The 56,538-nt window shown below is 62.3% G+C and carries 55 protein-coding genes (1 of these 55 only partly in view); 38 read left to right on the forward strand and 17 right to left on the reverse strand.

The window, feature by feature from the left end; all coding sequences use genetic code 11:
* The first annotated feature begins 138 nt into the window (after positions 1–138).
* The 4 genes from ACTG4J_RS01640 to dnaQ are packed head-to-tail and all read left to right on the forward strand — an operon-like array spanning position 139 to position 2,867.
* A complete protein-coding gene (locus ACTG4J_RS01640; protein WP_439136753.1) occupies positions 139–747 on the forward strand; it encodes a Maf family protein in 609 nt (202 codons plus the stop codon).
* Positions 744–1,580: a shikimate dehydrogenase gene (locus tag ACTG4J_RS01645; protein ID WP_439136754.1), complete on the forward strand. Its 837-nt coding sequence runs from the start codon at positions 744–746 to the stop codon at positions 1,578–1,580. The genes ACTG4J_RS01640 and ACTG4J_RS01645 overlap by 4 nt, the downstream gene beginning before the upstream one ends.
* Positions 1,577–2,176 carry a dephospho-CoA kinase gene (gene coaE, locus ACTG4J_RS01650; protein ID WP_439136755.1) on the forward strand — a complete coding sequence of 200 codons (600 nt, stop codon included), beginning with the start codon at positions 1,577–1,579 and terminating at the stop codon, positions 2,174–2,176. The genes ACTG4J_RS01645 and coaE overlap by 4 nt, the downstream gene beginning before the upstream one ends.
* A complete protein-coding gene (dnaQ, locus tag ACTG4J_RS01655) occupies positions 2,169–2,867 on the forward strand; it encodes a DNA polymerase III subunit epsilon (RefSeq protein ID WP_439136756.1) in 699 nt (232 codons plus the stop codon). Before coaE ends, dnaQ begins: the two co-directional genes overlap by 8 nt.
* Before the next feature lie 4 nt (positions 2,868–2,871).
* Here dnaQ and secB read toward each other — a convergent pair whose 3' ends face one another.
* The gene (secB, locus tag ACTG4J_RS01660) at positions 2,872–3,384 is read right to left on the reverse strand and encodes a protein-export chaperone SecB (protein ID WP_439136757.1); all 513 of its coding nucleotides are present in this window, start codon (positions 3,382–3,384) and stop codon (positions 2,872–2,874) included.
* A 67-nt stretch (positions 3,385–3,451) separates the two neighbouring features.
* On the reverse strand, positions 3,452–3,928 hold the full coding sequence (locus ACTG4J_RS01665; RefSeq protein WP_439136758.1) for an FxsA family protein: 477 nt from the start codon (positions 3,926–3,928) through the stop codon (positions 3,452–3,454).
* Positions 3,929–4,056: 128 nt separating this feature from the next.
* Here ACTG4J_RS01665 and ACTG4J_RS01670 point away from each other — a divergent pair, with 128 nt between their 5' ends.
* The 3 genes from ACTG4J_RS01670 to ACTG4J_RS01680 all read left to right on the forward strand — a co-directional run bounded on the left by ACTG4J_RS01670 (position 4,057) and on the right by ACTG4J_RS01680 (position 6,351).
* Complete coding sequence (locus tag ACTG4J_RS01670; protein ID WP_439136759.1) at positions 4,057–4,716, forward strand: Tim44/TimA family putative adaptor protein; 660 nt, start codon at positions 4,057–4,059, stop codon at positions 4,714–4,716.
* Positions 4,717–4,782: 66 nt separating this feature from the next.
* A complete protein-coding gene (mltA, locus tag ACTG4J_RS01675; RefSeq protein ID WP_439136760.1) occupies positions 4,783–5,751 on the forward strand; it encodes a murein transglycosylase A in 969 nt (322 codons plus the stop codon).
* Between the two features lie 3 nt (positions 5,752–5,754).
* Complete coding sequence (locus ACTG4J_RS01680; protein ID WP_439136761.1) at positions 5,755–6,351, forward strand: Smr/MutS family protein; 597 nt, start codon at positions 5,755–5,757, stop codon at positions 6,349–6,351.
* 10 nt (positions 6,352–6,361) lie between these two features.
* Here ACTG4J_RS01680 and hslU read toward each other — a convergent pair whose 3' ends face one another.
* The 4 genes from hslU to crtD form a co-directional block, all read right to left on the reverse strand.
* Positions 6,362–7,669: an ATP-dependent protease ATPase subunit HslU gene (hslU, locus tag ACTG4J_RS01685; protein WP_439136762.1), complete on the reverse strand. Its 1,308-nt coding sequence runs from the start codon at positions 7,667–7,669 to the stop codon at positions 6,362–6,364.
* Positions 7,666–8,223 (reverse strand): ATP-dependent protease subunit HslV, encoded by a 558-nt coding sequence (hslV, locus tag ACTG4J_RS01690; RefSeq protein WP_439136763.1) that lies wholly within the window; start codon positions 8,221–8,223, stop codon positions 7,666–7,668. Before hslV ends, hslU begins: the two co-directional genes overlap by 4 nt.
* A 64-nt stretch (positions 8,224–8,287) precedes the next feature.
* Positions 8,288–9,160 carry a carotenoid 1,2-hydratase gene (crtC, locus tag ACTG4J_RS01695; protein ID WP_439136838.1) on the reverse strand — a complete coding sequence of 291 codons (873 nt, stop codon included), beginning with the start codon at positions 9,158–9,160 and terminating at the stop codon, positions 8,288–8,290.
* Positions 9,115–10,680, reverse strand: a complete 1,566-nt coding sequence (gene crtD, locus ACTG4J_RS01700) for a 1-hydroxycarotenoid 3,4-desaturase CrtD (protein WP_439136764.1) — start codon at positions 10,678–10,680, stop codon at positions 9,115–9,117. The genes crtC and crtD overlap by 46 nt, the downstream gene beginning before the upstream one ends.
* Before the next feature lie 114 nt (positions 10,681–10,794).
* Between crtD and ACTG4J_RS01705 the strand changes: the two genes are divergently transcribed.
* The 13 genes from ACTG4J_RS01705 to dxs all read left to right on the forward strand — a co-directional run bounded on the left by ACTG4J_RS01705 (position 10,795) and on the right by dxs (position 23,970).
* Positions 10,795–11,664: a polyprenyl synthetase family protein gene (locus ACTG4J_RS01705; protein WP_439136765.1), complete on the forward strand. Its 870-nt coding sequence runs from the start codon at positions 10,795–10,797 to the stop codon at positions 11,662–11,664.
* Positions 11,665–11,685: 21 nt separating this feature from the next.
* Positions 11,686–12,807, forward strand: coding sequence for a methyltransferase (locus ACTG4J_RS01710; RefSeq protein ID WP_439136766.1), 1,122 nt, complete (start codon positions 11,686–11,688; stop codon positions 12,805–12,807).
* Positions 12,808–12,930: 123 nt separating this feature from the next.
* Complete coding sequence (gene bchC, locus ACTG4J_RS01715) at positions 12,931–13,908, forward strand: chlorophyll synthesis pathway protein BchC (RefSeq protein WP_439136839.1); 978 nt, start codon at positions 12,931–12,933, stop codon at positions 13,906–13,908.
* On the forward strand, positions 13,905–14,906 hold the full coding sequence (locus ACTG4J_RS01720; protein WP_439136767.1) for a chlorophyllide a reductase iron protein subunit X: 1,002 nt from the start codon (positions 13,905–13,907) through the stop codon (positions 14,904–14,906). The genes bchC and ACTG4J_RS01720 overlap by 4 nt, the downstream gene beginning before the upstream one ends.
* A 5-nt stretch (positions 14,907–14,911) precedes the next feature.
* Positions 14,912–16,498: a chlorophyllide a reductase subunit Y gene (gene bchY, locus ACTG4J_RS01725; RefSeq protein ID WP_439136768.1), complete on the forward strand. Its 1,587-nt coding sequence runs from the start codon at positions 14,912–14,914 to the stop codon at positions 16,496–16,498.
* Positions 16,498–17,976, forward strand: a complete 1,479-nt coding sequence (gene bchZ, locus ACTG4J_RS01730; protein WP_439136769.1) for a chlorophyllide a reductase subunit Z — start codon at positions 16,498–16,500, stop codon at positions 17,974–17,976. The genes bchY and bchZ overlap by 1 nt, the downstream gene beginning before the upstream one ends.
* Positions 17,973–18,191 (forward strand): cytochrome PufQ, encoded by a 219-nt coding sequence (gene pufQ / locus ACTG4J_RS01735; RefSeq protein ID WP_439136770.1) that lies wholly within the window; start codon positions 17,973–17,975, stop codon positions 18,189–18,191. Before bchZ ends, pufQ begins: the two co-directional genes overlap by 4 nt.
* Positions 18,192–18,405: 214 nt before the next feature.
* Complete coding sequence (gene pufB, locus ACTG4J_RS01740; RefSeq protein ID WP_213684747.1) at positions 18,406–18,555, forward strand: light-harvesting antenna LH1, beta subunit; 150 nt, start codon at positions 18,406–18,408, stop codon at positions 18,553–18,555.
* Between the two features lie 15 nt (positions 18,556–18,570).
* On the forward strand, positions 18,571–18,735 hold the full coding sequence (gene pufA, locus ACTG4J_RS01745; RefSeq protein ID WP_109666569.1) for a light-harvesting antenna LH1, alpha subunit: 165 nt from the start codon (positions 18,571–18,573) through the stop codon (positions 18,733–18,735).
* Between the two features lie 139 nt (positions 18,736–18,874).
* The gene (gene pufL / locus ACTG4J_RS01750; protein ID WP_422240423.1) at positions 18,875–19,777 is read left to right on the forward strand and encodes a photosynthetic reaction center subunit L; all 903 of its coding nucleotides are present in this window, start codon (positions 18,875–18,877) and stop codon (positions 19,775–19,777) included.
* A complete protein-coding gene (pufM, locus tag ACTG4J_RS01755) occupies positions 19,777–20,781 on the forward strand; it encodes a photosynthetic reaction center subunit M (protein ID WP_439136771.1) in 1,005 nt (334 codons plus the stop codon). The genes pufL and pufM overlap by 1 nt, the downstream gene beginning before the upstream one ends.
* Before the next feature lie 3 nt (positions 20,782–20,784).
* Positions 20,785–21,882, forward strand: coding sequence for a photosynthetic reaction center cytochrome PufC (gene pufC, locus ACTG4J_RS01760; RefSeq protein ID WP_439136772.1), 1,098 nt, complete (start codon positions 20,785–20,787; stop codon positions 21,880–21,882).
* Between the two features lie 168 nt (positions 21,883–22,050).
* The gene (dxs, locus tag ACTG4J_RS01765; RefSeq protein WP_439136773.1) at positions 22,051–23,970 is read left to right on the forward strand and encodes a 1-deoxy-D-xylulose-5-phosphate synthase; all 1,920 of its coding nucleotides are present in this window, start codon (positions 22,051–22,053) and stop codon (positions 23,968–23,970) included.
* Positions 23,971–24,016: 46 nt separating this feature from the next.
* Here the strand turns inward: dxs and idi are convergent, their stop codons facing one another.
* The 6 genes from idi to ACTG4J_RS01795 all read right to left on the reverse strand — a co-directional run bounded on the left by idi (position 24,017) and on the right by ACTG4J_RS01795 (position 30,332).
* A complete protein-coding gene (idi, locus tag ACTG4J_RS01770) occupies positions 24,017–24,538 on the reverse strand; it encodes an isopentenyl-diphosphate Delta-isomerase (protein WP_439136774.1) in 522 nt (173 codons plus the stop codon).
* Entirely contained in the window at positions 24,535–25,716 is a 1,182-nt protein-coding gene (locus tag ACTG4J_RS01775; protein ID WP_439136775.1) for a geranylgeranyl diphosphate reductase, read from the reverse strand. The genes idi and ACTG4J_RS01775 overlap by 4 nt, the downstream gene beginning before the upstream one ends.
* Positions 25,717–25,718: 2 nt before the next feature.
* On the reverse strand, positions 25,719–27,011 hold the full coding sequence (locus tag ACTG4J_RS01780; protein ID WP_439136776.1) for a BCD family MFS transporter: 1,293 nt from the start codon (positions 27,009–27,011) through the stop codon (positions 25,719–25,721).
* Positions 27,008–27,931, reverse strand: coding sequence for a chlorophyll synthase ChlG (gene chlG / locus ACTG4J_RS01785; protein WP_439136777.1), 924 nt, complete (start codon positions 27,929–27,931; stop codon positions 27,008–27,010). Before chlG ends, ACTG4J_RS01780 begins: the two co-directional genes overlap by 4 nt.
* 111 nt (positions 27,932–28,042) lie before the next feature.
* A complete protein-coding gene (ppsR, locus tag ACTG4J_RS01790) occupies positions 28,043–29,494 on the reverse strand; it encodes a transcriptional regulator PpsR (protein WP_439136778.1) in 1,452 nt (483 codons plus the stop codon).
* 13 nt (positions 29,495–29,507) lie between these two features.
* Entirely contained in the window at positions 29,508–30,332 is an 825-nt protein-coding gene (locus tag ACTG4J_RS01795) for a cobalamin B12-binding domain-containing protein (RefSeq protein WP_439136779.1), read from the reverse strand.
* A gap of 317 nt (positions 30,333–30,649) precedes the next feature.
* Here ACTG4J_RS01795 and bchF point away from each other — a divergent pair, with 317 nt between their 5' ends.
* From bchF to ACTG4J_RS01870, 15 genes are all read left to right on the forward strand, one after another.
* On the forward strand, positions 30,650–31,135 hold the full coding sequence (gene bchF / locus ACTG4J_RS01800) for a 2-vinyl bacteriochlorophyllide hydratase (RefSeq protein ID WP_439136780.1): 486 nt from the start codon (positions 30,650–30,652) through the stop codon (positions 31,133–31,135).
* The gene (locus ACTG4J_RS01805; RefSeq protein WP_439136781.1) at positions 31,132–32,415 is read left to right on the forward strand and encodes a ferredoxin:protochlorophyllide reductase (ATP-dependent) subunit N; all 1,284 of its coding nucleotides are present in this window, start codon (positions 31,132–31,134) and stop codon (positions 32,413–32,415) included. The genes bchF and ACTG4J_RS01805 overlap by 4 nt, the downstream gene beginning before the upstream one ends.
* Before the next feature lie 64 nt (positions 32,416–32,479).
* Complete coding sequence (gene bchB, locus ACTG4J_RS01810) at positions 32,480–34,057, forward strand: ferredoxin:protochlorophyllide reductase (ATP-dependent) subunit B (protein WP_439136782.1); 1,578 nt, start codon at positions 32,480–32,482, stop codon at positions 34,055–34,057.
* The gene (locus tag ACTG4J_RS01815) at positions 34,047–37,616 is read left to right on the forward strand and encodes a magnesium chelatase subunit H (protein WP_439136783.1); all 3,570 of its coding nucleotides are present in this window, start codon (positions 34,047–34,049) and stop codon (positions 37,614–37,616) included. Before bchB ends, ACTG4J_RS01815 begins: the two co-directional genes overlap by 11 nt.
* Positions 37,617–37,669: 53 nt before the next feature.
* On the forward strand, positions 37,670–38,593 hold the full coding sequence (bchL, locus tag ACTG4J_RS01820) for a ferredoxin:protochlorophyllide reductase (ATP-dependent) iron-sulfur ATP-binding protein (protein ID WP_439136840.1): 924 nt from the start codon (positions 37,670–37,672) through the stop codon (positions 38,591–38,593).
* Positions 38,593–39,285, forward strand: coding sequence for a magnesium protoporphyrin IX methyltransferase (gene bchM, locus ACTG4J_RS01825; protein ID WP_439136841.1), 693 nt, complete (start codon positions 38,593–38,595; stop codon positions 39,283–39,285). Before bchL ends, bchM begins: the two co-directional genes overlap by 1 nt.
* On the forward strand, positions 39,282–40,709 hold the full coding sequence (locus tag ACTG4J_RS01830; protein ID WP_439136784.1) for a PucC family protein: 1,428 nt from the start codon (positions 39,282–39,284) through the stop codon (positions 40,707–40,709). The genes bchM and ACTG4J_RS01830 overlap by 4 nt, the downstream gene beginning before the upstream one ends.
* A 27-nt stretch (positions 40,710–40,736) precedes the next feature.
* Positions 40,737–41,522, forward strand: coding sequence for a photosynthetic reaction center subunit H (gene puhA, locus ACTG4J_RS01835; RefSeq protein WP_439136785.1), 786 nt, complete (start codon positions 40,737–40,739; stop codon positions 41,520–41,522).
* Between the two features lie 64 nt (positions 41,523–41,586).
* On the forward strand, positions 41,587–42,231 hold the full coding sequence (puhB, locus tag ACTG4J_RS01840; protein WP_439136786.1) for a photosynthetic complex putative assembly protein PuhB: 645 nt from the start codon (positions 41,587–41,589) through the stop codon (positions 42,229–42,231).
* Positions 42,232–42,236: 5 nt separating this feature from the next.
* Entirely contained in the window at positions 42,237–42,725 is a 489-nt protein-coding gene (puhC, locus tag ACTG4J_RS01845) for a photosynthetic complex assembly protein PuhC (protein WP_439136787.1), read from the forward strand.
* 3 nt (positions 42,726–42,728) lie between these two features.
* Positions 42,729–43,025, forward strand: a complete 297-nt coding sequence (locus tag ACTG4J_RS01850; protein ID WP_439136788.1) for a hypothetical protein — start codon at positions 42,729–42,731, stop codon at positions 43,023–43,025.
* A complete protein-coding gene (gene acsF, locus ACTG4J_RS01855; protein ID WP_439136789.1) occupies positions 43,022–44,137 on the forward strand; it encodes a magnesium-protoporphyrin IX monomethyl ester (oxidative) cyclase in 1,116 nt (371 codons plus the stop codon). Before ACTG4J_RS01850 ends, acsF begins: the two co-directional genes overlap by 4 nt.
* Positions 44,137–44,949, forward strand: coding sequence for a putative photosynthetic complex assembly protein PuhE (gene puhE, locus ACTG4J_RS01860; protein ID WP_439136790.1), 813 nt, complete (start codon positions 44,137–44,139; stop codon positions 44,947–44,949). Before acsF ends, puhE begins: the two co-directional genes overlap by 1 nt.
* Entirely contained in the window at positions 44,946–46,157 is a 1,212-nt protein-coding gene (gene hemA / locus ACTG4J_RS01865; RefSeq protein WP_439136791.1) for a 5-aminolevulinate synthase, read from the forward strand. Before puhE ends, hemA begins: the two co-directional genes overlap by 4 nt.
* A gap of 79 nt (positions 46,158–46,236) precedes the next feature.
* On the forward strand, positions 46,237–46,680 hold the full coding sequence (locus ACTG4J_RS01870; RefSeq protein WP_439136792.1) for a c-type cytochrome: 444 nt from the start codon (positions 46,237–46,239) through the stop codon (positions 46,678–46,680).
* 63 nt (positions 46,681–46,743) lie between these two features.
* Here the strand turns inward: ACTG4J_RS01870 and bchO are convergent, their stop codons facing one another.
* The 4 genes from bchO to crtA are packed head-to-tail and all read right to left on the reverse strand — an operon-like array spanning position 46,744 to position 51,054.
* Positions 46,744–47,604 carry an alpha/beta fold hydrolase BchO gene (bchO, locus tag ACTG4J_RS01875; RefSeq protein ID WP_439136793.1) on the reverse strand — a complete coding sequence of 287 codons (861 nt, stop codon included), beginning with the start codon at positions 47,602–47,604 and terminating at the stop codon, positions 46,744–46,746.
* The gene (locus tag ACTG4J_RS01880) at positions 47,601–49,304 is read right to left on the reverse strand and encodes a magnesium chelatase subunit D (RefSeq protein ID WP_439136794.1); all 1,704 of its coding nucleotides are present in this window, start codon (positions 49,302–49,304) and stop codon (positions 47,601–47,603) included. Before ACTG4J_RS01880 ends, bchO begins: the two co-directional genes overlap by 4 nt.
* On the reverse strand, positions 49,301–50,305 hold the full coding sequence (bchI, locus tag ACTG4J_RS01885) for a magnesium chelatase ATPase subunit I (protein ID WP_439136842.1): 1,005 nt from the start codon (positions 50,303–50,305) through the stop codon (positions 49,301–49,303). The genes ACTG4J_RS01880 and bchI overlap by 4 nt, the downstream gene beginning before the upstream one ends.
* 11 nt (positions 50,306–50,316) lie before the next feature.
* Positions 50,317–51,054: a spheroidene monooxygenase gene (crtA, locus tag ACTG4J_RS01890; RefSeq protein WP_439136795.1), complete on the reverse strand. Its 738-nt coding sequence runs from the start codon at positions 51,052–51,054 to the stop codon at positions 50,317–50,319.
* A 133-nt stretch (positions 51,055–51,187) separates the two neighbouring features.
* Here crtA and ACTG4J_RS01895 point away from each other — a divergent pair, with 133 nt between their 5' ends.
* Genes ACTG4J_RS01895 through tspO form a run of 3 tightly spaced genes read left to right on the forward strand, consistent with a single transcriptional unit; the run spans position 51,188 to position 54,251 of the window.
* Positions 51,188–52,738 carry a phytoene desaturase gene (locus tag ACTG4J_RS01895; protein WP_439136796.1) on the forward strand — a complete coding sequence of 517 codons (1,551 nt, stop codon included), beginning with the start codon at positions 51,188–51,190 and terminating at the stop codon, positions 52,736–52,738.
* Positions 52,735–53,760, forward strand: a complete 1,026-nt coding sequence (crtB, locus tag ACTG4J_RS01900) for a 15-cis-phytoene synthase (protein ID WP_439136797.1) — start codon at positions 52,735–52,737, stop codon at positions 53,758–53,760. Before ACTG4J_RS01895 ends, crtB begins: the two co-directional genes overlap by 4 nt.
* Before the next feature lie 17 nt (positions 53,761–53,777).
* Positions 53,778–54,251 carry a tryptophan-rich sensory protein TspO gene (tspO, locus tag ACTG4J_RS01905; protein WP_439136798.1) on the forward strand — a complete coding sequence of 158 codons (474 nt, stop codon included), beginning with the start codon at positions 53,778–53,780 and terminating at the stop codon, positions 54,249–54,251.
* A 51-nt stretch (positions 54,252–54,302) separates the two neighbouring features.
* Here tspO and infB read toward each other — a convergent pair whose 3' ends face one another.
* Positions 54,303–56,538, reverse strand: the 3' portion of a protein-coding gene (gene infB, locus ACTG4J_RS01910; protein WP_439136799.1) for a translation initiation factor IF-2. The gene runs 275 nt beyond the window's last position; the window shows 2,236 of its 2,511 coding nt (coding positions 276–2,511); its start codon lies beyond the right edge, outside the window — the gene reads right to left on this strand; it ends in the stop codon at positions 54,303–54,305.

The raw sequence follows: 56,538 nt of genomic DNA on the forward strand, positions 1-56,538 counted from the left end.
CCACGATGGGAAGATCTACCACCATGGACAAGCTGTGGGCGAAAACGTTCAGACCGCGTCAGATCTCCCGTCTTGCGCGATGGTCAAATTAACCAACAATATTGGCAGCCAGTTCTCGGGTCGGTTATGCACAGCGTCATGGACAGAATTTTCTCGCAAAACCCCGCCCTGACCCTTGCTTCGGCGTCGGAAATCCGTGGCCAACTGCTCAGTCAAGCGGGGATCAAGCATCTGCGCCGGCCTGTGCGAATCGATGAAGAGACCATTCGCGCGGCCTTGATCGACGAGGGTGCTGGCCCGCGTGACCTGGCCGATGCCCTGGCCGAGTTCAAGGCGCGCAAGGCAAATGGCACCGGTCTTACACTTGGCTGCGATCAGATCCTGGCGCTGAAATCCACGATCTACGCTAAACCTCGCGACCGCGCCGAGGCGCAGTTGCACCTTTCCCAGCTCTCCGGTCAAACGCATCATCTTTATTCCGCCGCGGTAATCTACGAGGACGGGCAGCCGGTTTGGCGCCATGTCGGCGTGGCGCGCATGACGATGCACAAGCTCCGCGATGAAGAGATTTCCACATATCTCGATCAAGCCTGGCCCGTGGTGTCCTCATCGGTCGGCGCCTATCAGGCCGAGGCACTTGGCGCGCGGTTGTTCGCGCGGATCGATGGCGACTGGTTTTCCGTTCTGGGCCTTCCCTTGCTCGAGCTTTGCTCCTATCTGCGTTTGCGAGGTTGGAGGTTCACATGATCCGTCCTGAAATCCCGCTGGCTGGTGTGATCGGTGATCCGATCGCACATTCCTTGTCTCCGCGGCTGCATGGTCATTGGCTCCAGCGCTACGGGCTCAAAGGGCATTACGTTCCCCTGCATGTGAGCCATCAAAATCTTGCCGACGTGTTGCGCGTCTTGCCCGATATGGGCTTTGTCGGCGTCAACATCACCATTCCACACAAGGAATTCGTCCTTTCGCTCGCGACACAGATCAGCGATCGCGCGGCGCTTATCGGTGCGGCCAATACGCTGACCTTCCTCGGCAATGGCCAGATACAGGCCGATAACACCGACGGCATCGGCTTTTTGTCGAATATTCGGCAAAACCTGCCGGGATGGACGGCTGCCTCCGGTCCGGCATTGGTGCTTGGCGCGGGCGGCGCGGCCAAGGCGATCGTTTCAGCCTTGATCAATGATGGCGCGCCCAAGGTGATCGTCGTTAATCGCACCAGGATGCGTGCCGATGCGCTGCGGGAACAGTTCGGCGCTCGCGTGGAGACCCAAGACTGGACCCGCATCCCGGATCTGGTCGGCGATGTCGCACTGATCGTCAACACCACTTCCCTTGGAATGGATGGGCAATCGCCCCTTTCTATTGACCTGTCGCGGCTGACCCCGCCAACGGTCGTGACTGATATCGTCTACAAGCCGCTTGAGACGGAGTTGCTGACGGCCGCACGGCAGATGGGCTGTGAAGCTGTCGATGGTCTGGGCATGCTGCTTCATCAAGCCGTGCCCGGGTTCGAGCGGTGGTTCGGATATACCCCCATGGTGGATGACGAACTCCGCGCGACGGTTCTGGCCCAATGACGTTCAAGCTGGGTTTGACCGGCTCGATCGGAATGGGAAAATCAACGACAGCCGATATGTTTCGCGCGATGGATATCCCTGTTTGGGATGCCGACGAAACGGTGCATCGTCTCTATGACATCGGCGGTGCGGCGGTCGAACCCGTGGCCGCGCTTGTGCCCGATGTCGTCGAAGCCGGCGCGATCAGCCGTCCAGCGCTCAAACACGCGATCGCGCGTGATCCCACCATTCTCGATCGGCTCGAGAAAATCGTGCATCCGCTAGTCGCGCGCGACCGGGCGACCTTCTTGGAAAACCAAGCGGCTGCGCCGCTTGTCTTGCTCGATATTCCGCTCTTATTCGAAACCGGGGCCGATGGATGGCTCGATGCTGTCTTGGTGGTCACTTCTGATCCCGAAACGCAGGCCTCAAGGGTCATGGCGCGGCCCGGCATGACCGAAGCGACATTCGCCCAAATCCGCGACCGTCAACTGCCCGACGCTGAAAAACGTGTGCGCGCCGACCATGTGATCGAGACAAAGACGCTGGAACAGACCCGCGCAGACGTGGCAAAGCTGGTTGCGACACTGACAGGCAAAGGGGCGGATGATGCGTGAGATCGTACTCGACACCGAAACCACGGGCCTCGACCCTTTCGACACACCCGCCCATCGCATCGTGGAAATCGGCGCGGTCGAGTTGTGGAACCAGGTTCCCACCGGTCAGACCTACCACCAGTATATCCATCCCGCGCGCGACATGCCGGCCGAGGCTTTCGCCGTTCATGGCATCAGTGAAGCCTTTCTGGCCGACAAGCCGCGTTTTTCGGATGTCGCCCAAGATTTTCTGGCCTTTATCGGCGATGCCCGTCTGATCATTCACAATGCCAGCTTCGATATGCGGTTTCTCAACGCCGAGCTATCATGGGTCGGTCTGCCCGCTTTGTCCGATGATCGCGCGCTTGATACGCTAATGATCGCACGGCGGCGGTTTCCCGGCTCGCCTGCGTCGCTTGACGCGCTCTGCCGCCGGTTCGGCATCGACAATTCGAACCGGACCCTGCACGGCGCCTTGCTGGATTCCGAGATCTTGGCCGAGGTTTATCTGGAATTGACCGGCGGGCGGCAGGCCGATTTCGGCTTGGGCGCCGATCAGGGGCGGGCGCAATCCAAAACCGTCGATGGCGCTTGGCGTCCCCAGCCGCGCAGGGCGCCACTTCCCCCGCGGCTGACCGAAGCCGAGCGCGCCGCCCATGCCGCGATGATCGCGGAGCTGGGGGACGGCGCGCTCTGGTCGAAACGCAGCTGATCGGTCAGGCGTCGGCCTTTTGCGGCGCGGCGCGCTGGGCCAATTGCTGGCGATAAAGCGCAAGGAAGTCGATCGTATCGAGGCCAAGCGGCGGATAGCCACCATCGCGCGTTACGTCCGACACGATCCGGCGCACGAAGGGGAACAGCATCCGCGGGCATTCGATCAACAAGAAAGGATGCATCTGCTCGGGGCTGACATTCTCGACTTTGAAGATGCCACCATATTCCAATTCGAGCAAAAAGATCGACTGCGGCGCGTCTTCGCGTGTTTTGCTTTCGATCTTCAGCTTCATGATCACATCATACTGATCGTCGGCTTCGCGCTTGCGCGCATCAAGTGCGACCTGCACCTGGATGTCGGGCTGAACCTGTGCGTTTACCGCTTTTTGCGCGGCAATATTCTCAAACGAAAGATCGCGAACGAACTGGCCGAGGATCTGCAACTTGGGCATCACCGGCTGTTCTGTGGTTCCGGCTGCGGCTTGGGGGGCGGAACCGCCATTGGTATCGGACATGTCTCTCTCCAATTTTCACATCGGCATTACGAATTCGCCAAGGGTCTAGCAGCACCGGCAAGCAGCCTCAATGCTTCGTCCACTGTGATGGCGGACCGTTGCGATCTGAGGGTGTATCGACTGTATATTGCGCGTCGATCACATCGTCGCGCGGATCAGCGGATGGGTCGTGCCGCCCGCCCATCTGCATGGTCTTGATCTCCACCCGCTTGCCGACCTCGCGCAGAACCCACGACCGCACGGCAGGCACCAATAGCAAGAAACCCACCGCATCGGTGAAAAACCCCGGCGTCAACAAAAGTGCGCCGGAGAACAAGATCATCGCCCCATGGGCAAGCGGTTCGGTCGGATCACGGAGCGTTTGAAAGCTGTCGCGCAGGCGCGACAGCACCAAGGCGCCTTGCGATTTGACCAAGGCCGTGCCCGCCACCGCCGTAAGCACGACGATCGCCAATGTCGCCCACAGCCCGATCAAGCCACCGATCTGAATGAACAGCGCGATCTCGATCAGTGGAACGAGAAGAAAGGCGAGAAAAAGCCACATGAACAGCTCTCCGAAGGGGCCAAGCGCCTTTTTGGCGCGGTCTAGAGTGATGGACTTGATACCACCCCTGACCTACATATGTGCATTGTGACCCGAAAGAGAACCCCGTCCGCCAGCAAGGAGCTTTCATGAACTCGTCCCTTTTGTCCTTGCTTGTATTGGCGGGTATCGCGGTGTTTTTGATTTTGCGTCTTCGCAGCGTGCTGGGCACGCGCGAGGGATATGAAAAACCGCCCGAGGCGGTGACGCCAGCGCGCAATGACCGCCGCCGCGATTTCGAGGTCATCGATGGCGGGCCCGATCGCGATATCATCGATCATGTTGCCGACGGCTCCGACAGCGCAAAAGCGCTGACCGCGATGAAACAGGCAGAGCCAAGTTTTGTTGTGTCCGAATTCCTTCAGGGTGCGCGTGGCGCATACGAAATGATCCTGATGGCTTTCGAGAACGGTGATGTCGACGGGCTGCGCCCCTTCCTTGCCGCCGATGTGATGGATACCTTCGAATCCGTGATCCGCGAGCGCGAAGCGCAAGGGTTGACCATTCAGGCATCCTTTATCGGCATCCGGGAATTGGCGCTCGATAGCGCGCGCTTCGACCGCGCGACCGGCGTGGGCGAGATCACGGTGCGTTTCGTCGGCGAATTGACCTCGGTCGTGCGCAATGCCGAGGGGCAGGTGGTCGAGGGTGATCCCAACGAGATCAAGCGCCAGCGCGATGTCTGGACATTTGCCCGGAACATGGGCGCCAGTGATCCCAATTGGGAGTTGGTCGCAACCGACGGATGAACGATGCGCGGTTTTGGTGCGGTTCTCGGCCTTGTTGCGGCCATCTCTACCTGGAGCGGCCCGGCCATGTCTGAAGAGACGATCGAGCTTTTGTCCTTTGCGGATCTCGATGGCTGGGACGGCGATGATCACGCGGCTGCATTGGCGACGTTCCGCAATACCTGCAACGATCTTACCGGGCCCGAATGGGGTCCGTTATGCGCGCTTTCGCAAACAACGAATGATGCGCGCCGTTTCTTCGAGCTGTTCTTTCGCCCCGTGCTGATCGGCGGCAGCGCGCCCGCGCTGTTTACCGGGTATTTCGAGCCGCAACTCGATGGCGCACGCCAGCGCACGATGCGGTTTCGCTATCCCGTTTATCGCACCCCTGACGAGGCATTGGATGGCCAATGGGTCAGCCGCCGCGACATAGAAGAGGGGCGGCTCTTGGAGGGGCGGGGGCTTGAGATTGCTTGGGTGGATGACCCGGTCGAGCTTTTCTTTTTGCAGATACAGGGATCGGGGCGGATCAGGCTGCAAGATGGCACCACGATACGCGTCGGATATGGCGGCAGGAACGGACAGCCCTATCGCTCCATCGGGCAAGAGCTGGTGCGCCGGGGCATATATGCGCCGCACCAAGTCTCGGCGCAGGTGATCCGAAATTGGGTGCGGCGCAATCCGGCTGCGGGGCGCGAACTGCTTTATCACAATCCTTCCTATATCTTCTTCCGCGAAGTCGATCTGCCCGATCCCAACCTTGGGCCGTTGGGTGCGATGAACCGTTCGATCACGCCGATGCGCTCTATTGCGGTCGATCCTGAACATACCCCCTTGGGCGCACCTGTCTGGATCGAAAAGGCCGGCGCAGATCCTATTCACCGGCTGATGGTGGCCCAAGATACCGGCGGCGCCATTCGTGGCGCGCAGCGCGCCGATATCTTCTATGGCTTCGGCGATGAGGCGGGGCTTGCCGCGGGCGAGATTCGTGATCCCGGCCGGATGGTTGTGCTGTTGCCGATCGAATTGGCCCATCAGCGCGCGCCGGACCGTTAGGCGATGTCGCGTCGGGGCAAACGCGGGCTAAGCCCCGAAGAGCGGCAGCTTTGGGAACGGGTCGCCAAGAGCGCAACGCCGCTCGACGCGCCCGCGCGCAATCTGTCGCTGCCCGAGATCGAGGCCCCGAAACCCGCCCCCGCGATGCCGCGCGAAAGGATCTCGGGCTTTCGTATCGGTGAGAAAGCGCGCCACAAGCCGCACCCGCCGCAACCCGCCGCCGACCTGCCGACCCGTTTGGCCCAAGCCCCGGTACGGATGGATCATGGCGCCTATCGCAAACTGGTGCGCGGCAAGCTCAAGCCCGATGCGCGTATCGACCTGCATGGAATGACCATTGCTCAAGCGCATCCCGCGCTGACACGCTTTGTCTTTTCGGCCTATGATCGCGGCGATCGTCTGGTCCTAGTGATCACGGGAAAAGGTAAAGAGCGCGATAGCGACACGCCCATCCCGATCAAGGTCGGCATCTTGCGACATCAAGTGCCTGTATGGTTGCACAGCCCGCCGCTGGGCGCGCTTGTTCTTGATATCCGCGAGGCACATCAGCGCCATGGCGGCGGTGGGGCCTATTACGTCTACCTCAAACGGCCACGCTGAAGGGCGCGCCCTATAGAACGTAGCGCGAAAGATCGGCGTCGCGGGTCAATTCGCCAAGATTGGCCTCGACGAAAGCGGCGTCGACCGTGATCGCCTCGCCGCCGCGATCCGGCGCGGTAAAGCTGAGTTCTTCGAAAACCCGCTCCATCACAGTATAAAGCCGCCTTGCGCCGATATTCTCGATGCTCTCATTCACCTCTGCCGCGATCCGCGCCAATGCCGCGATCCCGTCTTGGGTGAAATTCACCTCGACCGCTTCGGTCGCCATCAGCGCGGTATATTGCAAGGTCAGCGCGTTATCCGTCTCGGTCAGGATGCGCACGAAATCATGCTCGGTCAGCGGGCGCAGGTTCACACGGATGGGCAAGCGCCCTTGTAATTCCGGTAACAGGTCCGAGGGTTTGGCGATGTGAAACGCACCCGAGGCGATGAACAAGATATGGTCGGTCTTGACCGGACCATGCTTGGTCGAAACCGTCGTGCCCTCGATCAACGGCAGCAGGTCGCGCTGCACGCCTTCGCGGCTGACATCGCCGCCGCGTGCGTCTTGGCGGCTGGCGACCTTGTCGATTTCGTCGATGAAGACGATGCCGTTTTGCTCGACCGCACGCAGTGCTTCCTTGGTGACCATCTCGCTATCGAGCAGCTTGTCGGCCTCTTCCTCGATCAGCGCCTCGTAGCTGGCGGCAACCGTCATCTTGCGCTTGATCTTGCGCCCGCCAAAGGCCTTGCCGAAGATATCACCCAAATTCATCATGCCGCCGCCCATCATGGGTTGGCCGGGGATCTCGAAGCCGCCCATCGGGTTGGCGGTGTCGGTCAATTCCAGCTCGATGATGGTGCTGTCCAGCTCGCCCGCGCGCAGTTTGCGGCGGAACATGTCGCGGGTTTGATCGCGCGCGCTTTCGCCTGCAAGCGCCTCGATCACGCGCTCTTCGGCTGCGCCATGCGCCTTGGCGCGGACTTCATCGCGCATATGTTCCCGCACCATGATCTGCGCGGCATCGACCAGATCGCGGATGATCTGTTCCACATCGCGCCCGACATAGCCAACTTCGGTGTATTTCGTGGCCTCGACCTTGATGAAAGGGGCGCGAGCCAGTTTCGCGAGGCGGCGGCTGATCTCGGTCTTGCCCACACCGGTCGGCCCGATCATCAGGATGTTCTTGGGATAAACCTCGTCGCGCAAATCATCGCCCAGCTTCTTGCGGCGCCAGCGATTGCGCAGCGCGACTGCGACGGCGCGCTTGGCGTCTTTCTGGCCGATAATGAAGCGATCAAGCTCGGATACGATTTCGCGCGGGGTCAGGTCTGTCATCGAGAAATCTTCTCCACCGTCAGATTGCCGTTGGTATAGACACAGATATCGGCCGCGATCGCCATCGCACGGCGTGCGATGGTTTCAGCATCATCTGGCCCGTCGATCATCGCCCGCGCGGCGGCCAATGCGAAATTGCCGCCAGACCCGATCGCAGCGATACCGTGTTCGGGTTCCAGCACATCTCCTGCGCCGGTGATGACGTAAAGTTCGCGCCCGTCGGTGACGATCAGCATCGCCTCGAGTTTTTGCAGGTATTTGTCGGTACGCCAATCCTTGGCCAGTTCCACCGAGGCGCGCTGCAACTGGCCCGGCGTCGCCTCGAGTTTCTTCTCGAGCCGCTCAAGGAGGGTAAAGGCATCGGCGGTAGATCCGGCGAAACCGACCAAAATCGGATGGCCACCGGGTGACAAGCGGCGCACCTTGCGCGCCGTGCCCTTGATAACTGTCTGTCCAAGGCTGACCTGCCCATCGCCCGCGACGACAACTTCGTCGCCCTTGCGCACGCCGATGATCGTGGTGCCGTGCCAGCCGGGAAAATTGCTGTCTGCCATGGGGCCTCCGCTCGCGTTTCGACCTATATGGCGGGTGATGGCGCGGCCCGCAACCGGGGGTCGATCACCACCAGCTCGGCCAGCCTGGGCGGCGCGGCACGCGGACGGCGAGCATCGGCATCAGCCACGGGCCACGAAAACGGTCGAGATCAAGCGCCTCGAAGACGCCGACGGTTTCCTCGCCATTGATCCGGGTCTGCACCGCTGCGCGATTGTAAAACGGCGCATCGAGCATCGCCTTGACCTGTCGCGGCTTGTAGCCCGCATCGGCGCGGGTTTCGCGCCGCACCATCCAGCCGGGGCGGGCAAGCTTGGCCTTCGGCGGCATGGCGATGGCGCGCGGCGTGCCATCCTCGGCGAAACCGATCGCGGCGGCCAGTTCCGAGCCGTCGCGCCGCTTGGCGTCGTAGAAACACGCCGCCCCATCACGCAGCGGAAAACGCCCCCAAGTCCAATAGCTGAAATCGGCCTCCAACGCGCGGGTGCCGAAATTGGCGTCGAAATAGCCATGCCCCGTCCAATTCCAGCCGGGACGGTTCAAGCGCACTTCGATCGTGGCCTTGGGCGCGAAGGGCCGCCAGATATGCGCGCCATCGGGCGTCAGCGCCATTTCCACCTGCGTCAGCGCGGCTGGCCGGATGATCACCTCGCCGGTCACCATCTGGGCATGCGGGGTCGACATCTCGGCAATCTCGATCCGCAGGTGATCGCCCGCCCAGACCATCGCCGATGGCCCGATCTGTAGCCGGTCGCGTGACAGGCCAAGGGCGGCTTGCCCGCGATCCGTCATCGTCCAGCGCCCGCCGCGCCCATAGGTCACGACGTTCAAGCAGCAATGATCAGCGGGGTTCTTGCGCCCAGACCAGCGATACCACGGCGAGAAAACCGACCCTATGAAGCCGATGATGGAGATCGCGCGTTGCCCGTCATCGCTGATCCCGTCGACATACCACCACGCGTAGCCGTCGGGTGGGACGTCGAGATCGAAGCAAGGTCGTTCAAGATCGCCGCGGCCGCGTGCTTTCCGGAGAGGCAGGCCATCGGTATCCCTGCCCCCGGATGTGCCCCGCCCCCCGCGAGATACAGACCCTTGATCGCCGTGCGCGCTGTCGGGCGCTGAAAACTCGCCATCATCCCATGTGGGCTCAGCCCGTAAAGGGAACCGTCCGACGCTGGGAAGTCCCTGTTGAAATCCCCCGGCATGGTGAGCGCGTTGACCTGTGGGGTGGGCGAGAACCGCAGACCCATCTTTGTGAGCGTCTCGAATGTGCGTGTTCGACATGTATATGCATCCTCCGTGGTCGAGGGGTGACCGGGCGGGCCGTTGAGAATGATTTCGAAGCGTTCGGGGCCGGTCGGCACCTTGCCACCCCGATCTTGGGCGCAGACGTAAAGCGTGCCGTCATCTGGCATCCGGCCCGCGGCGAGATCGCGGAACTCCTGCCGCGGGTTGTCACAGAAAAACACGTTGTGATGGGCAAGCTCCACGCCGACGGGTTCGGCGGCAAAGCCCCAGACAAAGGCCGACAGGCTGCGTGCGGCAATCGCTTTGCGCGGCACCGCATTTGTGGGCCCCACGCCGAGATGGCCATCGACCAACGCCTTGGGGTCGCCATTGAACACCACCAGGTCGGTCGCCAGCCGCGTCCCATCCTCCAGATGCACGGCGATCACGCGGCCATCTTGCTGTTCGATGCGCAAGGCGCGGGCACCAAGGCGGAACTCCGCGCCGCGGCTCAGGGCCAAATCCTGCATCGCAAGGGCCAGCTTGTGCATGCCACCCTGAACCCGCCAGACGCCGTTGGCCTCGGATTGCCAGATCAGGCCAAGCACCGCCGGGCTGTCATAAGGTGAGCCGCCGATATAGGTCGCGTAGCGCCCGAAAAGCTGGCGCAGACGCGGATCGCTGAACTGACGGGCAAGGCTGGCGGCAAGACTTAACCCCGGCGCCATCGCCGGAATGATCTTGGGGTTTTTCAACACATGCGCCACAAGGCCCGCGAGCCGCGGGACGGGCGCTTGCATCATCGGCCCCTCGAAGCCCGCGTAAAGCCGCGCGGCGCGGTCGCAAAAACGCGCGAATTGCTTTGCAGCGGTCGCGCCCGCGAATGCCTCGATCGCGGCTTGATTGCGCGCGGCGTCATTGTGCAGGTCAAGGACGGACCCGTCGCGCCAAAAGTGCCGCGCCAAGATCGTGTCGGGGATCAAGGTCACATGGTCGGACAGCCGTGCGCCGACATCGGCAAAAAGCGTCTCGAACTCCGCCTTCAGGGTCATTACGGTCGGCCCGATATCGATCGGCCCCGCCACGCTGTCGCGGGTGCGCATCTTGCCGCCGACCGCGGGTGCGGCGTCGATCACGCTGACCGCAAGCCCCGCATGCGCAAGCCGTAGCGCTGCCGAAAGGCCGCCGATACCGGCGCCAATCACGACCGCGTGGGTGGGCCTTTCTGCCACTTTGCTCTCCACTTAAGTGTCAATTCATGTTGACAGTTTGCCGGCGTTTGTCCACCCTGATTTACACATGGGCTGTCAGACCGGGCAGATTCCCAGTGATCAGAGAGGCCGCGCATGTCGTTGAAACCCCGGATCGAAGCCGCGATTTCCAGCGCAATCCGATTGGGCCAGGCGGACAGCCCGCCACCGAAACTGGCCGCGGCCCTTGATTATGCCGTCAATCCCGGTGGCGCACGGATCAGGCCCACGATCTGCATGTCGGTATCGCTGGCCTGCGGTGATGATCAGCCTGCGATGGCCAATGCCGCTGCCACCGCGATCGAATTGATCCATTGCGCCAGCCTCGTGCATGACGACATGCCGTGTTTCGACAATGCCGACACGCGGCGTGGCAAACCTTCGGTGCATCGCGCCTATGGCGAACCCTTGGCGCTGCTTGCGGGTGATTCGCTGATCATCATGGCCTTCGAGGTGTTGACCCGCGCCGCCGAGGCCGACCCAAAGCGCGGCCTGCAACTCTTGCGGATCTTGGGCCAGACCAGCGGCATGCCGGGCGGCATCTGCGCCGGGCAAGGCTGGGAAAGCGAGGCCAAGATCGACCTTTCGGCCTATCACCGCGCCAAGACCGGGGCGCTGTTCGTGGCCGCCACCCGTATGGGCGCCGCCGCCGCTGGCCAAGATCCCGAGGCCTGGACCGAGCTTGGCGCGCGGATCGGCGAGGCGTTCCAGGTCGCCGACGATCTGCGCGATGCGCTTTACGACGAGGTGACACTGGGCAAACCCGCCCATCAAGACGAGATCAACGGTCGCCCCAACGCGGTATCGGCCTTGGGCGTGCGCGGCGCGATCCGGCGGCTTGAGGATATCTTGTCGGGCGCCATCGCCTCGATCCCATCCTGCCCGGGCGAGGCGGGTCTGGCGGCCCTCGTGCGCAAGACGGCCGAGCGGCTGACCCCGGTCTTGCCCGCCAACCAGATGATCTGATCCATGGCGGTGGCTGACCCCATGCAAGACGACCGCCCGCGGCTGCGCGACCGGCTCTATGCATGGCGCACCGCGCTGCTGCGTTCGGACGGGTTCCAGCGCTGGGCGGCGCGCACGCCGATCGCCGCGCGCGTCGCGCGCAAGGATGGCGAGGCGCTCTTCGATCTGGTCGCGGGTTTCTTGCATAGCCAGGTCTTGATGGCATTTGTCAGCCTCGATCTTGCCGATCACCTGTCTGACAGGCCGCGCAGCCTCGAGGATTTGTCGCTGCGCACCGGTGTTGCCCCCGAAAGGTTGCGCGTGCTTTGCCAAGCGGCAAGCGCGCTGGGCCTGATGCAGCGCAAGCGCGACGGGCGCTATGCCTTGGGGCGGCTGGGTGCGGCACTTCCGGGGATTCCCGGCTTGGCACAAATGATCCGCCACCACGATGTGCTGTACCGTGACATGGCCGACCCGGTGGCATTCTTCCGCGATGCGCCTGCGACGGAATTGGCGGCTTTCTGGCCCTATGTCTTTGGCTCAGGCGCGCAGATCGACCCGGACACCGCCGCGACCTATTCGCAGCTGATGGCCGATAGCCAAGCCCTTGTCGCGCAAGAAGCGCTGGCCGTGATCAAGCTGGATGGCACGACCCGGCTTTTGGATGTGGGCGGCGGGACGGGGGCCTTTCTTGCTGCCGTCGGCGCGGCCTACCCAAAGCTTGCGCTGCATTTGTTCGATCTTCCGCCGGTGATCGGCCCCGCCACACGGCGCTTTGCCGCCGCGGGTTTGGCGGAACGCGTCACCATGACGGGCGGCAGCTTTCGGACCGACACGCTGCCCGGCGGTGCCGATGCGATCAGCTTGATCCGGGTGCTTTATGATCATTCCGACGATACGCTGCGCATGCTTTTGGCGAAGGCGCATGCTGCACTTCCCTCCGGTGGGCGGCTCATCATCAGCGAGCCGATGTCGGGTGGCGCGCAGCCCAATCGGGCTGGTGACGCTTATTTCGGACTTTATTGCCTTGCGATGGGAACGGGGCGCGCACGCAGCGCCGCCGAGATTTCACAACATCTTCAGGCCGCGGGTTTCGTCGATATCGCACAACTGCCAACGGCTCGGCCGTTCATCACCTCGGTCGTACAAGCCCGCAAGGCGTAAAGAAAAACTGACAGATGTGTCTATTTGGATTGACATAAAATAGTGTCAGGATAAACTGACAGTCAAGTTGCCGCAGGTGCAGGATTCTCTTGTGCGCTTGGCTTCATGTCAGGAAAGACACTCGTGATCTCTAACGCCGTCATACTTCAAGGTCCCAAGACCCTCGGACTGGGCGCGCTTGCTCTGACCGATCCCGGTCCTGACGATCTTGTGGTGGATGTGCGCCATTCGGGTATTTCCACAGGCACCGAAAAGCTTTTTTGGTCAGGCGAGATGCCCCCCTTTCCCGGAATGGGTTATCCGCTTGTTCCCGGCTATGAGGCCGCGGGCGAGGTTGTCAGCGCCGGACCCGGCACGGGGTTCAAGGTTGGCGACATCGTCTTCGTCCCGGGTGCGAACTGCTTTGGTGAGGTCAAGGGGCTGTTCGGCGGTGCCGCAAGCCGTGTGGTCACCGCCGCCAACCGCGTCGTCCGCATCGACCCGACCCTTGGGGCCGAAGGCGCGCTTTTGGCGCTGGCCGCGACCGCACGTCATGCGCTTGCGGGTATGAATACCAAGCTGCCGGAACTGATCATCGGTCATGGCGTCTTTGGCCGCCTCCTTGCGCGGCTGACCATTGCCGCCGGTGGCCCTGCCCCGACCGTTTGGGAAATCAACCCCGACCGCCAACATGGCGCGATGGGCTATGATGTCATCCATCCCGATGCCGATGCCCGCCGCGACTATGGCTGCATCTATGACGCCTCGGGTGTGTCTTCCCTGCTCGACACAATGGTCAGCAGGCTCGCCAAGGGCGGGGAAATCGTGCTTGCCGGCTTTTACCCCGAGCCGCTGCAATTCGCCTTTCCGCCCGCATTTCTTCGAGAGGCCCGTTTCCGCATCGCTGCGGAATGGACCCGTGAAGACCTCGTCGCTACGCGTGATCTGATCGACCATGGCGCACTTAGCCTGTCGGGCCTGATCACGCATACCGCCTCTGCCAATCAAGCCGAAACTGCGTATCAGACCGCGTTCGAAGATCCGACTTGCCTGAAGATGATCCTGAACTGGATATCCGCAAGCGGCGAAGCGGTCGGACCAAAAAGGGAGAACGCCGCATGAGCCTTGATGTTCCAAACCTGCGTGATTACGACGCCAAGCTCCGCGAAGAAGCCAATGAGCCGACGCTCGAGGTGCCGCAGGGCGAGCCGACCAAGAAAACCCAGATCATCGCGATCTATGGCAAGGGCGGCATCGGCAAAAGCTTCACGCTCGCGAATCTGAGCCACATGATGGCCGAGCAGGGCAAGCGCGTACTTTTGATCGGCTGCGACCCGAAATCGGATACCACCAGCCTTTTGTTCGGCGGCAAGGCCTGCCCGACGATCATCGAAACCTCGACCCAAAAGAAACTGGCGGGCGAGGAAGTGAAGATCGGCGATGTCTGCTTCAAGCGCGGCGGCGTCTTTGCGATGGAACTGGGCGGGCCCGAGGTCGGTCGCGGTTGCGGCGGACGCGGGATCATCCACGGCTTCGAGCTGCTCGAAAAGCTCGGCTTCCATGATTGGGATTTCGACTATGTCCTGCTCGATTTCCTGGGCGACGTGGTCTGCGGTGGCTTCGGCCTGCCGATTGCGCGGGACATGGCGCAAAAGGTGATCCTCGTCGCCTCGAACGATCTTCAGTCGTTGTATGTGGCCAATAACGTTTGCTCTGCGGTGGAATACTTCCGCAAGCTTGGCGGCAATGTCGGTGTGGCGGGCCTTGTCATCAACAAGGATGACGGCTCGGGCGAGGCGCAGGCCTTTGCGGAAGCGGTCGGCATCCCGATCTTGGCCGCCATTCCGCAAAATGACGACCTGCGCAAGAAATCGGCGAACTACCAGATCGTCGGCACCGCTGAAAGCGAATGGGGCAGCCTGTTTGCCGCGCTGGGCGACAATGTCGCCGTCGCGCCGCCGATGAAGCCGATCGCGCTGAACCAAGATCAGCTTTTGCAGCTGTTCGACGGATCGGAAACAGGTGCAGGCATCACGCTTGAACCGGCGACCGATATGGATATGCGCGGCAAGAATGCGGCCCACAAGCCGTCCCTCGAAGTTATCTACGACGAGGCGTGACGCAGATGGCCGATGATTTCAGAGAGGTTCGCTATGACGACACGGCCGACGCCCCGGTGATCCGGGGTGAGGCCAATGTCGACGCCAGCGCACCCGCCACCGCGCCGCTAGGTGGCGATGGCATGGGGTGCCATGCCGGTGCCGATGAGATGGAAAAGGCCGCCCGGATGGCGGGCAAATCCGAGATCCTTGATCAATACGCCAAGGATTACCCACAAGGCCCCCATGACAAGCCGCAATCCATGTGTCCTGCCTTTGGCAGCCTGCGCGTGGGCCTGCGCATGCGGCGCACCGCGACGGTTCTGTCGGGGTCTGCCTGCTGCGTCTATGGTCTGACCTTCGTGAGCCATTTCTATGGCGCGCGCCGCTCGGTCGGCTATGTGCCTTTCAATTCCGAGACACTCGTTACGGGCAAACTGTTCGAGGACATCCGCGAAGCCGTGCATGATATGGCCGATCCCGCGCGTTACGACGCGATCGTGGTCACCAATCTTTGCGTGCCGACCGCATCGGGTGTGCCGCTTCGGCTGTTGCCCAACGAGATCAACGGAGTCCGGATCGTCGGTATCGACGTACCCGGCTTTGGCATCCCTACCCATGCAGAGGCGAAAGACGTCCTTGCGGGTGCGATGCTCAACTATGCCCGACGGGAAGTGGAGGCCGGCCCAGTTCAAGCCCCCGTTTCGGGTAAATCAGACCGTCCGACAGTGACCCTGTTGGGCGAAATGTTCCCTGCAGACCCATTGGGTATTGGAGGGATGCTCGCGCCACTCGGTCTGGCGGCAGGTCCGGTCGTTCCCTGTCGTGAGTGGCGCGAGCTCTATTCTGCTTTGGATAGCCAAGTCGTGGCGGCGATCCACCCGTTCTATACTGCCGCGATCCGTGAATTCGAGGCGGCGGGTCGTACCATCGTGGGGTCCGCCCCGGTTGGCCATGATGGCACGGCCGATTGGCTGGCCGCCATCGGTGCCGCCTATGGTGTCGCGCCCGACAAGATCGCAAGCGCGCAAAACGCGTTTCTGCCCGCCATCAAGGCGGGGCTGGCGGCCAATCCCATCAAGGGGACCATCACGCTTTCGGGCTATGAGGGCTCGGAGCTTTTGGTCGCGCGGCTGTTGATCGAAAGCGGCGCGGATGTGCCATATGTCGGCAGTGCTTGCCCCAAAACGAAATGGTCGGCCCCCGATATCGCATGGCTTGAGGCGCGCGGCGTCAAGATCAAGTTCCGCGCATCCCTTGAGGATGATTGCGCCGCGATGGAGGCGATCAAGCCTGACCTCGCCATCGGCACCACCCCCGTGGTGCAGAAGGGCAAGGAGCTGGGCATTCCGTCGCTTTACTTCACCAACCTGATTTCCGCCCGCCCCTTGATGGGCCCGGCTGGCGCGGGCTCGCTTGGCCAAGTGGTCAACGCCGCCATGGCCAACAAGGGCCGCATGGATCACATGCGGGAATTCTTCGAGGGCGTGGGTGAAGGCGACACCGCCGGCATCTGGGAGGGCGCGCCGAACCTGCGCCCCGATTTCCGTGCGGCGCATCAGAAGAAACTCGACAAGGCCGCCCGCGCGGCCAAGGCCGAGGAGATGATCTGATGCTGATCCAGGATCATGATCGCGCTGGCGGCTATTGGGGCTCGGTCTATGCCTTTACGGCGGTAAAAGGGCTTCAGGTCATTATCGACGGGCCGGTGGGATGCGAGAACCTGCCGGTGACGAGCGTTTTGCATTACACCGACGGCTTGCCGCCGCATGAATTGCCCATCGTCACCACGGGTCTGGGCGAGGAAGAACTGGGCCGCGACGGGACCGAAGGCGCGATGAAGCGCGCTTGGGGCGTGCTTGATCCGGCGCTTCCGTCTGTCGTCGTCACCGGCTCCATCGCCGAGATGATCGGTGGCGGCGTGACGCCGATGGGCACCAATATCCAGCGTTTCTTGCCGCGCACCATCGACGAGGATCAATGGGAATCGGCCGACCGCGCCATGACCTGGATCTTTACCGAGTTCGGCATGACCAAGGGGCGCATGCCGCCGGAAAAGCCGCGCGAAGAGGGTGCGGCGCCGCGCGTCAATATCCTCGGGCCGATGTATGGCACCTTCAACATGCCATCGGATCTGCACGAGATACGGCGGCTGGTCGAAGGGATCGGGGCCGATGTCAATATGGTCATGCCCTTGGGCAGCCATCTGGCCGAGATGCGCAACCTTGTGAATGCGGATGTGAACATCTGCATGTATCGCGAATTTGGCCGCGGGCTTTGCGAGGTTCTGGGCAAGCCCTATCTGCAAGCGCCCATCGGGGTGGAGAGCACCACGAAATTCCTGCGCAAGCTGGGCGAATTGCTGGGTCTTGACCCCGAGCCCTTCATCGCGCGCGAAAAGCATTCGACGATCAAGCCGGTTTGGGATCTGTGGCGCTCGGTGACGCAGGATTTCTTTGCTACGGCCAGTTTCGGCATCGTCGCGAACGAGACCTACGCCCGCGGTGTGCGGCAGTTCCTCGAGACCGATCTTGGCCTGCCTTGTGCTTTCGCGGTTGCCCGTGTCGCTGGGCGCAAGACCGACAATGACCAAGTGCGCGCGCTGGTGGCCCAAAAACGGCCGCTGATCTTGATGGGCTCGATCAACGAAAAGATGTATCTGGCCGAGATGGCGGCCGGTCATGGACCCAAGCCCGCCTTTATTCCAGCGAGCTTCCCCGGTGCCGCCATCCGGCGCGCCACGGGCACGCCCTTCATGGGCTATGCCGGCGCAACCTACATGTTGCAGGAGGTCTGCAACGGGCTGTTCGACGCGCTGTTCCATATCCTGCCCTTGGGCAGCCAGATGGACAGCACCGAGGCCACGCCCACCACGCTGCGCCGCGATTTCCCATGGGATGTGGACGCGCAAGCGTTGCTTGACCGGATCGTGGCCGAGCACCCGATTTTGACCCGCATTTCCGCCGCCAAGACCTTGCGCGACGCTGCCGAGAAGACGGCGCTCGCCAATGGGGCGGAACGGGTGATGAAGGATACCGTCCGCGCGCTGGCGCCGGCGGGGTTTGATTTCAACGAGGGAGAGGAAAGATGACGGACTTCACCTCCGACCATCAGGTCGCGCGGCACAAGACGCCAAAGGCCGAATTCATGGTCTATTTCGGAATTATTTTCGTGGCGACGCTGCCACTGGCGACCCTGACCTGGGCGCTGGCGGCGGTCCGCACGGGCAGCCTTACCGAGAAAGGCCCCATCAAGCGGGCCTGGAGCCAGGCACGCATCATCACACCGATGATCTTTTCGGCGTGATACGGCCCTGACCTGCCCATTCGTGCCTGTCGTCAGACCACAGGCGGGCGGCCAAAGCCAACACGAGACACTCGGCGTGACGACCGGAGCCGATACTGAATTCACCCAATTCCGCGCAAGTGGGCTGGGGTGGATGGCCGACAGGGCAATGAGGCCTTGTCGGGGCCCGGCCGCGGGGTTCGCGGCATCGGTCTAACGTTCCGGAGGAAAGTTAATGGCTGATAATTCCGACCTGTCCTTCACGGGTCTTACCGACGAGCAGGCGCAAGAGCTGCACGCGGTGTACATGAGCGGGCTCTGGCTGTTTGCGGCCGTCGCCTTGGTTGCTCATCTCGCCACGTACATCTGGGCGCCCTGGTTCTGAGGAAGGAGCAACAACATGGCTAAGTTCTACAAGATCTGGCTTATTTTCGACCCCCGCCGCGTGTTCGTGGCGCAGGGCGTGTTCCTGTTCCTTCTCGCGGCGATGATCCACCTGGTGGTTCTTTCGTCCGGTCTGAACTGGTTCGAGTCCGCTGCTGCAACCGCAGGGTTCGGCGGCTGAACCGACCCCGCGCCAGTCGATGGCGCGGAGACCTTTGCTGCGGGCGGGCCCATTCCGGTTCGCCCGCAGCGATCCGAACGATTTTATTGACGGCTGACCGGCACTGCCCGTTGACGCCGCCGAACGCGGAGACAGACGCATGGCTTTGCTAAGCTTCGAGAAAAAGTATCGCGTCCGCGGAGGGACGCTGATTGGCGGCGATCTGTTCGACTTCTGGGTTGGGCCCTTCTACGTGGGCTTTTTCGGGGTCACGACAGCCTTTTTCGCCTTGTTGGGCACGATCTTGATCTTCTGGGGAGCTGCCATGGATGGCAACTTCAACCCGTGGACGATCAACATCGCGCCCCCTGACCTGAGCTACGGGCTTGGGTTTGCACCGCTCATGGAGGGCGGTCTTTGGCAGATCATCACCTTCTGCGCGATCGGGGCCTTTGTGTCCTGGGCGCTGCGCGAGGTCGAGATCAGCCGAAAGCTCGGCATGGGATATCATGTTCCCATCGCTTTCGGCTTTGCGATTTTCGCCTATGTGACGCTGGTTGTATTCCGCCCGCTCTTGATGGGCGCTTGGGGGCATGCTTTCCCCTACGGTATTTTCAGCCACCTCGATTGGGTGTCGAATGTCGGCTACGCCTATCTGCACTTCCACTATAACCCTGCGCATATGATAGCGGTCTCGTTCTTCTTCGCGACGACCTTCGCGCTTGCGCTGCATGGTGGTTTGATCTTGTCGGCGGCGAACCCCGAAAAGGGCGAGCAAGCCAAGACGCCGGATCATGAAGACACGTTTTTCCGGGATTTCATCGGCTATTCGATCGGCACCTTGGGCATCCACCGTGTGGGTCTGTTGTTGGCGTTGAATGCAGGTTTCTGGAGTGCCGTCTGTATCATCATCTCTGGCCCGGTCTGGACCTCCGGCTGGCCCGAATGGTGGAATTGGTGGCTCGATCTGCCGATCTGGCCCGATGCAGGCCCGGTGCATACGTCCACTTTCCTTGAGACTTACGGCACCAACGCGCCCGTCGTCGCAGGAGGGACCAACTAATGGCCTACTTCGAATATCAAAACATCTTCACTCAGGTGCAGGTGCGTGGCGAGCCCGAGATGGGCATGGCCATGGAAGACAATATCCAAGGTGGTGACCGCACCCGTACGGCGACATTCTCGAACCTCGCCGGGTGGTTGGGTAACGCACAGATCGGCCCGATCTATCTGGGCTGGGCTGGCGTCATCAGCCTTGCGACTGGCCTGTTGTGGTTCAACATCGTTGGCCTGAACATGCTGGCGCAGGTCGATTGGTCGCTGACGCAATTCGTCCGGCAGCTGTTTTGGCTGGCGCTCGAACCGCCAGGGCCGGAGCATGGGTTGTCGATGCCGCCGCTCAACGATGGCGGTTGGTACATCATCTCGAGCTTCTTCTTGCTGGTCTCGGTGATGGCGTGGTGGCTGCGGACCTATCTCTTGGCGGCACAGCACAAGATGGGCAAACATATCGCTTGGGCCTTCTTGGCGGCGATCTGGCTGTTCCTTGTCTTGGGCCTGTTCCGTCCCGTCTTGATGGGATCATGGAGCGAGGCGGTGCCTTACGGCATCTTCCCGCACCTCGATTGGACCACAGCGTTTTCGATCCGCTACGGGAACCTCTACTACAACCCGTTCCACGCGCTTTCGATCGTGTTCCTTTATGGTTCGGTCCTGCTCTTCGCGATGCATGGCGCGACCATTCTGGCGGTTTCGCGTTATGGCGGCGACCGCGAGTTGGAACAGATCTATGACCGCGGCACGGCATCGGAACGCGCTGGCCTGTTCTGGCGTTGGACCATGGGCTTCAACGCCACGATGGAAGGTATCCATCGCTGGGCGTGGTGGTTCGCGGTGCTGACCCCCATCACCGGCGGGATCGGTATCTTGCTGACAGGCACAGTCGTGGACAACTGGTTCATCTGGGCCATCGAACACAACTTCGCACCCGAATATCTGGGCGCTTATGGCTACGAGGCCTATGGCACCTATCAAGATTTTGGTGGCGTCCCGGCGGGAGGTAACTGAGCCATGTTTCCCAAGTGGTTTGACAATTGGAGCAAGGACAACCCGACCAACATCTTCGGCCCCGCCATTGCGGTCGGTGTCGCGGGATCGGCGGTGTTCGTGGCGGCGATGATTGTTGGCTTCGGCCAGCCCTTCCCGACCGAAAGCCAACAGACAGGCCCACGCGGCACCGGCATGCATGTGCAGGAGTTCGTGAGCGATCTGGCGGTCTATCCTGATGTTGAGGGCTTCTTTACCTCGGAACCGATCCTTCCCGCCGAGGGTGCGGCAGTGATGGGCAGCGCCGATGGCGTTCCCCCCGCGCTGGCGAACCTGACGCCGGAGAACTACGATCGACTGGTCACCGCGATGCGGGATTGGACGGGCATCCCCGATCTGCTTGAGCCGGGTAACGACAGTTACCAGACCCAAGTCGCCTATTCGATGATCGAGATGACTCAGAACATCAACCAGAACTGGATCGGCCATGTTCAGGCCAATGCCGAGGTGGGGGTGACTTGCTATACCTGTCACCGCGGTCAGGCCGTGCCGAACAACGTCTGGTTCAAGGTCAGCCCGGTCAATGCCAATGTGGCGGGATGGTCGGCTAACCAGAACCGGGTCACGATGGTGAGCAATTTCACCTCGCTGCCCTCGGATTACCTCGAGACCTATCTGCTTGCGGATGAAAGCGGGAATTATGCCCAGATCGCCGTGCATGATCTGGAAAGCCGCGTGCAGCAGCAACCGGGTGATCCGCTGATCCAACAGGCCGAGCGCACCTATGCCTTCATGAATTACTTCGCGAATTCATTGGGTGTGAACTGTGTGTTCTGCCACAACAGCCGCGCCTTCTATGATCCCGGCCAAGTGACCCCGCAATGGGCCACGGCAAGCCTTGGCATCGCGATGGTTCAGGAAACGCTCGAGCTTTATATCTTGCCCTTGCAAGATGTGCTGCCCGCCGAGCGTCTGGGCCCGGTCTATGCCGATGTTCCCAAGCTCGCCTGCCGCACCTGCCATCAAGGCGAGCAGCAGCCGCTTAATGGGTTGAACGTGATCCGAAACTGGCCCGAGCTTGCCGTCCTTGACGGTGCGCCGGACTACGCGGCCTTCGAGTAGGGTCATGCGGGCCGCGGCCCATATCGCATGCGACCGGGGGCGGGCAGCCTCGCCCCCGGTCACGCTTGACCCTTACGTCCCTTCGTGAGGTGCCTTTAGCCGCGGGCGGGTCAGACCCTGTCCGCGGTTTTTCCGTCTCTCCACCGCCGGTTCGGGAGGACCAGCAAAATGACCGACAGACCCCATACCCCCGTTCTTGATCGTGTGACTTATCCCGCCGATCTGCGGCGATTGACCGATCATGAGCTGAAACAATGCGCCGATGAACTGCGCGCCGAGACGATCTCGGCGGTGTCGGAAACCGGCGGGCATCTGGGATCTTCGCTGGGTGTGGTGGAGCTGACCGTCGCAATCCACGCGGTCTTCAACACGCCCTATGACAAACTCGTTTGGGATGTGGGCCACCAGTGCTACCCGCACAAGATCGTCACGGGCCGCCGCGACCGCATCCGCACGCTGCGCCAGAAGGATGGGCTGTCGGGCTTCACCAAGCGGTCGGAATCCGATTACGACCCTTTCGGTGCGGCGCATTCTTCTACAAGTATTTCCGCAGCGCTGGGTTTCGCCATGGCGCGCGAGATGGGGCAGGCGACGGGCGATGCGATCGCCGTGATCGGCGACGGCTCGATCAGCGCGGGCATGGCCTATGAGGCGCTGAACAATGCCGGCCATATCGGCCGCCGTCTGTTCGTGATCCTCAACGACAACGACATGTCCATTGCGCCGCCGACGGGGGCGATGTCGAGCTATCTGGCGGGACTGGCCAAGAACTCGCCCTTGGCCGCACTCAAGGACATCGCTGATGGCGTCGCAGCGCATTTGCCCGAACCACTGCGCCAAGGCGCGGAACGCGCCCGTGAACTGGTGACCGGCCACCAGAAATCCGCGACGCTATTCGAACACTTGGGCTTTACCTATATCGGCCCGGTCGATGGGCATGACATGAGCCAGCTTTTGAACGTGCTGCGCAGCGCCAAGGCGCGGGCGACAGGCCCCGTTTTGATCCATGCCGTTACCGTCAAGGGCAAGGGCTATGCCCCTGCCGAACTGTCGGATGATTGCTATCACGGCGTGAACAAGTTCGATGTCGCGACCGGGGTGCAGAAGAAATCAACGCCCAATGCGCCGGCCTATACCAATGTCTTCGGTGAATGCCTCAAGCGGCACGCCGAGACCGACAGCCGGATCGTGGGCATCACCGCTGCCATGCCGGGGGGCACGGGATTGAATATCCTGCAAAAGGCGATGCCCGGCCGTGTCTTCGATGTGGGGATCGCCGAGCAACACGCTGTGACCTTTGCCGCCGGGATGGCGGCGGGGGGGATGCGGCCCTTCTGCGCGATTTACTCCAGCTTCTTGCAGCGCGGCTATGATCAGGTCGTCCATGATGTGGCCCTGCAAAACCTGCCCGTTCGCTTCATGATCGACCGCGCGGGCCTTGTTGGGGCCGATGGGCCGACCCATGCGGGCGCTTTCGATATCGGGTTTCTGGCCGCGCTGCCCAACATGACCGTCATGGCCTGCGCCGATGAGGCCGAGATGGTGCATATGATGGCCACCGCCGCTGCCCATGACAGCGGACCCATCGCACTGCGCTATCCGCGGGGCGAAGGCACCGGCGTGCCGATGCCCCAGACGGGTGAGGTTCTGGACATCGGCCGTGGCCGTATCTTGCAACAAGGGCGCGATGTCGCGATCCTGAGTTTCGGTGCGCATCTGGCCGAAGCAACCGATGCCGCGCGCGCGCTCGAGGCGCGGGGGCTGAGCGTCACCATCGCGGATGCGCGTTTCGCAAAGCCGCTCGACACCGGGCTGGTGGATCAGCTGGTGGCGGGGCATGGTGCGCTGATCACGGTCGAACAGGGCGCGATGCTGGGCTTTGGTGCAATCGTCTTGCACCATTTGGCGGCCACGGGCCAACTTGATGGCGGCGTGGCGATCCGCACCCTGTGCTTGCCCGACCGGTTCATCGATCAAGCGGGGCCTGCGGAGATGTATGCCGATGCGGGGCTGACGGCCGACGATATCGCCAATGCGGCATTGGATGCTTTGGGCGTTGCCACATTAAGCGGAAAAGCCCGCGCCTGAGGGTGCGGGCCTGCGTCAGGATCAGGGGCGCTGTTGGCGCCCTTTTTCATGCGGTTTGAAAGATGACGCTGACATGGTCGCGCAGGTAGATCTGCAGCCATGGGGTAAAACCCGCGGGCTTTGTGGCCACTTCTTCTATAAGATTTGGCAGAGGCGTCCAGATCGTATCCATCACCTCGTCCGGGTTGGGGACGGGTTCATGCCCCTCGGCCAAGTCGCCCACGAAGATATCGACGACCTCATGCTCGATCAGCCCGCCGCCGACATCGGCGCGATATTCGACCGTATCGCGAAAGCGCAGCGTGACATCCTCCAGCCCTAGCTCTTGGTTCAAGCGACGCGTGGCGCAATCAAGCGACGCCTCGTCCCAATGGGGATGGGTGCAGCAGGTATTCGCCCATAGCCCCGGCGTGTGATACTTGCCCATCGCCCGGCGTTGCAGCAGCACCTTGTCGCCGCGCATCAAGAAGACGGAAATCGCCTTGTGCCGGAGGCCCTTGATATGCGCCTCGAGCTTTTCTACCGGGGTCAATGTGCCGTTCACCCAGGCCGGGATCATCTCGGTCATATGTGCGTGGGGGAAACCAGCCCCGTCAGATGCGCAAGGTTCTTGATCCCGATCTTGAGATGGGCAAGGGGGCGCGCCTTGACCAGTTCCTTGTTCATATAGGCCTCGAACGTCAGGCGTTGGACATCGACATCATGGCAAAGCGAAACGAAACGCTCGCGCCGTTCATCGGATTTGTAATAGGCATCTTGCATCGCGCCCAAAACCTTGAAGACGGATTTATGCTCGCGCATGAACAGCTTCCGCGCAAGTTTCAGATCCTTGATCATCCCGGTCTGTAGCTTGGTGGCCGCAGCGATCGCTGCATAGCGGCCGCCGATCATGGCGTAAAAGATCCCCTCGCCCGAAGAGGGCGCGACGACACCCGCCGCATCGCCCGCAAGCACCACATCGCGGCCATTGTCCCATTCATCCAAAGGCCGCAGCGGGATCGGCGCGCCCTCTTTCCGGATGGTCTTGCAATCGGCCAGGCCGCTTGCCTCGCGCAGATCGGCGGTGGCCTTCTTCAGATCCACCTCGCGCAGGAAGCTGCCCATGCCGATGGAGGCCGACTTACCATGCGGGAAAACCCAGCCGTAGAAATCGGGGCTGATCCGGCCGTCATAGATCACGTCGCATCGGTCGGGGTGGTAGTCGCCGCGCGGCCCGGGGGCCTCGACGATCTCGTGATAGGCGATCACATAGGGGATCTTGTCGCCATCCTTGATCTCGGTCCGCGCCACGTTCGAACGTGCGCCATCGGCGCCGATCACCAGCTTGGTGGTCAGCATGCGCTCCTCACCGCTCTCCTTGTCGCGGTAATGGACATGGGTGCCCGCCGCATCGCGGGTGATCTTGGTATAGGTTCCGGTCAGCCGCTCGGCCCCGGCATAGGCGGCGCGGGCGCGCAGGAATTCGTCGAAATGCTCACGATCCACCATGCCGACGAAACCGTTCTCGATCGGGATATCGACGCGCCGCCCCGTGGGCGAGATCATGCGCGCGGTGGTGATCTTGGCGACCAGCTGTTCATCGGGGATCTGAAAATCGCGGATCAGCCGCGGCGGGATTGCCCCACCGCAGGGCTTGATCCGTCCTGCCCGGTCGATCAGCGCCACCTTGTGGCCGGAGCGCGCCAGATCTTCGGCGGCGGTGGCACCCGATGGGCCACCGCCCACGACAACGACATCGTATTTCATGGTCATTCTCCCGGAACCGCCGCGCGATTCTGCGCGGATATGGATATGCCGCCCTCCATCACGCGCAGCGCCATGAGTGCTGCGGCGAGATAAAGAAGCGCTTCGAATGTGAAAACGGCCCCAAAGGCCGAAGCATCATCGGTGACAAGCCGCGCCAGATCGGCAAGACCGGCACCGACCAGACCGCCAAAGCCCGCGGCGATCGCCTGCGCCGCACCCCAAAGACCCATCCGGGTCCCTTCGCGGGCATTGCGACCTTCACCCGCCAGCGCCATCATCGATCCGATGGCCGCGACGGCGAACATGCCGTTGAAAAATCCAAGCCCGATCACGGCCGGCAACAAGGGCGCGCCCGGGCCTATCTGGCCCAAGGCGGAAATGCCCAAAAGTGCTGCCGCCGATCCGATGCAGCCGATCACCACCCAAGCCCTGAGCGTCAACAGTCGTAGCGCCGTGCCCGCAACACCGACCACCACCATGCCAAGGAACACGCCGCCATTCTGGGCGCCAGAAAGCGTGGTCGATTGGCCGGGGGTAAAGCCGAATACAAGGCCGGCATAGGGCTCAAGGATCAATTCCTGCATGAAATAGGCGGTCATGCTGAGGAAGACGAAAAGGGTGAACATGCGCGCCTTGGGCTCGGCCCAGACCTCGCGCAGACCCTCCAGAAAGGGGGCGCTTTCAGCCTCGGGCTGGGCGGTGACGCGGGCCTCGATCCCGCGCACTGCGATGCAGGTGAGCACGAAGGCCCCAAGGGTGACGACGCCCACCACCTCCATCAGACGCAGGGGCGTGTAGGGGTCAAGGAACTGGCCCGAGACACCCGCCGTCATGGCGATTCCGAAGATCATCATCAGCCATGTGATCGTCGCCGCCGCCGGCCTGCGGCGCGGTGCGGTCGATGTCGCAAGCAGCGCCAATAGCGAAGTGCCCGATGCGCCGACCCCAAGGCCGATCGCCGCATAGGCAAGGATCGAGACGATCAGGCCCAATGCCGCCTGCGTTTCCATCACGATGACGCCGTAAGCTGCCGATAGCCCGCCCAACGCCAGAATCGCCATGCCACCGATGATCCAGCGCGTGCGCCGACCACCGGTATCGGATTTGTAGCCCCATTGGGGCCGCGTGATCTGGATGCCGTAATGCAGCGCCACCAAAGCGCCGGGCAAAACTGCGGGAAGGGCCAGTTCCACGACCATCAGCCGGTTCAGGGTCGAGGTTATCAATACCACGATGGCCCCAAGCGCCATTTGCACAAGACCAAGGCGCATGATCTGAAGCCACGAAAGCGTCATGGCCAAGCCTCCAGCGTGCGCACGGCAAATGCCGTCACCATCATGCCCGCGACGTAAAGCGTGACGCCCACGCCGTTATACCAAGGCGCGCGGCCCTTGGGGTCGCGCAAAAGCACCTGCATCGCATAGGCTTGCGCGATCAGCGAAACGGCAATGGCCATTCCGTGAAGCGGGCGATCCCAGACGAAGAAAAGCAGCGCGAAGACGATCACCTGCGGCACCGCCATGACGATGCAAGCCAGTTTCGCCGCGCGTTCGGGGCCAAGCGTCACGGGCAGGGAATTCACGCCCATCTGGCGGTCGCCCTCAAGCGCCTTGAAATCGTTGAGCGTCATGATCCCATGCGCGCCGATGCCGTAAAGCAAGGCGACGATGATCACCGGCCAGCTTGGCGCGCCCATCGACAAAACGGCCGCCCCGGTGAACCAAGGCAGCGTTTCGTAGGACAGCCCCACCAGCCCCGGCCCCCACCAGCCCGACCGCTTCAGCCGGACGGGTTCCGCTGAATAGGCCCAAGCCGCTGCGATGGCGAGCAGTGTGGCGGCAAAGCCCCAAGGTCCGAGCGCCAGCCCGATAAACGCCGCCGCGGCAGACATGATCAGCGCGATCCACAAGCCCCAGCGCCCCGGAATGCGCCCCGAGGGGATCGGGCGGTGAGGCTCGTTGATCGCATCGACATGGCGGTCGCACCAGTCATTCGCCGCCTGGCTCATCCCGCAGACGATGGGGCCGGCCAGGATGACCCCAAGGATCACCGCCAGCCAATGCCCCGATGGCGCAACCCCGGCCGAGACCGCACCGCACAGATAGGCCCACATCGGCGGAAACCATGTGATGGGTTTCAGCAATGTCAGCACCGCCCGGGTTTCGGGCAGGCGGCGGTCAACAGAGGCAGGGGTGAGGTCGGTCGTTACACTCATGAGTGTAAACATAACCTGACAGTTTACGAGTCGGCAAGTGTAAACAGGTCTTTACGCATGCCAAAACCCCGGCGCGCGGGCGAATAGAGATTGGCGCTCAGGAGAAGTATTTCAGCTATCGGTGCTGCGGTCAGAGCGGCTCAACAAGCCGTATTTGCGCAGCTTGACGTAAAGCGATTGCCGCGAGAGGCCCAGCATCTCGGCGGCGGCCACACGGTTGTTGTCGGTCAACTCGACCGCCGTTTCGATACACATCTTCTCGACGACATCGGTGGTGGCTGCCACGATATCCTTGAGGGGTGCAGACCCCACCAAATCCATCACATTGCGCATCGCGTCGTCGGACATCGTGCCGGGGCCCGGCATGACCGCTGCGCTTGGCTCGCGCACAACTTCCATCCGCGAAGTGTCGCGGATAACGAAAGCGAACCCTGTCGCGCCAGCGGCACTCAGATGCGTCGCCGACATTTCGACCGAAAGCTGAGAGCCGTAAGCACCTTCGAGCCGTGTCGCGTACATCCGCATCTTGCCGGAACGCGCGGCATTGTCGGTCAAGACCTTCAGATCGACGCTGGCGCGTGCAAGAAACTCCGCCAAGGAGCGCCCGCGCACATCGGCAAGCGAGCCTGCATCGGTCAGGTTCAAAAACGCATCATTGGCGGAACGGATCGTACCATGGGCATCTGTGATGACGATGGCATCGGGGCCTTCGCGGTAAAGCTGCGCCAAGGTATTCGACAACTCGACCGCAACGGTTTCATGCGACTTGGCCGACTCGATCCGGCACAGCAGCGATTTGTCACCCGCCGCGCGGAAGACGATCGGATGCAGCGAGACATCGATCTTGCCGCGCCGCGTGGTCGCGGTGATCGGGCCACCCGTTCCGTCGCCGGATGCTACAACCAGCCCTTCGATGAACTCGCCGCGGCGGCGACCGTCGAATTCCTGGGTGAATGCGCTGCCGGTCAGCGTGTCGATCTCGGCGCCGAGCATCTGCGCAGCGGCGGAGTTCAGATCGACGATCCGCCCCGAGGCGACATCGACCAAAACCATCGCATCACGCACCGCCTCCATGATCACGCGGTAGCGTGTTTCATAGTCGCGATGCGTCTCGTAATCTTTTTCCAGCGCAAGCTGTGCCTTGACCAGCCTGTGCTGCAATTCCGCGATGGGGCGCAGGTCGCGGCCCAGCATCAGGATAATATCGGGATTACTGGTCTTGTGCACCGTGTAGCGGATCGGGAATTCCCAATTCGCATTGTCGAAATGGTTCACCTCGATCGCATCGACGGCGGTTTTCTTGCCATCGCGATGCGCCTCAAGCTGCGCTTCGAGTTTGGACAGGCTGTCCTCGGCCATGAACTCGCGGATGTCGCGGTCTTTCCAGTGGTCAAGCCGTCCAAGTGTCGGGTTGAGAGGGTTGACGATGACCGATTTGACGGTCCCCTCGGTGTCGAGGACCAAGGCAAGGTCAGCCGCCGTCGTGACGATCTCATTGAACTGCTCCGGCCCGATGGTCGGTGCCGACGGCTGATCCCAGAAATCCGATCCGCGCGTGTTCATACGATCCATATCCCTAACGCCGATCCATCGATAGGTCGGCCATGCCTTCCAATTCTTGCGACGGCGCATCAGGCACCAGCGCATTCAACCCACATCGCCGCAGTACAGAGACGGCATCGCGCGCGGTATGATCCGCACCACTGAGCGCAAGCACATCATACCCTTTGTCGAGGATAGATCCCCCGATCACGATCGGGGTGACGCGCGTCACGGTAAGGCGAATTATGTCCACCAATTCTTTTGCCGATGCAAGTGTTCTGCGCCCAGATACGGTCAAACCGACCATGCGATAGCGCTTGCGACGCAGCATTTCTTGGATCTGGCGCGGATGGCTGTCGACCGCGACATCGACCCGATAGCCACGGCGCCTGAGCTGATCGGCCAAGACGAAGGCGCCGAGTGTATGATGCTCGCCGCGCGGAATGACCAGCAAGATCATCGGCGCATCGACATGGGCCGCATTGCGCCCCGCATCATGCCAGCCCAAGCCGCGCACCGTTTCTTGCAGCCGCGCCGCACCGATCGTCACATCGGCAAAGCTGATCTCATCAGCGAACCAACGCTCGCCCATCTGCTGCGCGACGGCGGGCACGATATGATCGATGATCTCGGTCGCCCTGATGCCATCTTGGCGCAAGCGCATCAGCATCTCGTGGCGGCGCTCTTCCTCGGGAGAGATGAAGGCATCGCAAAGCTGCGCCAGCCGCAGTTTCAACCCATCCGAACGACCCGGCCTGTCGGCGGCAAGAACGGCGATTGCGCGCTGGGCGAGGCGCGCAATTTCGGCGGCTTCGATGGCCTGTCGGCCCGCCGCTTTGCTGTGCCGTTCGTCATTCATCTGATTTCACCGATTGCGCCACCGCCCAAATCTTTTCGTCAGCATCGACGTCGGTCGGGGGCAAGTTGGCCTTGGTCTAGTGTCGCGCATTCATCCTATTCTGTCAAAGTAAATTGACACGCACCAGCTTTCAAGGCGCAAGCCCGCCGAGCAGGGTGAATCTTTTCTCAGAAAATCCCCGTTTTTCTTACCTTTTTCAGCTTCTCCCGCGGGGTAAATGCGTCGCCACGTCAGACAGTTAATGTGTAAGTTTTAATTGACACTCTACCCCGCCGGAGGCTAACTTTTCCATATCGTCCAAAGGAATCGAACATCGAATGCCGACCGAAACACTGACATCGGTACCGTCACGCCAGCTTTACACCTCAGAGGAACGGGCCCGGCGAGACAGCACGGTTTGGACGACCGTGCAGGGTGTTCTGGCGCCGCTGCAATTCGTGGTTTTTCTTGTTTCCTTGGGCTTGGTGCTGCGTTTCATGATGACGGGCGCGGGTTATGAGGCGGCGACGTTTTCGATCATCGCAAAGACGATCGTGCTTCTGACGATCATGGTCACAGGCGCGATCTGGGAGAAGGTGGTCTTTGGCCAATACCTCTTTGCCGAGGCCTTCTTCTGGGAGGATGTGGTCAGCTTCCTCGTGATCGCGCTGCATCTTGGCTATGTCTGGGCGCTGATCGCGGGTTGGTCGCATGCCGACCAGATGTGGATCGCGCTTGCGGCCTACACCGCCTATGTCGTCAACGCCGCCCAGTTCATCTGGAAGCTGCGCATGGCGCGGCTGGATGCGGGGGCGCGCGCATGAACCGCCCAGCCAATATCCCCGCCGCCACCTGTCGCGATGCGCCCATCCTGAAAGAGCGTGGCCAGCGCGAGGTGTTTTGCGGACTGACCGGCATCATCTGGCTGCACCGCAAGATGCAAGATGCCTTCTTCCTCGTCGTCGGCTCGCGCACCTGCGCGCATCTGCTGCAATCGGCCGCCGGTGTGATGATCTTCGCCGAACCCCGCTTCGGCACCGCGATCTTGGAAGAAACCGATCTGGCGGGGCTTGCCGATGCCAATGACGAGCTTGACCGCGAGGTCGGTCGTCTTTTGTCGCGCCGTCCTGATATCAAGCAGCTGTTCCTCGTCGGCTCTTGCCCTTCGGAAGTCATCAAGCTCGACCTCGCCCGCGCGGCTGAGCGTCTGACGCAAATCCACGCGCCCCATGTGCGTGTGCTGAACTATTCCGGCAGTGGCATTGAGACGACCTTCACCCAAGGTGAGGATGCTTGTCTCGCTTCCATGGTTCCCGTCCTCCCCGGGACGGAAGCGCGCGAGCTTTTGCTTGTGGGTGCGCTGCCGGATGTTGTCGAAGATCAGGCCGTCGGCCTCTTGACGAAAATGGGTATCGGGCCAATCCGGGTTTTGCCCGCGCCGCGCACATCGGATGCGCCGGGTGTTGGCCCGAACACGGTCTTCGCCTGCCTTCAGCCCTTCCTCGGCGATACCGCCGCCGCATTGGAGCGGCGTGGTGCGCGAATGATCCAAGCGCCCTTTCCCTTCGGCGAAGAGGGCACGACACTTTGGCTGCGCGCCATCGCGGATGAATTCGGTGTCGACGACGCCAATTTCGAGGCCGTCACCGCCGCACCGCGCGCCCGCGCGCGGACGGCCATCGCCAATGCCTCCGAACATCTGCGCGGCAAGTCGGTCTTCTTCATGCCCGACAGCCAGTTGGAAATCCCGCTAGCGCGCTTCCTGACCCGCGAATGCGGGATGGAGGCGATCGAGATCGGCCAGCCTTTCATTCACAAGGGCCTTGTCGGCCCCGATATGGATCTTATCCCGGCGGGCCCCACCGTTTCCGAGGGCCAAGATGTCGATAAACAACTCGACCGCGTCCGCGCCGCGCGGCCCGACCTGACGGTTTGCGGCCTTGGCCTCGCCAATCCCCTGGAGGCCGAGGGGCTCACGACCAAATGGGCCATCGAACTGGTGTTCACGCCCGTCCACTTCTACGATCAGGCGGGCGATCTGGCGGGCCTCTTCAGCCGCCCGCTCCGCCGCCGCGCCCTCCTGAAACTGGAGGCTGCGGAATGACCCGTCATCTTCTCTGTTTCAAAAATATCCCGGGGGTCCGGGGGCCGCGCCCCCGGAAGCAGTTATGAAGCTGACCGTCTGGACATATGAGGGCCCGCCCCATGTCGGCGCGATGCGCGTCGCCACGGCGATGAAAGGGCTGCACTACGTTCTGCACGCCCCGCAGGGCGATACCTATGCCGATCTTTTGTTCACCATGATCGAGCGGCGTGGCCACCGCCCGCCGGTCAGCTACACCACTTTCGAGGGCCGTGATCTGGGCGAGGATACGGCGGGCCTTTTCAAGCGCGCCTGTCAGGATGCTTTTGACCGCTTTCAGCCCCAAGCGCTGATTGTCGGTGCCTCTTGCACTGCCGAGTTGATCCAAGATGATCCGGGCGGTCTGGCCGAGACGATGAACCTTCCTGTGCCGGTCATCGCGCTGGAATTGCCAAGCTATCAGCGCAAGGAAAACTTCGGCACGGATGAGACATTCTATCAGCTTGTGAAGGCGCTGGCGCAGCCCGTCGAGAAAACCCCCGAGATCACCGCGAACCTGATCGGCCCACTTGCGCTGGGCTTTCGGCATCGTGACGATATCGAAGAGATCAAGGGCCTGCTCTATGACATGGGCATCGGCATAAATGTCGTGGCCCCCTTCGATGCTACCCCTCATGATCTGACCCGCCTCGGGGCGGCGCATATCAACATCCTGATGTATCCCGAACATGCGGAAACGGCTGCCCGCCATATGGAGCGGGTGCTTGGCATTCCCTATACGAAAACCGTGCCCATTGGCGTCGGCGCGACCCATGATTTCGTGGCCGAAGTGGCCCGGATCTGCGGTGTCGCGCCGAAAAAGGACCTCTCGCGCCTGCGCCAGCCCTGGTGGTCGAAATCGGTCGACAGCACCTACTTGACGGGCAAGCGCGTCTTCATCTTCGGCGATGCGACCCATGTGCAGACCGCCGCCCGCATCGCGCGCGACGAGATGGGGTTCGAGGTGGTCGGGATCGGCTGTTACAACCGCGAATTCGCCCGGCCCATCCGTCAGCTTGCCAAGGATTTCGGCCTCGAGGCACTGATCAGCGATGATTACCTCGAGGTTGAAAAAGCCATCGAGGACGCCGCGCCCGAGATGATCCTCGGCACCCAGATGGAGCGTCATATCGGCAAGCGCTTGGGCATCCCCTGCGCCGTGATCTCGGCCCCCGTCCATGTTCAGGATTTCCCCGCCCGCTATTCCCCCCAGATGGGCTGGGAAGGCGCGAACGTGATCTTCGACACGTGGATTCATCCGCTGGTGATGGGGCTGGAGGAGCATCTGCTCGCGATGTTCCGCGAGGATTTCGAGTTTCACGACGAAGCCGGTGCCAGCCACCACGGCGGGCATTCGCCGAAACCGGTGGAGGGGGGCCAGCCCCCCGCTGCTGCGCAGCCCCCCCGGAGTATTTCGGAAGCAAAGATGGACGAAGAGGCCGCAGCGCAGACGGGTACCGATGTCATGGTCTGGCTGGCCGATGCCGAGCGAGAGCTGAAGAAGATCCCCTTTTTCGTGCGGGGCAAGGCGCGGCGCAATACCGAGAAATTCGCAGCCGAACGCGGCGTGACGGAAATCAGCGTCGATACGCTTTACGAGGCCAAGGCCCATTATGCGCGGTGATGGCGATCATATCCCCGGCTACCGGGTCGTGATCGTCACGCTCGATAGCCATGCGGCTGGTCCAGCGGCGCGGGTTTCAGAGCGGCTAGCAGGTGAGTTTCCGGGCCTGAATGTCAGCGTTCATGCCGCGGCCGAATGGGCCGAAAACCCGCTCGCGCTGGAAGAGGCGCGGCTTGCTGTGCGCCATGGTGATATCATCGTGGCGAACCTGTTGTTCATCGAAGAGCATATCACCGCGATCTTGCCCGAATTGCAGGCGCGGCGCGACGCCTGCGACGCGATGATCGGGGTGATTTCCGCGCGCGAGGTCGTTCAGCTGACGCGCATGGGCGAGTTGGACATGATGAAGCCCGCAACCGGGCCGATGAAATTGCTCAAGAAACTGCGCGGATCAAAAGAACCTTCGGCCAATTCCGGCGAAAAGCAGATGAAGCTTTTGCGCCGCCTGCCCAAGATCCTGAAATTCATTCCCGGCAAGGCGCAGGATCTGCGGGCGTGGTTCTTGACCATGCAGTATTGGCTGGGTGGGTCCGACGACAATGTCGAGCAGATGATCCGTTTCCTGATCGGCAGCTATGCCAGCGACCGCGCTTTCAAGGGTGCGCGTGCGGCGGCCCCGATCGATTACCCCGAAGTGGGCTTGTATCACCCCGATCTGCCCGGTCATCGGATCACCACCAACCCCGCCGATCTGCCGCAGCCCGCGAACCCGGTCGCGACCGTGGGCTTGATGATGATGCGCAGCTATGTGCTTGCTTCGGACACGGCGCATTATGATGGCGTGATCCGTCAGATGCAGGCCGCCGGTCTGGCCGTTCTGCCCGCCTTTGCCGGTGGGCTGGATGGGCGGCCCGCGATCGAGGCGTATTTCGAAGGCGGCAAAATCGACGCGCTGGTATCGCTCACCGGGTTCAGCCTGATCGGCGGTCCGGCCTATAACGATAGCGCGGCGGCGGTGGCGGTTCTGAAGGATCTGGACCTGCCCTATATCGCGGCGCATGCGCTGGAGTTTCAGACGCTCGGCCAATGGGCCTCTTGTGCGGGTGGGCTTGGGCCGGTCGAGACCACGATGTTGGTCGCGCTTCCCGAGATCGATGGGGCCACCAACCCGACCGTGTTTGGCGGGCGGCATGGGCTTGATGGCTGTCAGGGCTGTGCGCTGATGTGCCAAAGCCAATCGGCGACCAAGGCGATGGCGCCGTGCCCCGAGCGGATCATCAGCCTTGTCGAGAAAACAAAGCGCCTTGCCCTGCTCAGGCGCAAGCGCAACGCCGAGAAGAAGGTGGCCATCGTCTTGTTCGGTTTCCCGCCCAATGCGGGGGCGATCGGCACGGCGGCCTATTTGAGTGTCTTTGAAAGCCTTTTTAACACGCTGACACGGATGCGGGCCGATGGCTACGCGGTCGAGGTTCCCACCTCGGTCGATGAATTGCGTGAGGCGGTCCTGAAGGGCAATGCCAAGCAATATGGGCAAGAGGCCAATGTCGCCGACCATGTCGATGCCGACACGATGGTGCGCAATACACCAACGCTGAATGAGATCGAAGCGGTTTGGGGCCCCGCACCCGGTAAAATCCAGTCCGATGGGCGCGGTGTGTTCATCCTTGGCCAGCAATTCGGCAATGTCTTCGTCGGTGTGCAGCCGACCTTTGGCTATGAGGGCGACCCGATGCGCCTGTTGTTCGAGCATGGCTTTGCCCCGACCCATGCCTTTGCCCAGTTCTACCTGTGGCTGCGCAACACATACCGCGCCGATGTGCTTTTGCATTTCGGCATGCATGGCGCGCTGGAATTCATGCCGGGCAAACAGGCGGGTCTGGGCGCGCGCGATTGGCCCGACCGGCTGATCGGCGAGATGCCGAATGTCTATCTTTATGCCTCCAACAACCCGTCCGAGGCGACGCTGGCCAAGCGGCGGTCCAATGCCGTGACGATCACGCATCTGACCCCGCCCTTGGCTGCCGCCGGGCTGTACAAGGGGCTATCGGAACTCAAGGACAGCCTGACACGCTGGCGCGCGCTGGCCCCCGACGCGCATGAGCGTAACGATCTGGCCGCGCTGATCGCCACCCAGGCCGAGGCGGTCGATCTGACCGAGCGGAACCCGGATCGGCTGTGGCTGACGCTGCTGGAAACCGAGGACGCACTGATCACCGACGGGCTGCATGTGGTGGGCCGCCCGATGGCTGAGGCGGAGTTGCAAGAGCATCTGCGCGTCATGGCGGAAACCGATCCTGATACGCGGGTTCGGATCGAAAATCTGTTGCGCCAGGAGACGGAACTGGGCGGGCTGATGCGCGCGCTGTCGGCGCGCTATATCGAACCTGTGCCGGGTGGTGATCTGATCCGTTCGCCCGAGGTGCTGCCCACGGGGCGTAACATCCATGCCTTCGATCCGTTCCGCATGCCGACGGCTTTCGCCCTGCAAGATGGGGCCAAACAGGCGCAGCGGCTGATCGAGGCAGCGGGCGAGTTTCCGCGCTCGGTTGCGCTGGTGTTGTGGGGGTCGGACAATATCAAATCCGATGGTGGCCCGATCGCGCAGGCCTTGGCCCTGATGGGAACAAAGCCGCGTTTTGACGGTTATGGGCGGCTCTGCGGTGCCGATCTGATCCCGCTGGCCGAATTGGGCCGCCCGCGGATCGATGTGGTCATGACGCTGTCGGGAATTTTCCGCGACCTCTTGCCGTTGCAGACCCGAATGCTGGCCGAAGCCGCCTATAAGGCCGCCATCGCCGATGAGCCGCCCGAGATGAATTTCGTGCGCGCCCATGCATTGGATTACGCGGCCAAGATGGGCGTCGCCATGGAAGAGGCCAGCTTGCGCGTCTTTTCCAATGCCGAGGGTGCCTATGGCTCGAACGTCAACCAGCTGGTTGATAGCGGCGCTTGGGGCGAAGAGGACGAGCTGGCCGATGCCTATCAGGCGCGGAAATCCTTTGCCTATGGCATGGATGGCAAGGCGCACAAGAATGCCGGTTTGTTGCAGGCGGCGTTGAAGGATGTCGATCTGGCCTATCAGAACCTTGAATCGGTCGAGTTGGGTGTCACCACGGTCGATCATTACTTCGATACGCTGGGCGGCATTTCGCGCGCCGTGAAACGCGCCAAGGGCGGGCAAGAGGCCCCGGTTTTCATCGGCGATCAGACGCGTGGCGCGGGCAAGGTGCGCACGCTGAAAGATCAGGTCGCGCTGGAAACCCGGTCACGCAGCTTGAACCCGAAATGGTTCGAGGGGCTGCTCAAGCATGGCCATGAGGGCGTGCGCATGATCGAGGCACAGGTGACCAATACGCTGGGCTGGTCGGCCACCACGGGTCAGGTCGAACCTTGGGTCTATCAACGCCTGTCCGAGACATTCGTGCTGGACGAAGAGATGCGCCGCCGGATGGCGGCGCTGAACCCACAGGCCTCGGTCCGGATGGCCAATCGCCTGATCGAGGCGTTCGAACGGAATTACTGGCAACCCGATGAGGCCACTTTGGCCGCACTTCAGGCTGGCGCTGATGAGCTGGAAGACACGCTTGAGGGGCTGACCCCAGGCATGGCCGCGGAATAGGAAGGACGACACCGATGTTGGACGAAAAATCACCCCCCGCCGCCCGCGCCGCGATGCGCGAGGCCGCAGGTCTGGCCAAGCGCGATCTCGGCGCACCCCCTGTTTTGCGCAAGGGCGAGGATGGTGAGGGATCGCTGCAAGTGCATCTCGACCCCGATATGAAGATCGAAGGCGCGCAGGTATTCGCCGTTTACGGAAAGGGCGGGATCGGTAAATCCACGACCTCTTCCAACCTGTCGGCGGCGTTCTCCAAGCTGGGTAAAAAGGTGCTTCAGATCGGCTGCGACCCCAAGCATGACAGCACCTTCACCCTGACCGGCCATTTGCAGCCGACGGTGATCGACATTCTCAAGGATGTGGATTTCCACGCCGAGGAGCTTCGCCCCGAGGATTTCGTGACCACGGGCTATAATGGCGTGATGTGCATCGAGGCGGGTGGCCCGCCTGCCGGCACCGGCTGTGGCGGTTATGTCGTTGGCCAGACCGTGAAGCTGCTCAAGCAGCATCACCTGCTGGAAGATACCGATGTCGTGATCTTCGATGTGTTGGGCGATGTGGTGTGTGGCGGCTTTGCCGCGCCGCTGCAACATGCCGACCGCGCCGTGATCGTGACGGCAAATGATTTCGACAGTATCTACGCGATGAACCGCATCATCGCCGCCGTGCAGGCCAAATCGAAGAACTACAACGTGCGGCTCGCGGGCTGCATCGCCAACCGTTCCAAGGCCACGGATGAGGTTGATCGCTACTGCGCCGAGGTTGGTTTCAACCGCATCGCACATATGCCCGATGTGGATGCGATCCGCCGCTCGCGGCTGAAGAAAAAGACCCTGTTCGAAATGCCCGATGAAGAAGACATCGTGCAATGCCGCGCCGAATATATCCGGCTGGCCGAGACCCTGTGGGCCGGAACAGAGCCGCTTTCGCCCTCGCCGCTGGAAGATCGGCACATCTTTGAATTGCTCGGGTTCGATTGATGGTCGCAACGCCGACATATGGCGCGACGCGCGACCGGGTCGAAGAGTATTTCGACCGCACCGCGACCCGCACATGGGAGCGGCTGACCTCTGACGCGCCCGTGTCTGGTATTCGCCAGACCGTGCGCGAAGGGCGCGACCGGATGCGTGCGATCATGTTGGCGCAATTGCCCGGCGATCTGACCGGCAAGCGTGTACTCGATGCGGGCTGCGGCACGGGTGCGATGACCGAGGAATTGGCCCGTCGCGGGGCGGATGTGGTCGCCATCGACATCTCGCCCGCGCTGGTCGAGATCGCGGCCAAGCGCCTGCCCGAAGGCCTGGCCCCGCGCGTCACCTTCACCTCGGGCGATATGCTGGCCGAGGGCTTGGGTGCGTTCGATCATGTCATGGCGATGGACAGCATGATCTACTACACCGCCCCCGACCTTGGCCGCGCCTTGGCCCATCTTTGCCCCCGCGTCCAGGACGGCATCGTCTTTACCGTCGCCCCCCGCACCGCTTTCCTGATGGCCTTTTGGAGCTTGGGAAAGCTGTTCCCACGTTCTGACCGCTCGCCCGTGATGATCCCGCATGATCCGCGCAAGCTGGCACAAGAAGCGGCTCGAAACGGCGCGTCAGGCTCGATCAAGGAAATCGAACGGGTCGCCCGTGGTTTCTACATATCGACATGCTTGGAGTACCGGGCATGAGCGTACTCAAGCGCATATCGATCCGGTATCTGCCTTTCGCGGATGCGGCGTCCGACGATTTCCCGCTCGGGCAGTTGTTGCGCTTGTCGTTGTTTCAGGTCTCGGTCGGCATGGCGATGGTCTTGCTCTTGGGTACGCTGAACCGGGTGATGATCGTCGAATTGAAGGTCTCGGCCTTCCTTGTTGCGGCCATGGTCGCGCTGCCGGTGCTGATCGCCCCGTTCCGCGCGCTGTTGGGCTTCAAATCCGACACCTACAAATCCGCCATCGGCTGGAAGCGTATTCCCTATCTGTGGTTTGGCACGCTGTGGCAGTTCGGTGGCCTTGCGATCATGCCCGCAGCCCTGTTGGTGTTGGGCGGTGATGTCACGCAGGTGCGCTATGACATCCCCTTTGCCGGTGAGGCGCTTGCGGCGCTGGCGTTCTTGATGACTGGTCTTGGCATGCATATGACCCAGACCGCGGGTCTGGCCTTGGCCGCCGACCGTGCCACCGACGAGACGCGCCCGCGTGTCGTTGCCCTGCTTTATGTGATGCTGCTGTTGGGGATGGCGGTGTCTTCCTTGGTCATCGGCTATTTGCTGCGGGAATTCACGGCGCTGGAACTGATCGGCGTCGTCCAGGGCGCCGCGGTCGTCACGCTGCTGCTCAATGTCATTGCGCTGTGGAAGCAAGAGCGCGTCCGCCCGATGAGCCGTGCCGAGCGTGCGCAGCCAGGCCCGAGTTTCCGCGATGCATGGGCCGATTACGCCGCGGGCGGCACCGCCGGGCGGCTATTGCTCGTGGTGTTTCTGGGCACCATGGCCTTCAACATGCAAGATGTGTTGCTCGAACCTTATGGCGGCGAGATCTTGGGTCTGAGCGTGTCGTCGACGACGCTTTTGACCGCAAGCTGGGCGATAGGTGCGCTGGTGGGCTTTGCCTTGGCCGCGAAATGGCTGGCCGAGGGGATGAACCCCTACCGCATGGGCGCGCGCGGTATTCTGGCGGGGCTTGCAGCTTTTTCCGCCGTGATTTTCGCCAACCCCATGGGCTCGCCCGAGATGTTTTTCACCGGCGCATGCCTGATCGGTTTCGGGGGTGGGCTGTTCGCTGTCTCGACCCTGACCGCTGCCATGACCATGCCTGCCGGAAAAGCCGGCCGTGGCCTTGCGCTGGGAGCTTGGGGGGCTGCGCAAGCGACGGCTGCGGGCCTGTCCACCGCCATCGGCGGGGGCTTGCGCGACGTTGTGAACACGGCGGCGACCCAAGGCCATTTGGGTGTCGCGCTCAACGATGCGAGTACCGGTTACTCAGTCGTCTATCACCTCGAGATTTTTCTACTTTTCGTCACGCTTGTGGCCCTTGGGCCGCTTGTTCGTACTGCAACGACCAACAGGAACGGGGGGACCGGGAAGTTCGGACTCGCCGACCTTCCCACCTGAGACCGCCGAACCCGAGAGGATCTAACAATGGAAGCTACATTCTTCGGCAATTTCGATCTTGCCAGCCTGTCTATCTGGCTGTTTTGGATCTTTTTCGCCCTGCTGATCTATTATCTGCAGACCGAGAACATGCGCGAGGGCTATCCGCTGGAAAACGAGGACGGCACCGCCGCTCCGAACCAGGGCCCCTTCCCCGTCCCCAACGCCAAGACCTTCAAGCTGATGCATGGGCGCGGCGAAGTCACCGTGCCCTCGGCCGAGAATGAGGACGCGCATCGCCGCACCGATCTTGCGATGGAGCGGTCAAGCTTCGGCACCAGCAATGGCTACCCCTATGACCCTGTCGGCGATGCGATGCTGGCGGGCGTTGGTTCGGGCGCTTGGACGCCGCGCCGCGATGTGCCGGAACTCGACGGTCACGGCCATGCCAAGATCGTGCCGATGGGCCAGACCGAAACCTTCCGCGTCTCGGCCGGGCGCGATCCGCGCGGCATGCCGGTTGTGGCCGGTGACGGCGCTGTGGTCGGGGCGATCAGCGATATGTGGGTCGACGCGCCCGAACAGCTGATCCGCTATCTCGAGATCGAGCTTGATGGCGATCATGGCGGTGGCAAGCGGCTTGTGCCGATGACCTTCTGCCGGATCTGGGGCGGCAAGGTGAAGATCAATTCGATCTACGGCAAGCATTTCGCGGCTGTGCCTGTCACAAAATCCGGCACGCAGATCACCTTGCTCGAGGAAGAAAAGATCTCCGCCTACTACGGCGGCGGCATCCTCTACGCTTCTCAGGATCGTCTGGACCCGCTCCTGTGACCAAAAGCCGGCGCGCGCTTCAGACCCGCGCGCCGGACCACGACCGACGAAGGAGAAACGACCGATGTCTCATGATCACGACGATTTCGCTACCGAACCTGTCCGCGGCCTTCCCGAGGAATTGCCGTTAGGTGAAGAGATTTTGTGGCAAGGCCAGCCAAGCTGGTGGCAACTTGCGCGCGAAAGCCTGAATTTCTGGTGGGTGGCTGGATATTTTACCTTTTTGTTCGCATGGCGCACCATCGGCGGGGCCGCGACAGAAAGCTGGGCCGACAGCGCCACGGCGGCGTCCTTCTTCCTTGTGTTGGGGCTGATCGTTTGCGCGATTCTGGCACTGGTCGCGCTGATGCAGGCCAAGGCGACGGTTTACACCATTACCAACAAGCGCGTCGCGATGCGCATCGGTGCGGCGCTGACCATGACGCTGAACCTGCCCTTCAAGAAGATCGCCAATGCCGATCTCGGCGTACGCAAGAACGGCACCGGCACAATCGCGCTGGAGTTGATGGAGGATGACGGCGCGCGGCTGTCCTACATCCTGACATGGCCGCATGTGCGCCCATGGAAGATGAAACAGACCCAGCCCGCGCTGCGTTGCATCCCCGATGTCCGCAAGGTCGCCGCGATCTTGGCCGAAGCGGCGGAAACCGCTGTGTCCGAACCTGTCATCGAACGCGCGCCGGCCCATCAGCCGGTCGCGGCGGAGTAAGCGCAATGGCCTATACCCGTAGCTACAACAAGCATGAGCAAAAGCTGGTCGAACGCGACAAGGAGATGGTGCCAACCATCCTTGTGCGCGCGATGTTCGTTCTTTGCATCTGTGTTTTGATCATCGTCGCCTATGCGCGGCTGACCGATCGCCCGCTCGAGGCGATGCCGCCATCCGAGGCCGAGGTGCCACCTGTGGCCGAGCGGATGATCCGGATTTTCGGACAGATGGACGGCTCCGCCCGCGTGCTGGACGTCAACGGCTCCCTGATCGTCGATCTGGGGCCGACAGAAGGCGGCTTTGTCGCCGGAATCTATCGCGTGCTGGAGCGCGAGCGGGGGGCCGTCGGCCTTTCCGCATCGGAGCCTATCCGGTTGGTGCGTTTTTCAGACGGACGCATCGGGCTTCGTGACGAGCTGACCGATTTCCGGGCCGAGCTTTTCGGCTTTGGGGCGGACAACGAGCGGGTGTTCGCCCGCATGCTGGAGGAATGACCAATGGGATGGCTCACAAGAGATTTTGAAACAGCACCTTGCGAAGTGGAGGTCAGCCACCGCTTCGACAGCTTGCATGCACATGTGAAATTTCTGAACGGGGCGGTAATCAACCCCGGTGACGAGGTGCAGGTGCAGGGCCCGCCGGTGATGGCGCCTTATGGCGAGGTGATCCGCGAACAGCGCATCGCCCGGATCACGCGCGCCAGCAAACTCGAACAGATCTGGACCCGGATGACCGGCGATTTCGAATTCATGGAGCTGTGCGAGTTTTCGTTTAGCGAGGAGGTTTCGCTATGAAAGACATGACCCATTCCGCCGACGCCACCACCGTCGAAGAGGCGCTGGCCGCCGACAACCATCAAGGCATCGTCGATAGCGAGGGTGCGACGGCGCTCGCGATGCAGAACACGCTTTTGACGCCACGCTTTTACACCACCGATTTCGACGAGATGGACGCCATCGATGTCAGCCCGGTTCGCAAGGACTGGGACCTGTTGATCGACCAGATGAAAAGCGACCCGAACAGGGGGCATTTCAAGAAGAACGAAGATTGGGATCATGTCGATTGGGACGGGATGGAGCCCAAGCTCAAGGCCGAGTTCATCGATTTTCTAGTCTCGTCCTGCACCGCCGAGTTTTCGGGCTGTGTGCTGTACAAGGAGATGAAGCGGCGCGGCAACAACGAGGATATCGTGACGCTGTTCCAGCTTATGGCGCGCGACGAGGCGCGGCATGCGGGCTTTATCAACGATGCGCTGCGCGAGGCGGGCATTGCCGTGAACCTCGGGTTTCTCACGCAAAAGAAGAAATACACCTATTTCCGGCCCAAATTCATCTACTACGCCACCTACCTGTCGGAAAAGATCGGCTACGCCCGCTACATCACCATCTATCGCCATCTCGAGGCGAACCCCGAGTTGCGCTTCCACCCGATCTTCAAGTGGTTCAAGGAGTGGTGCAACGACGAGTTCAGCCATGGCGAGGCTTTTGCCCTGCTGATGAAGACCGATCCGAAGCTGACCCAAAGCTTCAGCAACAAGCTTTGGATCAAGTTCTTCCTCACGGCGGTCTATTCCACCATGTATGTGCGCGATCACCAGCGCCCGGCGTTTCACGCGGCCCTTGGCGTCGACCCGGATTGGTACGCCCATGAGGTGTTCACCAAGACATCCGAGATCTCGAAACAGGTGTTCCCGATCACGCTCGATATCGATCACCCGCGTTGGCAGAAGGGCTTGGTCGCGATGCAGCGCGCCAATGCTGATCTGGCAATGGCGAAAAAGTCGGGCAATTGGGTCAAGCGCATCGGTGCCACCGCGCGCGCGGCCACCGCCTTTGTCAGCCTGTTGACCATCCCTGCGGTCAAGCATCGCGTTCCGGCCTCGACCCGGTTGGAGCCCGCGTATTGATGTTAGCCTCGCCTTGGATCGCGGCCCTTGTGGCCCTCTTTCTCTGGTGGTTCGCCACCGGGGCGATCCTTATGGCTGTGCGGCGCGCGGATCGTGAAGGGGCGAAGGCGCGGCTTTGGGCTGTGCTTTGGAACCTGCCGTTTTTGCTTTTGGGCGGCTTTGGCTTTCTCGACACGCTGGGCAATGACAGCGTAGCGGGGGTCTATGTCGGCTTCTTGTCCGCGTTGGCGCTTTGGGGCTGGATCGAACTGGCCTTTCTGACCGGGGTGATCACCGGGCCGGTGCGCCACCCGCTCAAGGATGGTGTGCGGGAATGGGAACGCTTCATCCGTGCATGGGGCACCATCGCCTATCATGAAATGCTTTTGGCCTTCACGCTTCTGGGCATGATCTTGGCCAGCTACGGCGCCGAAAACAAGTTCGGCATGTGGACCTTCGCGGTGCTGTTCGCCGCGCGCGTCTCGGCCAAGCTCAACCTCTTTCTCGGGGTCCGCAAGATCAATGTGGAGTTCCTCCCCGAGCATCTGAACCACCTGCCCAGCCATTTCCGCATCGCGCGGATGAACTGGCTGTTCCCGATCTCGATCACCGCGCTCAGTTTCGCGGTGGCCTGTTTTCTGGAGCGGATCTGGGCGGTCGAAACGCAGGCTGACATCGTCGGCTTTGCCCTATTGAGCGCGCTTACCGCGCTCGCCCTGCTGGAGCATTGGTTCATGGTGCTTCCGCTTCCTGACGAAAAACTTTGGCGCTGGATGCTTGCAGAGCGGACGGTGCCGAACCAAGCCATCAAGACAAGCGAGGATGCCCGATGAACTTTGACAAGCTGTTCCAATCCCAGCTCGATCAACTCAAGCAGGAGGGCAATTATCGCGTTTTTGCCGAACTTCAGCGTAAATGCGGGGCGTTTCCCCGCGTCAAGAACCACTCCCACGGTCAAGACGAGGTCACCGTGTGGTGTTCCAATGACTATCTGGGCATGGGCCAGCACCCTGCGGTGATCGGCGCCATGGTCGAGACCGTGCAGGAATGCGGCACCGGGGCGGGGGGGACGCGCAACATTTCGGGCAATGCGTGGCACCACAAGCAGCTCGAGGCCGAGTTGGCCGATCTGCATGGCAAGGAAGCGGCGCTGTTGTTCACCTCGGGCTATGTCTCGAACTGGGCGGCGCTTTCGACGCTTGGGTCGCGCTTGCCCAATGCGGTGATCTTGTCGGATGAGTTGAACCACGCCTCGATGATCGAGGGCATCCGCCATGCGCGCTGCCAAAAGGTCATCTGGAAGCACAACGACCCCGCCGATCTGGACCGCAAGTTGGCGGCGCTGCCTGCCAATGCGACCAAGATCGTCGCTTTTGAATCCGTCTATTCGATGGATGGCGATATTGCCCCGATCAAGGAAATCCTCGATGTCTGCGAGCGTCACGGCGCGATGTCCTATATCGACGAGGTGCATGCCGTGGGCATGTATGGTCCGCGCGGCGGCGGTGTCGCCGAACGCGAAGGGCTGATGGACCGGATCACGCTGATCGAGGGAACGCTGGGCAAGGCCTATGGCGTCGTCGGCGGTTATGTCACCGGTAGTAACGCGCTGGTCGATTTCATCCGAAGCTTTGCCAGCGGCTTCATCTTCACCACCGCATTGCCGCCTGCCGTGGCCGCCGCCGCCACCGCGTCGATCCGGCATCTCAAGCAAAGCTCTTATGAGCGCGACATGCAAAAGCGGCAGGTCGCACGCCTGCGCGCGCGTCTGGACGCCGAGGGTATCCCGCACGAGATGAATGACAGCCACATCATCCCCGTGATGGTGAAAGACCCGGTCAAATGCCGGATGCTGTCGGACATCTTGATGGACCAGTTCGGCATCTATGTGCAGCCGATCAACTACCCCACCGTGCCCAAGGGAACCGAGCGCTTGCGCTTTACCCCCGGCCCGCTGCACAGCGACGAAGATATCGAATATCTTGTCTTGGCGCTCAAGACCTTGTGGAAACAATGCGCCATCGCCCACGCAGTCGCATGATTTTGAAAAAAAGCACTGGACCCTAGCAGGATCGACATAGTTTATCCCAGGTGAGACCATACAGAAGGGAGACTACCTGATGAGTCGCAAAATCGTGCTCGCTGCTGCTGCTTTGCTTTTGTCGGCACCGATGGCCATGGCTGATGCCCATGCCGCTTCCGGTGATGCGGCGGCAGGCGAACGTGTGTTCAACCAGTGCGTGGCCTGCCACGTCGTGCAAAACGAGGCCGGCGAAACCTTGGCTGGCCGCAACGCTCGCACCGGCCCGAACCTTTACGGGATCGCAGGCAAGACTTGGGCCCATATCGAGGATTTCCGCTGGTCGCCCGGCATGACGGCATTGAAGGATGCCGGCATTCTGGTGACCGAGGAAAGCTTTGTCGCCTATGTCCAAGACCCCACCGGCTATATCCGCGAGGCGACGGGCAACAACTCTGCTCGTGGCGCGATGAGCTTCCGCGTCCGCTCCGAAGCGGATGCGCTCAACGTCTATGCCTACATCGTGTCGCTCGCGGCCGAGTAAGCGGTTGATTTAGGGTTTCTTGACGGCAACCCGGACAGAGGGCGCCCCGATGGGCGCCCTTTTTCATGTCGCGGCGATGAAGTGCCTGATCTCGGCCAAGACGCGGGCAGGTGCCTCTTCATGCGCGAGATGACCGATCCCTGGCAGAATGATCAGCTTGGCATGCGGCATGATCTGCGCGGCGCGTTCCGCCACCCTTGAGGGCACGGCGGCGTCGTTTTCGCCGTGGATGAAAAGCGTTGGCGTGGTGATCGACGGCAGCGCCGCGTTCAAGGCATCGAGCGACCATTGCGCCATCATTGCCAGCGTTCCGTCGACATGGGCGCGCCGCCCGATCAGATGGGCGTAGCGTGCCAGCCCGACCTCATCCAGAGTGGTGCCAGCCGAGGTCAGGATCGCGCGCACTTGCGCCACCCCACGCCCGCCCTGCGCGATCAAAAGCCCGGTGAAGGGGTTGAGCGCCAGCATTTTTGCCATGACCGGAAAAAGCCAGCCAGCGGTGCCTTGGAAATTCTCGAGGGCGCCATTGATGATGACCAGATGTGCCGCTGAAATCAGACCCTGATGCGCCAATTCGAGACTGACGGCACCACCCGCCGAATGCCCGATCACAAGGCGCGGCGACCAGCCTTGTTGCTCACAAAGACCGGCGATATCGCGCGCTACATCCCCGAGACGCGCCCGCCCCTTGGGGCTTCGTGTCCAGCCATGGCCGGGCAGGTCCAGCGCGATGACGCGGTGATCACGGGCCAGATCGGGGATCAGCCCGGCCCAGCTGTGGCTGGATGCCCCCGCGCCATGCAGCAACAAGATGTCCGGCCCCGCCCCCATGACCTGCACATGCCAGCGATGCGGCTTGGCCGCGATGATCTGGCTGTTCGCCGCATTCGGCCAGTCCGGCGGGGGCAGGTCTGCCGCGTTCATGCAAGGTTCAGCGATGCATCCACCGCCGCAGACAGGGCGCGTGCATCGGCCCGCGGCAACGCCAGATAGGGCGCGCCCAAATCGCCCGCCAACCCGGCAAGGCCCGGTGTTGGCCGAAACCCTGTATCGATCACCAGCGCAGGAAAGCCGCGCGCGCGGATCGCCTTGGCCATTGCGGTTGCATCCATGCCTGCCTGCGCGCGATTGGCGATACCGGCCAGATCGACATTGGCCCGGCCATCGGTCAACAGCGCGAGCGAGGCGGTCATCCCCTTGCCTTGCGCCAAAAGAGCAAGCTCCATCGCCGCCTTCAGCCCGGCTGCCAAGGGTGTGCCGCCGCCACCCGGCAACTGCGCCAAGCGGCGTTTTGTCTGCACAAGCGAGCGCGTCGGCGGCAAGAGCACCTCGGCCCCGTCACCGCGAAACGCGATAAGGGCGACATGATCGCGCCGCGCATAGGCCTCGCCCAGCAATAGCTCGATCGCGCCCTTCGCCTCACCCAGCCGGGCAAGCGCCGCCGAGCCGGAGGCATCGACGATGAAGATGATCGCGCGGTCGGATGTCTCTTCGAACTGTCGAAGGCGGATATCGGACATCTGGATATGCAGGCGGTCATGGGCACCGCTGGCCTTGCGCCGCATCGGTTGCCAAGGGGCAGCCGCGCGCAGGGTCGCAACCAGATCGACGCGCGCATCGCCGCCCATCCGGCCCGGCCGCGATGGTAATGGGCGCCCGCGGCGATTGCCCTTCTTGGCTGCGCCCGAGCCGTTGGCCGCTGGCGCTTGGCGCGCTGCGCGCCCTGCTTGCAGCCGGGCCAAAAGGTCGGGGGGCAGCATCGCCTTCGCCGCCTCGATCAGCATCTCGACCGGGGGGAGGTCGGTTTGCTCCTGCTCATCGGCATTGTCCGGCATTTCCGCCTCTGGCGGGGGTGAGTCAGGCTCTGATTCCGGCGGCGGCTCTTGCGCGTCTTGTGGGATTTGCGTCGCGCGCGGGGCCAGCACCAACTCAACCGCGAGGGTCAAATCCGCTTGTTCGACCCTTTGTTCGCCCATCAGCGCGGCGCTTGCGCGGGCCAAGGCCAGTGCTTGGAGCGGTGCGCGCAGCGACCCGATACCCAAGCGCGCCGCGACCTCGGCCATCTCGCAAATGGCGCTGTCGGGAACCGTGACGCGCGGCAAAAGCAACCGCGCCTCGGCCAGAGCTGCTTGATCCAAGGCAAGCTCGGGCGCCTGAGATAGACCTTGTGCGACCAGATCAACATGAATGGCGAGGCGATCGGCCAAAGCGGTGGGTAGGCGCTCGTCTGGCTCTGCGCCTTCGTCGAAGGCGATCAGCGACAGGCCGCTGTCCCCATCGATCGCCGTGGCAAGCCGTGCTGCCAATCCGGGCTTTACCCGTTCGGCCATGGGCATGAGCAAAACCGCTGGGCCATCCAGTATCCCGCGCGTGCGCACGACACGGCCCTCGGCCAAAGTCGCGGCAAGATCAATCCCCCCAAACAGCGCGTCATCACCGATACCGGGGTGAAGCCGCCGCAAGGATAGACCCTGCAATGCCGTTTCGAGCCCTTTTTGGACCCTGTCCCTGACCGGCCCAACTCGGGCGCGCAGCCAGATACCGCCCAGTGCCGCCGGGTCGATGGCGAAACAGGCCAGCGCGAGGTTGACCCTTTGCCAGCGTTCCTCGCCGTCGGTCGTCACGCCAAGACCTCCTCCACCACGCGGATCACACGGGTGGTTGACCCTGCCTCGTCCAGCGGATCGCGCCGCAGGCGATGGCGCAGGGCCGCGGGTGCGACACGGCGTAGGTGATCGCGCGTCACCATGCGGGCGCCCTCATAGGCGGCAAGGGCACGGGCGGCGCGCAAGAGCGTCAACTCTCCACGCAGACCGTCAGACCCAAGCGCGACGCAAAGTTCGGCACAGTCTCGCAAGATCGGCTCGCCAGCTTCGACATGGCCAAGCCCATCGCGCGCGGCGACGATCTGGGCGCGCAGGTCCAAATCGGCACCGCGCCATTCGATCAAGAAGCCGCCCGGATCGCGGTCATAGCTGTCGCGGCGGCGGATCACCGCGATCCGTGTGTCGATGTCCTTGGGCGAGGTCACATCGACTGACAGCCCGAACCGGTCAAGCAGCTGTGGGCGCAGCTCGCCCTCTTCGGGATTACCCGACCCCACCAGCACGAAACGCGCGGCATGGCGGATCGACAGACCCTCGCGCTCGACGACATTCAGACCCGATTGCGCGACATCGAGCAGCAAATCGACCAGATGATCCTCGAGCAGATTGACCTCGTCGATATAGAGATAGCCACGATTTGCGCGCGCCAGCAGGCCCGGTTCAAAGGCCTTTTCGCCCCGCGTCAGCGCTTTTTCGATGTCGAGCGCGCCGACAACGCGATCCTCGGTCGCGCCAAGCGGCAAGTCGATCACCGGCGTTGGCTTTTCGATGATGCTGGTGTCGCTTACCTGCGCCCATTCGGGGATTTCCCCTTCATGCGCCGAATTCACCGGGCAGCCCGCGACCGCGCTGATCGGTGGCAGCAGGGCCGCCAGCCCGCGCACGGCGGTCGATTTGCCAGTGCCGCGATCGCCGAACACCAGCACGCCGCCGATACCGGGGTCGATGGCGGTCAGGATCATGGCCAGCTTCATATCCTCTTGCCCGACGATGGCGGAAAAGGGGAACGGCCCCGTCAGCGTGACATCCTTCATTCAGCAGCAACTTTCATGTCTGTGGCGGGGTTTGCGTGCGCGATAATCAGCTCGGGGGTTTGGCCCGCCCAGCTGCCTTCGATCGCGTCGACGCGAAACCTTGCGTATAGCTCTTCCTTGAACAGCCCCTCGTCGCGCACGGCGCGAATGGCCGTGGCATGGGGGCCATCGGCGCGGGCAAAAGTGGCCATGCTGGCTGTATCGGGCCAGATCGAAAAGGTGGCCTGTCGGACAAGCGGCAACTCACCGAAGCCGAACTTGAACAAAACATTCGGGTCGCCGCCGATCGCGCGCGAGATCGCGGGCTCATGCCGCCAAAAGCGGGGCGCGGTCCGCATGCGTACAGTCGCGCGTGTCATGGCCGCGACGGGACCATCGGCCGCGACATTTTGCGGGGTGAAGGGGCTGGCGCCATCCCACTGACCGCGCACGGTGGTTGGGGTGAGAAAAACGGTCATCCGCTCATCGGCCATGGCCGCGTATCGGCGAAAGATGCGCGTGCCGAACATGGCGCGCCGCGCGGTATCATGGTCGGGCCATGTGGCCAAGATTGCATAGACGGAGGTATTGGGGATGGGCGTGAACCCCTCGCCTACGCCTGAGCCGCATAGCTTTACCGTGCCGATGTCACGAATGGCCCGCAGGGCGAATCGTGCTGGCCCCATCTGGAACAGCGCCCATGCGCGCGCGCGGACTGTGCCGAAGCGAAACAGGCTTAGGGTGACGGATTGCATGGCCGGTCCTCCATGTGTCAACAAAGTCTGACATATTGCAGCTGAGAAGAAAAGGCAATTCGCCCATAGATTGTCTTGGCAAAATGGGCGCCACTGCCCTATTGTCAATCCAACTAGACAGTATGAGGCCCGGATGACCGACCGACCAAATACCGCCGCATCCAGCGCGCTCGTGATCGGGGCAGGGCTTGGCGGCCTGTCGGCTGCGATGCGGCTGGGGGCCAAGGGGTATCGGGTGACGCTACTCGACCGGCTCGACCGGGCCGGCGGGCGCGGCTCTTCGATCACGCTAAACGGCCATCGCTTCGACCTTGGCCCTACCATCGTCACCGTGCCGCAGGTGTTCGAACAGCTTTGGGCCGAATGTGGGCGCGATTTCCGCAAGGATGTCGATCTGCGCCCAATTGATCCCTATTATGAGATCCGCTGGCGCGATGGCTCTGTCTTTACTGTCCGCCAAGACGAGCAGGCGATGATCGAAGAGGTGGCCCGCCTCAGCCCCCGCGATGTTCCGGGCTACAAGCGCTTCCTGAAGGATAGTGAGGCGCGCTACCAGTTCGGCTTCGAGGGGTTGGGCCGCCGCCCGATGAATAAGCTGATGGATCTGATCCGCGAATTGCCGGGTTTCGTCAGGCTGCGCGCCGACCGCTCCGTCTATGCCCATGCCAGCGCCCGCGTGCGTGATCCGCGCTTGCGCATGGCGCTGTCGTTTCACCCGCTCTTCATCGGGGGTGATCCGACGCATGTGACCTCGATGTATATTCTCGTCAGCCATCTCGAGAAAGAATTCGGGGTGCATTACGCGATGGGCGGTGTGCAGGCGATGGCCGATGCGATGGTGCGCGTGATCGAGGATCAGGGCGGCACCGTACGGCGCGGTGTCGAGGTGGATGAGATCACCGTGACCGCTGGCCAAGCCGATGGCGTCATCACAAGTGATGGTGAGCGTATCGCCGCCGATATCGTGGTGTCGAACGCCGATCCGGGGCATACCTACGATCGGCTTTTGCGCAACCAGACCAAGCGGCGCTGGACGCCCGCGCGCCTGAACCGCGCGCGGTGGTCCATGGGCCTGTTCGTCTGGTATTTCGGAACCAAGGGGACCAAGGGCAAATGGGCCGACGTGGGTCACCACACGATCCTGAATGGGCCGCGCTACAAGGGGCTGCTCAACGATATCTTCATGAAGCGACATCTGGCCCATGACATGTCGGTCTATCTCCACCGCCCCTCGGTCACCGATCCCTCTGTCGCGCCCTCTGGTGACGATACCTTCTATGCGCTCAGCCCGGTGCCGAACCTGCATGGGCAGGGCAGCGTTGATTGGGCCGCGATGCAAGAGACCTATCGCCAAAGGCTTGCAAAGGTGTTGAACGATCACCTGATGCCCGGTTTCGAGGATCATCTGTCAGCCAGCCACATCTTGAACCCTGCTGATTTCGAAACCCGTTACCTCAGCCCTCATGGCGCGGGCTTCAGCCTTGAACCCAGAATTTTCCAATCGGCGTGGTTTAGGCCGCACAACATCTCCGAGGAATTCGGGAACCTCTTTCTCGTCGGCGCGGGCACACATCCCGGCGCGGGTATCCCGTCTGTCGTCACCTCATCCGAGGTGCTGACCCAACTCGTCCCCGACGCGCCGCGCCCCTATGTGCGGCTTGATACCAAGGTTGCCGCCGAATGATCCGGCCTGATGATCTGGAATGGTGCCGCAATGCGATCCGTGAGGGGTCGTATTCCTTTCATGCGGCCTCCAAGCTGCTGCCTGCCGATGTGCGTGATGCGGCCTTAGCGCTTTATGCCTTTTGCCGGGTCGCCGATGACGAAGTCGATTTCGGTGCGAACAAGCCCGCCGCCGTGCTGCGGCTGCGTGACCGGCTCGAACTGGCCTATGCCGGTCGGCCCAAGGATGCGCCGGCGGACCGTGCCTTTGCCAGCTTGATCGAAGACTACGAGATGCCGCGCGCTTTGCCCGAGGCGCTCTTGGAAGGTTTGGCTTGGGACGGGATGGAGCGGCGCTATGCCAGCCTGTCCGATCTGCGCGCCTATTCTGCGCGTGTCGCCTCGGCGGTGGGGGCGATGATGTGCGTGCTGATGGGCGTGCGCGACCCCAACGCCTTGGCGCGGGCTTGCGATCTGGGGGTTGCGATGCAGCTCACCAACATCGCCCGCGATGTTGGCGAAGATGCGCGTGCGGGCCGGCTGTACCTGCCGACCGATTGGCTGGACGAGGCGGGGATCGATGTTGCCGCCTTTTTGGCTGATCCGCGCCCCTCGCCTGATATTCGGCGGATGGTGCGTCGCCTTTTGACCGAGGCTGACAGGCTTTATTACCGCTCGGAGGCGGGGGTAAAGGCACTGCCAATTGCCGCGCGACCCGGCATTTTCGCGGCGCGCCATTGCTATGACGCGATCGGGCGCAAGCTGGCACGCGGCGGATATGACAGCGTCACCTGCCGCGCCTTCACCACGCGCGGTCAGAAAATGCGCCTTTTGGGGTGGTCGATCATGCGGGCGGGCGTGGTCAGCGTCTTGCCGCAAAGCCCGGTGATCTATGCCCGCCCCTTGCCTGAGGTGGCCTTTCTGGTCGAGGCGGCGGCGCATCCGGTCGATGCCAAGGCGGGCTGGGGCGACAATCTTTTGGCGGTTCTGTCGCAGCTCGAGGCGCGTGACCGCGACGATGACGGCTTGGCGCGCGGGGCGTGACGCCCTATGTCCCAATCATGGATTGGGCATTATTCGCGATTTTTCTGGCCGCTTGCGGCGCGGCCGCCACGACCGGCTCGATGTTCATGCCGGGCGCGTGGTATCGCGGCCTGTCGAAACCAAGCTGGACACCGCCTGATTGGGTCTTTCCGGTCGCGTGGACGGTGCTTTACCTGTCATCAGCCGTTGCCGCCGCACGCGTTGCACCACTTGAGGGTGCGGCCTATGGCATGGCGTTCTGGGCGATGCAGATCGCGTTCAACACGCTCTGGACCCCAGTGTTCTTCGGCTTGCGGCGGATCAGGGCCGCGTTTTTCATCATGCTTGGCCTGTGGATCGCGGTGGCGGGCACGATGGTCAGTTTCATCCAGCTCGACTGGATCGCAGGCGCGCTTTTCGTGCCTTACCTGATCTGGGTCACCATTGCGGGCGCGCTGAACGCCAGCGTTTGGATGCGCAACCGGGCGGAGGCGGCCCAACCCACAAGCTGAAATGCAAAAGGCGCCCCGAGAGGCGCCTTTTTGTTTCATCGACCGCAAAGATCAGCTGAGCGAGCGCTCGACCTCTTCGCGTTCGAAAATCTCGATGACATCGCCCTTGCGGATATCTTCGTAATTCTCGAAGGCCATGCCGCATTCTTGGCCCGATTGCACTTCCTTGACCTCGTCCTTGAAGCGCTTGAGGGTCTTGAGCGTGCCTTCGTGTATCACGACATCGTCGCGCAACAGGCGCACGCCAGCCGAGCGGCGCGCAACGCCCTCGGTGACCAGACAGCCCGCAACATTGCCAACGCCCGAGACCTTGAAGACTTCGCGGATCTCGGCATAGCCGATGAAGTTTTCGCGGATTTCGGCACCCAAAAGGCCCGAGGCTGCGGCCTTCACATCATCCACAAGGTCGTAGATCACCGAGTAATAGCGGATTTCCACGCCCTTTTGATTGGCGCTGCTGCGCGCGGGCGCATTTGCACGGACGTTGAAGCCGATGACCGGTGCGCCCGAGGCTTCGGCAAGGCCGATATCGGACTCAGTGATCGCGCCCACGCCGTAATGCAGAACGCGCACCCGCACCTCTTCGTTGCCGATCTTTTCCATCGCTTGCACGATGGCTTCTGCAGAGCCTTGCACATCGGCTTTGACCACGATGGGCAACTCGGCCACGCTCTTGTCGGCCTTGGCCTTGGCCAAAAGCTGATCCAGCGTTGTCGCGGCACCAACGGCGGCGCGCTTGTCCTTGGCGGCCTGATGACGGTATTCCGCGATCTCGCGGGCCTGCGCCTCGGTCGCGACGACGTTGAGAACATCGCCTGCTTCCGGTGTGCCGTTCAGTCCCAAAACCTCGACAGGTACCGAAGGGCCCGCTTCCTTGATGCGCTCGCCACGGTCGTTCTCCATCGCGCGGACCTTGCCCCACTGTTCGCCGACGACAAAGATGTCGCCCTGCTTCAGCGTGCCTTTTTGAACCAGCACGGTCGCCACCGGGCCACGGCCCACATCAAGCTGCGCTTCGATCACCGCACCTTCGGCGGGGCGATCGGGGTTGGCGTTCAGTTCGAGGATTTCGGCCTGAAGCGCGATGGCCTCAAGCAATTCGGGCAAGCCTTGGCCTGACACGGCAGATACTTCGACATCCTGCACATCGCCCGACATCTTTTCCACGACGACTTCGTGCTGCAACAGATCGGTGCGCACCTTGTCTGCATTCGCAGCAGGTTTGTCGATCTTGTTGATCGCAATGATCATCGGCACCTTGGCGGCCTTGGCGTGGTTGATCGCCTCGATCGTCTGAGGCATGACCGCGTCATCGGCGGCCACGACCAGCACGACGATATCGGTGACATGCGCACCGCGCGCCCGCATCGAGGTAAAGGCTGCGTGGCCGGGTGTGTCGAGGAAAGTCAGAACCGCGCCGCTTTCGGTCGTCACCTGGTAGGCGCCGATATGCTGCGTGATGCCGCCGGCTTCGCCCGAGACGACATTTGCCTTGCGGATACGGTCGAGAAGCGAGGTCTTGCCGTGGTCGACATGGCCCATGATCGTGATGACCGGTGGGCGCGGCCGAAGATCGCCAGCATTGTCGTTGACCGAGACGATGACGTCTTCGACATCAGCGTCAGAGACGCGCTGCACCCGGTGGCCGAATTCCTCGATGATCAATTCCGCCGTATCGGCATCGATCGCCTGATTCTGCGTGACCATCATGCCCATTTTCATGAGCGATTTCACGACATCGGCGGCGCGCTCGGCCATGCGGTTGGCGAGTTCCGAGACGAGGATCGTCTCGGGCAACTGCACATCGCGCACGACCTTTTCGCGGTCGACCATGCCGCCCATCGCCTTTTGGCGCTGACGTTCTTGTTTCCGCTTCATCGCCGCCATAGAGCGCTGACGACCGCCTTCGCCGCCGGTCAGCGCTTGGCTGACCGTCAGCTTGCCCGAGCGACGCTCGCTGTCGCGTTCGGCTGTGCGTGCGCGGCCTGCGCGATCATCTTCTTCGGCCTTGCGGCGTGTGGGAGGCGGCAAGGGCTTGTTCGCCCCGCCGCGCGAGCCCGGCGTCGCAGCAGCGGCGGCTTCGACAGCGGCAGGGTCGCTGACCACTTCTTTGGGCGCAGCAGAGGCGGGGGCGTTGCGGCGTGCATCTTCTTCGGCACGGCGACGCGTTTCTTCCTCTTCCTTGGCGCGCAGGGCCTCTTCGCGCTCACGGTCTTCGCGTTCCTTGGCCTCGGCCTCGGCACGGCGACGGACGCGATCATCCTCGCGATCTTTTTCTTCCTGCTGA

Origin of the sequence: Roseicyclus sp. (assembly GCF_965662675.1) — a bacterium.
In the GTDB taxonomy this organism is placed as follows: Bacteria; Pseudomonadota; Alphaproteobacteria; order Rhodobacterales; family Rhodobacteraceae; genus Roseicyclus.

Bases quoted from the DNA above. Each gene is read 5' to 3' on its own strand.
- ACTG4J_RS01680 (WP_439136761.1), top strand. From the start codon at position 5,755: ATGTCGCGTCGGGGCAAACGCGGGCTAAGCCCCGAAGAGCGGCAGCTT.
- coaE (WP_439136755.1), top strand. From the start codon at position 1,577: ATGACGTTCAAGCTGGGTTTGACCGGCTCGATCGGAATGGGAAAATCA.
- ACTG4J_RS01775 (WP_439136775.1), bottom strand. From the start codon at position 25,716: ATGAAATACGATGTCGTTGTCGTGGGCGGTGGCCCATCGGGTGCCACC.
- ACTG4J_RS01850 (WP_439136788.1), top strand. From the start codon at position 42,729: ATGGGATGGCTCACAAGAGATTTTGAAACAGCACCTTGCGAAGTGGAG.
- chlG (WP_439136777.1), bottom strand. From the start codon at position 27,931: ATGAGTGTAACGACCGACCTCACCCCTGCCTCTGTTGACCGCCGCCTG.
- ACTG4J_RS01795 (WP_439136779.1), bottom strand. From the start codon at position 30,332: ATGAATGACGAACGGCACAGCAAAGCGGCGGGCCGACAGGCCATCGAA.
- pufA (WP_109666569.1), top strand. From the start codon at position 18,571: ATGGCTAAGTTCTACAAGATCTGGCTTATTTTCGACCCCCGCCGCGTG.
- puhE (WP_439136790.1), top strand. From the start codon at position 44,137: ATGTTAGCCTCGCCTTGGATCGCGGCCCTTGTGGCCCTCTTTCTCTGG.
- tspO (WP_439136798.1), top strand. From the start codon at position 53,778: ATGGATTGGGCATTATTCGCGATTTTTCTGGCCGCTTGCGGCGCGGCC.
- ACTG4J_RS01705 (WP_439136765.1), top strand. From the start codon at position 10,795: ATGTCGTTGAAACCCCGGATCGAAGCCGCGATTTCCAGCGCAATCCGA.
- pufM (WP_439136771.1), top strand. From the start codon at position 19,777: ATGGCCTACTTCGAATATCAAAACATCTTCACTCAGGTGCAGGTGCGT.
- dnaQ (WP_439136756.1), top strand. From the start codon at position 2,169: ATGCGTGAGATCGTACTCGACACCGAAACCACGGGCCTCGACCCTTTC.
- pufL (WP_422240423.1), top strand. From the start codon at position 18,875: ATGGCTTTGCTAAGCTTCGAGAAAAAGTATCGCGTCCGCGGAGGGACG.
- hemA (WP_439136791.1), top strand. From the start codon at position 44,946: ATGAACTTTGACAAGCTGTTCCAATCCCAGCTCGATCAACTCAAGCAG.
- acsF (WP_439136789.1), top strand. From the start codon at position 43,022: ATGAAAGACATGACCCATTCCGCCGACGCCACCACCGTCGAAGAGGCG.
- bchM (WP_439136841.1), top strand. From the start codon at position 38,593: ATGGTCGCAACGCCGACATATGGCGCGACGCGCGACCGGGTCGAAGAG.
- dxs (WP_439136773.1), top strand. From the start codon at position 22,051: ATGACCGACAGACCCCATACCCCCGTTCTTGATCGTGTGACTTATCCC.
- ACTG4J_RS01640 (WP_439136753.1), top strand. From the start codon at position 139: ATGGACAGAATTTTCTCGCAAAACCCCGCCCTGACCCTTGCTTCGGCG.
- crtA (WP_439136795.1), bottom strand. From the start codon at position 51,054: ATGCAATCCGTCACCCTAAGCCTGTTTCGCTTCGGCACAGTCCGCGCG.
- idi (WP_439136774.1), bottom strand. From the start codon at position 24,538: ATGACCGAGATGATCCCGGCCTGGGTGAACGGCACATTGACCCCGGTA.
- pufC (WP_439136772.1), top strand. From the start codon at position 20,785: ATGTTTCCCAAGTGGTTTGACAATTGGAGCAAGGACAACCCGACCAAC.
- bchB (WP_439136782.1), top strand. From the start codon at position 32,480: ATGAAGCTGACCGTCTGGACATATGAGGGCCCGCCCCATGTCGGCGCG.
- puhB (WP_439136786.1), top strand. From the start codon at position 41,587: ATGTCTCATGATCACGACGATTTCGCTACCGAACCTGTCCGCGGCCTT.
- ACTG4J_RS01780 (WP_439136776.1), bottom strand. From the start codon at position 27,011: ATGACGCTTTCGTGGCTTCAGATCATGCGCCTTGGTCTTGTGCAAATG.
- bchY (WP_439136768.1), top strand. From the start codon at position 14,912: ATGGCCGATGATTTCAGAGAGGTTCGCTATGACGACACGGCCGACGCC.
- ACTG4J_RS01895 (WP_439136796.1), top strand. From the start codon at position 51,188: ATGACCGACCGACCAAATACCGCCGCATCCAGCGCGCTCGTGATCGGG.
- mltA (WP_439136760.1), top strand. From the start codon at position 4,783: ATGTCTGAAGAGACGATCGAGCTTTTGTCCTTTGCGGATCTCGATGGC.
- puhC (WP_439136787.1), top strand. From the start codon at position 42,237: ATGGCCTATACCCGTAGCTACAACAAGCATGAGCAAAAGCTGGTCGAA.
- crtB (WP_439136797.1), top strand. From the start codon at position 52,735: ATGATCCGGCCTGATGATCTGGAATGGTGCCGCAATGCGATCCGTGAG.
- ACTG4J_RS01670 (WP_439136759.1), top strand. From the start codon at position 4,057: ATGAACTCGTCCCTTTTGTCCTTGCTTGTATTGGCGGGTATCGCGGTG.
- hslU (WP_439136762.1), bottom strand. From the start codon at position 7,669: ATGACAGACCTGACCCCGCGCGAAATCGTATCCGAGCTTGATCGCTTC.
- ACTG4J_RS01815 (WP_439136783.1), top strand. From the start codon at position 34,047: ATGCGCGGTGATGGCGATCATATCCCCGGCTACCGGGTCGTGATCGTC.
- pufQ (WP_439136770.1), top strand. From the start codon at position 17,973: ATGACGGACTTCACCTCCGACCATCAGGTCGCGCGGCACAAGACGCCA.
- ACTG4J_RS01665 (WP_439136758.1), bottom strand. From the start codon at position 3,928: ATGTGGCTTTTTCTCGCCTTTCTTCTCGTTCCACTGATCGAGATCGCG.
- bchF (WP_439136780.1), top strand. From the start codon at position 30,650: ATGCCGACCGAAACACTGACATCGGTACCGTCACGCCAGCTTTACACC.
- ACTG4J_RS01720 (WP_439136767.1), top strand. From the start codon at position 13,905: ATGAGCCTTGATGTTCCAAACCTGCGTGATTACGACGCCAAGCTCCGC.
- bchL (WP_439136840.1), top strand. From the start codon at position 37,670: ATGCGCGAGGCCGCAGGTCTGGCCAAGCGCGATCTCGGCGCACCCCCT.
- ACTG4J_RS01805 (WP_439136781.1), top strand. From the start codon at position 31,132: ATGAACCGCCCAGCCAATATCCCCGCCGCCACCTGTCGCGATGCGCCC.
- bchZ (WP_439136769.1), top strand. From the start codon at position 16,498: ATGCTGATCCAGGATCATGATCGCGCTGGCGGCTATTGGGGCTCGGTC.
- hslV (WP_439136763.1), bottom strand. From the start codon at position 8,223: ATGGCAGACAGCAATTTTCCCGGCTGGCACGGCACCACGATCATCGGC.
- ACTG4J_RS01870 (WP_439136792.1), top strand. From the start codon at position 46,237: ATGAGTCGCAAAATCGTGCTCGCTGCTGCTGCTTTGCTTTTGTCGGCA.
- ACTG4J_RS01830 (WP_439136784.1), top strand. From the start codon at position 39,282: ATGAGCGTACTCAAGCGCATATCGATCCGGTATCTGCCTTTCGCGGAT.
- secB (WP_439136757.1), bottom strand. From the start codon at position 3,384: ATGTCCGATACCAATGGCGGTTCCGCCCCCCAAGCCGCAGCCGGAACC.
- puhA (WP_439136785.1), top strand. From the start codon at position 40,737: ATGGAAGCTACATTCTTCGGCAATTTCGATCTTGCCAGCCTGTCTATC.
- ppsR (WP_439136778.1), bottom strand. From the start codon at position 29,494: ATGAACACGCGCGGATCGGATTTCTGGGATCAGCCGTCGGCACCGACC.
- pufB (WP_213684747.1), top strand. From the start codon at position 18,406: ATGGCTGATAATTCCGACCTGTCCTTCACGGGTCTTACCGACGAGCAG.
- ACTG4J_RS01645 (WP_439136754.1), top strand. From the start codon at position 744: ATGATCCGTCCTGAAATCCCGCTGGCTGGTGTGATCGGTGATCCGATC.
- ACTG4J_RS01710 (WP_439136766.1), top strand. From the start codon at position 11,686: ATGCAAGACGACCGCCCGCGGCTGCGCGACCGGCTCTATGCATGGCGC.
- bchO (WP_439136793.1), bottom strand. From the start codon at position 47,604: ATGAACGCGGCAGACCTGCCCCCGCCGGACTGGCCGAATGCGGCGAAC.